67 protein-coding genes (2 of these 67 cut by a window edge) are annotated in these 56,185 nt (G+C 39.4%); 59 read left to right on the top strand and 8 right to left on the bottom strand.

Features of this window, described 5'->3' with window-relative positions; all coding sequences use genetic code 11:
* The 16 genes from B9Y87_RS13580 to B9Y87_RS13510 form a co-directional block, all read left to right on the top strand.
* On the top strand, positions 1–310 hold the 3' end of the coding sequence (locus B9Y87_RS13580) for an acyloxyacyl hydrolase (RefSeq protein ID WP_085499509.1). It extends 788 nt beyond the left edge of the window; only the last 310 of its 1,098 coding nucleotides appear in the window; the start codon falls outside the window, past its left edge; the stop codon is at positions 308–310.
* 44 nt (positions 311–354) lie between these two features.
* Positions 355–1,164 (top strand): head GIN domain-containing protein, encoded by an 810-nt coding sequence (locus B9Y87_RS13575; protein ID WP_085499508.1) that lies wholly within the window; start codon positions 355–357, stop codon positions 1,162–1,164.
* Positions 1,165–1,232: 68 nt separating this feature from the next.
* The gene (locus B9Y87_RS13570) at positions 1,233–2,309 is read left to right on the top strand and encodes a serine hydrolase domain-containing protein (protein WP_085499507.1); all 1,077 of its coding nucleotides are present in this window, start codon (positions 1,233–1,235) and stop codon (positions 2,307–2,309) included.
* A gap of 211 nt (positions 2,310–2,520) precedes the next feature.
* Positions 2,521–2,877: a hypothetical protein gene (locus tag B9Y87_RS13565; protein ID WP_085499506.1), complete on the top strand. Its 357-nt coding sequence runs from the start codon at positions 2,521–2,523 to the stop codon at positions 2,875–2,877.
* Between the two features lie 438 nt (positions 2,878–3,315).
* The gene (locus tag B9Y87_RS13560; RefSeq protein WP_085499505.1) at positions 3,316–3,780 is read left to right on the top strand and encodes a hypothetical protein; all 465 of its coding nucleotides are present in this window, start codon (positions 3,316–3,318) and stop codon (positions 3,778–3,780) included.
* Positions 3,781–3,817: 37 nt separating this feature from the next.
* Entirely contained in the window at positions 3,818–4,180 is a 363-nt protein-coding gene (locus B9Y87_RS13555) for a hypothetical protein (protein ID WP_085499504.1), read from the top strand.
* Between the two features lie 77 nt (positions 4,181–4,257).
* Positions 4,258–4,437 (top strand): VOC family protein, encoded by a 180-nt coding sequence (locus tag B9Y87_RS22200; protein ID WP_245808711.1) that lies wholly within the window; start codon positions 4,258–4,260, stop codon positions 4,435–4,437.
* Between the two features lie 51 nt (positions 4,438–4,488).
* Complete coding sequence (locus B9Y87_RS22195) at positions 4,489–4,641, top strand: VOC family protein (RefSeq protein WP_245808710.1); 153 nt, start codon at positions 4,489–4,491, stop codon at positions 4,639–4,641.
* Between the two features lie 195 nt (positions 4,642–4,836).
* Complete coding sequence (locus B9Y87_RS13545) at positions 4,837–5,631, top strand: 3-keto-disaccharide hydrolase (protein ID WP_085499503.1); 795 nt, start codon at positions 4,837–4,839, stop codon at positions 5,629–5,631.
* A 51-nt stretch (positions 5,632–5,682) separates the two neighbouring features.
* The gene (locus B9Y87_RS13540; RefSeq protein ID WP_085499502.1) at positions 5,683–7,020 is read left to right on the top strand and encodes a Gfo/Idh/MocA family protein; all 1,338 of its coding nucleotides are present in this window, start codon (positions 5,683–5,685) and stop codon (positions 7,018–7,020) included.
* A 151-nt stretch (positions 7,021–7,171) separates the two neighbouring features.
* Complete coding sequence (gene radC, locus B9Y87_RS13535; protein WP_085499501.1) at positions 7,172–7,870, top strand: RadC family protein; 699 nt, start codon at positions 7,172–7,174, stop codon at positions 7,868–7,870.
* Between the two features lie 88 nt (positions 7,871–7,958).
* Positions 7,959–9,254 (top strand): polysaccharide deacetylase family protein, encoded by a 1,296-nt coding sequence (locus tag B9Y87_RS13530; RefSeq protein ID WP_085499500.1) that lies wholly within the window; start codon positions 7,959–7,961, stop codon positions 9,252–9,254.
* Positions 9,247–9,936 (top strand): YjjG family noncanonical pyrimidine nucleotidase, encoded by a 690-nt coding sequence (locus tag B9Y87_RS13525; RefSeq protein WP_085499499.1) that lies wholly within the window; start codon positions 9,247–9,249, stop codon positions 9,934–9,936. The genes B9Y87_RS13530 and B9Y87_RS13525 overlap by 8 nt, the downstream gene beginning before the upstream one ends.
* A gap of 63 nt (positions 9,937–9,999) precedes the next feature.
* Entirely contained in the window at positions 10,000–10,536 is a 537-nt protein-coding gene (locus tag B9Y87_RS13520) for a hypothetical protein (RefSeq protein ID WP_085499498.1), read from the top strand.
* Positions 10,533–11,969, top strand: a complete 1,437-nt coding sequence (locus B9Y87_RS13515) for a DUF5723 family protein (RefSeq protein ID WP_085499497.1) — start codon at positions 10,533–10,535, stop codon at positions 11,967–11,969. The genes B9Y87_RS13520 and B9Y87_RS13515 overlap by 4 nt, the downstream gene beginning before the upstream one ends.
* A 221-nt stretch (positions 11,970–12,190) precedes the next feature.
* Positions 12,191–13,078, top strand: coding sequence for a hypothetical protein (locus tag B9Y87_RS13510; protein ID WP_085499496.1), 888 nt, complete (start codon positions 12,191–12,193; stop codon positions 13,076–13,078).
* Between the two features lie 25 nt (positions 13,079–13,103).
* Here B9Y87_RS13510 and B9Y87_RS13505 read toward each other — a convergent pair whose 3' ends face one another.
* Complete coding sequence (locus tag B9Y87_RS13505; protein WP_085499495.1) at positions 13,104–14,381, bottom strand: replication-associated recombination protein A; 1,278 nt, start codon at positions 14,379–14,381, stop codon at positions 13,104–13,106.
* An 89-nt stretch (positions 14,382–14,470) separates the two neighbouring features.
* Between B9Y87_RS13505 and B9Y87_RS13500 the strand changes: the two genes are divergently transcribed.
* Complete coding sequence (locus B9Y87_RS13500) at positions 14,471–15,211, top strand: rhomboid family intramembrane serine protease (protein WP_085499494.1); 741 nt, start codon at positions 14,471–14,473, stop codon at positions 15,209–15,211.
* Positions 15,212–15,317: 106 nt separating this feature from the next.
* Here the strand turns inward: B9Y87_RS13500 and rlmB are convergent, their stop codons facing one another.
* The 5 genes from rlmB to B9Y87_RS13475 all read right to left on the bottom strand — a co-directional run bounded on the left by rlmB (position 15,318) and on the right by B9Y87_RS13475 (position 22,141).
* A complete protein-coding gene (rlmB, locus tag B9Y87_RS13495; protein ID WP_085499493.1) occupies positions 15,318–16,058 on the bottom strand; it encodes a 23S rRNA (guanosine(2251)-2'-O)-methyltransferase RlmB in 741 nt (246 codons plus the stop codon).
* 67 nt (positions 16,059–16,125) lie between these two features.
* Entirely contained in the window at positions 16,126–16,626 is a 501-nt protein-coding gene (locus B9Y87_RS13490) for a lipid-binding protein (RefSeq protein WP_085499492.1), read from the bottom strand.
* 13 nt (positions 16,627–16,639) lie between these two features.
* Positions 16,640–17,398 (bottom strand): hypothetical protein, encoded by a 759-nt coding sequence (locus B9Y87_RS13485; protein WP_085499491.1) that lies wholly within the window; start codon positions 17,396–17,398, stop codon positions 16,640–16,642.
* A 12-nt stretch (positions 17,399–17,410) separates the two neighbouring features.
* Entirely contained in the window at positions 17,411–18,871 is a 1,461-nt protein-coding gene (locus tag B9Y87_RS13480; protein ID WP_085499490.1) for a SusD/RagB family nutrient-binding outer membrane lipoprotein, read from the bottom strand.
* A gap of 15 nt (positions 18,872–18,886) precedes the next feature.
* Positions 18,887–22,141 carry a SusC/RagA family TonB-linked outer membrane protein gene (locus B9Y87_RS13475; RefSeq protein WP_085499489.1) on the bottom strand — a complete coding sequence of 1,085 codons (3,255 nt, stop codon included), beginning with the start codon at positions 22,139–22,141 and terminating at the stop codon, positions 18,887–18,889.
* Positions 22,142–22,715: 574 nt separating this feature from the next.
* Here B9Y87_RS13475 and rpsL point away from each other — a divergent pair.
* From rpsL to ctlX, 38 genes are all read left to right on the top strand, one after another.
* Positions 22,716–23,090: a 30S ribosomal protein S12 gene (gene rpsL, locus B9Y87_RS13470; protein ID WP_085499615.1), complete on the top strand. Its 375-nt coding sequence runs from the start codon at positions 22,716–22,718 to the stop codon at positions 23,088–23,090.
* Between the two features lie 78 nt (positions 23,091–23,168).
* Positions 23,169–23,645 carry a 30S ribosomal protein S7 gene (gene rpsG, locus B9Y87_RS13465; protein WP_072865355.1) on the top strand — a complete coding sequence of 159 codons (477 nt, stop codon included), beginning with the start codon at positions 23,169–23,171 and terminating at the stop codon, positions 23,643–23,645.
* Between the two features lie 9 nt (positions 23,646–23,654).
* The gene (fusA, locus tag B9Y87_RS13460) at positions 23,655–25,787 is read left to right on the top strand and encodes an elongation factor G (protein ID WP_085499488.1); all 2,133 of its coding nucleotides are present in this window, start codon (positions 23,655–23,657) and stop codon (positions 25,785–25,787) included.
* A gap of 11 nt (positions 25,788–25,798) precedes the next feature.
* Complete coding sequence (rpsJ, locus tag B9Y87_RS13455) at positions 25,799–26,104, top strand: 30S ribosomal protein S10 (RefSeq protein WP_010230113.1); 306 nt, start codon at positions 25,799–25,801, stop codon at positions 26,102–26,104.
* A 238-nt stretch (positions 26,105–26,342) separates the two neighbouring features.
* A complete protein-coding gene (gene rplC / locus B9Y87_RS13450) occupies positions 26,343–26,963 on the top strand; it encodes a 50S ribosomal protein L3 (RefSeq protein WP_031445115.1) in 621 nt (206 codons plus the stop codon).
* Positions 26,963–27,592 (top strand): 50S ribosomal protein L4, encoded by a 630-nt coding sequence (rplD, locus tag B9Y87_RS13445; RefSeq protein WP_072865352.1) that lies wholly within the window; start codon positions 26,963–26,965, stop codon positions 27,590–27,592. The genes rplC and rplD overlap by 1 nt, the downstream gene beginning before the upstream one ends.
* Before the next feature lie 7 nt (positions 27,593–27,599).
* Positions 27,600–27,890 (top strand): 50S ribosomal protein L23, encoded by a 291-nt coding sequence (gene rplW, locus B9Y87_RS13440; protein WP_031445113.1) that lies wholly within the window; start codon positions 27,600–27,602, stop codon positions 27,888–27,890.
* A gap of 9 nt (positions 27,891–27,899) precedes the next feature.
* Positions 27,900–28,724 carry a 50S ribosomal protein L2 gene (rplB, locus tag B9Y87_RS13435; RefSeq protein ID WP_085499487.1) on the top strand — a complete coding sequence of 275 codons (825 nt, stop codon included), beginning with the start codon at positions 27,900–27,902 and terminating at the stop codon, positions 28,722–28,724.
* Positions 28,725–28,737: 13 nt separating this feature from the next.
* Positions 28,738–29,016 (top strand): 30S ribosomal protein S19, encoded by a 279-nt coding sequence (rpsS, locus tag B9Y87_RS13430; protein WP_026810026.1) that lies wholly within the window; start codon positions 28,738–28,740, stop codon positions 29,014–29,016.
* 3 nt (positions 29,017–29,019) lie between these two features.
* Positions 29,020–29,427 (top strand): 50S ribosomal protein L22, encoded by a 408-nt coding sequence (rplV, locus tag B9Y87_RS13425; protein ID WP_031445111.1) that lies wholly within the window; start codon positions 29,020–29,022, stop codon positions 29,425–29,427.
* 10 nt (positions 29,428–29,437) lie between these two features.
* Positions 29,438–30,160, top strand: coding sequence for a 30S ribosomal protein S3 (rpsC, locus tag B9Y87_RS13420; protein WP_072865350.1), 723 nt, complete (start codon positions 29,438–29,440; stop codon positions 30,158–30,160).
* Positions 30,161–30,180: 20 nt separating this feature from the next.
* Complete coding sequence (gene rplP / locus B9Y87_RS13415) at positions 30,181–30,600, top strand: 50S ribosomal protein L16 (RefSeq protein ID WP_072865349.1); 420 nt, start codon at positions 30,181–30,183, stop codon at positions 30,598–30,600.
* Between the two features lie 17 nt (positions 30,601–30,617).
* Positions 30,618–30,809 (top strand): 50S ribosomal protein L29, encoded by a 192-nt coding sequence (rpmC, locus tag B9Y87_RS13410; protein ID WP_031445108.1) that lies wholly within the window; start codon positions 30,618–30,620, stop codon positions 30,807–30,809.
* A gap of 13 nt (positions 30,810–30,822) precedes the next feature.
* Complete coding sequence (gene rpsQ / locus B9Y87_RS13405) at positions 30,823–31,080, top strand: 30S ribosomal protein S17 (protein WP_031445107.1); 258 nt, start codon at positions 30,823–30,825, stop codon at positions 31,078–31,080.
* 2 nt (positions 31,081–31,082) lie between these two features.
* A complete protein-coding gene (rplN, locus tag B9Y87_RS13400; protein WP_031445106.1) occupies positions 31,083–31,451 on the top strand; it encodes a 50S ribosomal protein L14 in 369 nt (122 codons plus the stop codon).
* 13 nt (positions 31,452–31,464) lie between these two features.
* Positions 31,465–31,779: a 50S ribosomal protein L24 gene (rplX, locus tag B9Y87_RS13395; protein ID WP_072865348.1), complete on the top strand. Its 315-nt coding sequence runs from the start codon at positions 31,465–31,467 to the stop codon at positions 31,777–31,779.
* 2 nt (positions 31,780–31,781) lie between these two features.
* Positions 31,782–32,333, top strand: coding sequence for a 50S ribosomal protein L5 (rplE, locus tag B9Y87_RS13390; RefSeq protein ID WP_031445104.1), 552 nt, complete (start codon positions 31,782–31,784; stop codon positions 32,331–32,333).
* Position 32,334: 1 nt separating this feature from the next.
* The gene (rpsN, locus tag B9Y87_RS13385) at positions 32,335–32,604 is read left to right on the top strand and encodes a 30S ribosomal protein S14 (RefSeq protein ID WP_031445103.1); all 270 of its coding nucleotides are present in this window, start codon (positions 32,335–32,337) and stop codon (positions 32,602–32,604) included.
* Between the two features lie 68 nt (positions 32,605–32,672).
* Positions 32,673–33,071 (top strand): 30S ribosomal protein S8, encoded by a 399-nt coding sequence (rpsH, locus tag B9Y87_RS13380; RefSeq protein ID WP_072865346.1) that lies wholly within the window; start codon positions 32,673–32,675, stop codon positions 33,069–33,071.
* 20 nt (positions 33,072–33,091) lie between these two features.
* Positions 33,092–33,634, top strand: coding sequence for a 50S ribosomal protein L6 (rplF, locus tag B9Y87_RS13375; RefSeq protein WP_072865345.1), 543 nt, complete (start codon positions 33,092–33,094; stop codon positions 33,632–33,634).
* A gap of 11 nt (positions 33,635–33,645) precedes the next feature.
* Positions 33,646–34,002, top strand: a complete 357-nt coding sequence (gene rplR / locus B9Y87_RS13370; protein WP_085499486.1) for a 50S ribosomal protein L18 — start codon at positions 33,646–33,648, stop codon at positions 34,000–34,002.
* A 7-nt stretch (positions 34,003–34,009) separates the two neighbouring features.
* Positions 34,010–34,534, top strand: coding sequence for a 30S ribosomal protein S5 (gene rpsE / locus B9Y87_RS13365; protein WP_031445099.1), 525 nt, complete (start codon positions 34,010–34,012; stop codon positions 34,532–34,534).
* 13 nt (positions 34,535–34,547) lie between these two features.
* Positions 34,548–34,727, top strand: a complete 180-nt coding sequence (gene rpmD / locus B9Y87_RS13360) for a 50S ribosomal protein L30 (protein ID WP_072865343.1) — start codon at positions 34,548–34,550, stop codon at positions 34,725–34,727.
* 15 nt (positions 34,728–34,742) lie between these two features.
* Positions 34,743–35,195 carry a 50S ribosomal protein L15 gene (gene rplO, locus B9Y87_RS13355; RefSeq protein WP_085499485.1) on the top strand — a complete coding sequence of 151 codons (453 nt, stop codon included), beginning with the start codon at positions 34,743–34,745 and terminating at the stop codon, positions 35,193–35,195.
* 12 nt (positions 35,196–35,207) lie between these two features.
* A complete protein-coding gene (secY, locus tag B9Y87_RS13350; protein ID WP_085499484.1) occupies positions 35,208–36,551 on the top strand; it encodes a preprotein translocase subunit SecY in 1,344 nt (447 codons plus the stop codon).
* A 3-nt stretch (positions 36,552–36,554) separates the two neighbouring features.
* Positions 36,555–36,770: a translation initiation factor IF-1 gene (gene infA / locus B9Y87_RS13345; RefSeq protein ID WP_013549436.1), complete on the top strand. Its 216-nt coding sequence runs from the start codon at positions 36,555–36,557 to the stop codon at positions 36,768–36,770.
* Positions 36,771–36,779: 9 nt separating this feature from the next.
* Positions 36,780–36,896 (top strand): type B 50S ribosomal protein L36, encoded by a 117-nt coding sequence (gene ykgO, locus B9Y87_RS13340; RefSeq protein ID WP_013621733.1) that lies wholly within the window; start codon positions 36,780–36,782, stop codon positions 36,894–36,896.
* Positions 36,897–36,898: 2 nt separating this feature from the next.
* Positions 36,899–37,273, top strand: a complete 375-nt coding sequence (rpsM, locus tag B9Y87_RS13335) for a 30S ribosomal protein S13 (protein ID WP_031445095.1) — start codon at positions 36,899–36,901, stop codon at positions 37,271–37,273.
* A gap of 13 nt (positions 37,274–37,286) precedes the next feature.
* A complete protein-coding gene (rpsK, locus tag B9Y87_RS13330; protein WP_031445094.1) occupies positions 37,287–37,679 on the top strand; it encodes a 30S ribosomal protein S11 in 393 nt (130 codons plus the stop codon).
* 103 nt (positions 37,680–37,782) lie between these two features.
* Positions 37,783–38,388 (top strand): 30S ribosomal protein S4, encoded by a 606-nt coding sequence (gene rpsD, locus B9Y87_RS13325; protein ID WP_085499483.1) that lies wholly within the window; start codon positions 37,783–37,785, stop codon positions 38,386–38,388.
* Positions 38,389–38,407: 19 nt separating this feature from the next.
* Complete coding sequence (locus B9Y87_RS13320) at positions 38,408–39,400, top strand: DNA-directed RNA polymerase subunit alpha (RefSeq protein ID WP_031445092.1); 993 nt, start codon at positions 38,408–38,410, stop codon at positions 39,398–39,400.
* Between the two features lie 57 nt (positions 39,401–39,457).
* The gene (gene rplQ / locus B9Y87_RS13315) at positions 39,458–40,030 is read left to right on the top strand and encodes a 50S ribosomal protein L17 (protein ID WP_085499482.1); all 573 of its coding nucleotides are present in this window, start codon (positions 39,458–39,460) and stop codon (positions 40,028–40,030) included.
* Positions 40,031–40,127: 97 nt separating this feature from the next.
* A complete protein-coding gene (carA, locus tag B9Y87_RS13310) occupies positions 40,128–41,240 on the top strand; it encodes a glutamine-hydrolyzing carbamoyl-phosphate synthase small subunit (RefSeq protein ID WP_085499481.1) in 1,113 nt (370 codons plus the stop codon).
* Positions 41,241–41,359: 119 nt separating this feature from the next.
* Positions 41,360–42,652: a phosphopyruvate hydratase gene (eno, locus tag B9Y87_RS13305; RefSeq protein WP_085499480.1), complete on the top strand. Its 1,293-nt coding sequence runs from the start codon at positions 41,360–41,362 to the stop codon at positions 42,650–42,652.
* Between the two features lie 149 nt (positions 42,653–42,801).
* A complete protein-coding gene (locus B9Y87_RS13300; protein WP_085499479.1) occupies positions 42,802–44,343 on the top strand; it encodes a glycogen synthase in 1,542 nt (513 codons plus the stop codon).
* A gap of 126 nt (positions 44,344–44,469) precedes the next feature.
* Positions 44,470–45,753: a citrate synthase gene (locus B9Y87_RS13295; protein WP_085499478.1), complete on the top strand. Its 1,284-nt coding sequence runs from the start codon at positions 44,470–44,472 to the stop codon at positions 45,751–45,753.
* Positions 45,754–45,854: 101 nt separating this feature from the next.
* Positions 45,855–46,769 (top strand): dimethylarginine dimethylaminohydrolase family protein, encoded by a 915-nt coding sequence (locus B9Y87_RS13290; protein WP_085499477.1) that lies wholly within the window; start codon positions 45,855–45,857, stop codon positions 46,767–46,769.
* 111 nt (positions 46,770–46,880) lie between these two features.
* Positions 46,881–47,810, top strand: coding sequence for a citrulline utilization hydrolase CtlX (ctlX, locus tag B9Y87_RS13285; RefSeq protein ID WP_085499476.1), 930 nt, complete (start codon positions 46,881–46,883; stop codon positions 47,808–47,810).
* 5 nt (positions 47,811–47,815) lie between these two features.
* Here ctlX and B9Y87_RS13280 read toward each other — a convergent pair whose 3' ends face one another.
* Both B9Y87_RS13280 and B9Y87_RS13275 read right to left on the bottom strand, forming a co-directional pair.
* The gene (locus tag B9Y87_RS13280; RefSeq protein WP_245808709.1) at positions 47,816–49,360 is read right to left on the bottom strand and encodes a BCCT family transporter; all 1,545 of its coding nucleotides are present in this window, start codon (positions 49,358–49,360) and stop codon (positions 47,816–47,818) included.
* A 50-nt stretch (positions 49,361–49,410) separates the two neighbouring features.
* The gene (locus B9Y87_RS13275) at positions 49,411–49,836 is read right to left on the bottom strand and encodes a hypothetical protein (RefSeq protein WP_085499475.1); all 426 of its coding nucleotides are present in this window, start codon (positions 49,834–49,836) and stop codon (positions 49,411–49,413) included.
* 161 nt (positions 49,837–49,997) lie between these two features.
* Here B9Y87_RS13275 and argS point away from each other — a divergent pair, with 161 nt between their 5' ends.
* The 4 genes from argS to B9Y87_RS13255 all read left to right on the top strand — a co-directional run.
* The gene (argS, locus tag B9Y87_RS13270; protein ID WP_085499474.1) at positions 49,998–51,782 is read left to right on the top strand and encodes an arginine--tRNA ligase; all 1,785 of its coding nucleotides are present in this window, start codon (positions 49,998–50,000) and stop codon (positions 51,780–51,782) included.
* Between the two features lie 208 nt (positions 51,783–51,990).
* Positions 51,991–54,258 carry a LamG domain-containing protein gene (locus B9Y87_RS13265; RefSeq protein ID WP_139827228.1) on the top strand — a complete coding sequence of 756 codons (2,268 nt, stop codon included), beginning with the start codon at positions 51,991–51,993 and terminating at the stop codon, positions 54,256–54,258.
* 148 nt (positions 54,259–54,406) lie between these two features.
* Positions 54,407–55,675: a Gfo/Idh/MocA family oxidoreductase gene (locus tag B9Y87_RS13260; protein ID WP_085499472.1), complete on the top strand. Its 1,269-nt coding sequence runs from the start codon at positions 54,407–54,409 to the stop codon at positions 55,673–55,675.
* A gap of 20 nt (positions 55,676–55,695) precedes the next feature.
* A protein-coding gene (locus B9Y87_RS13255; protein WP_085499471.1) for a DUF1080 domain-containing protein crosses the window boundary here: on the top strand, positions 55,696–56,185 show its 5' end (the start). The gene runs 2,912 nt beyond the window's last position; the window shows 490 of its 3,402 coding nt (coding positions 1–490); the start codon lies at positions 55,696–55,698; the stop codon falls past the right edge of the window.

Raw genomic sequence — 56,185 nt, 5'->3', positions numbered from 1 at the left:
GTATTTTTCCAACTTTTTAAAGGAACTTATACGCTACCAGTCGGTGGCATTCCCTGAATATGGTGTGCAACCAGATGACGATTACAAGCGGGTAGGAGTGTTTTTGGGCCATGAACTTTTTATAAATAAAATGTCGGTTATTGCCCAGTTGGGGTATTATGTGTACTATCCCTTCGATTTTGAAGGAAAGGTCTATAATAGGATTGGGCTGAAGCGATATTTTTCGGACAAGGTATACGGTGCTGTAACTTTAAAATCGCATGGTGCAAAGGCGGAAGCCGTGGAATTTGGGGTTGGAGTAAGGCTCTAGGGCCAACTAATTGGGCAGATAGCCTGCTCAAAAGATATAAGTAGATGAACTATTTTATTTTGAAGATAGGATTAGGGTGGGGAAACGTTGCGACGATTGTTGCCAGGTATGGCATGTTCTTGGCCATTATGATAACGCTGGTGAATTGCAATAGTGAAAATGCGCCCGATTGCTTTCAAAATGCCGGGGATATTATCAGGGAAACCGTGGAAGTACCCAATTTTACCGCTATTACGGTATATGAGAATGTAGAAATGACCCTAAGACAGGGAAGTCCTTTGAAGGTGGAAGTGGAAACAGGAGAAAATTTGCGTAATGAAGTTGAGGTGGAGGTGGTGGATGGCCGACTTTTATTACGCGATACCAATGATTGCAATTTTACACGAAAATATGGACTTACCAAGGTTTTTGTTACAGCCCCGGATATTACCGAGATCAGGAGCAGCACAGGACTGGATATTTTAAGTGATGGTGTTTTGGTCTATCCCAGTCTAACCTTAATTTCCGAGAGCTTCAACGACCCGGATGCTGGTTATACCAGTGGGGAGTTTAATTTGGAGTTGGACACCCAAAGTTTGGCCATTGTTTCCAATGGGATTTCGTTTTATAATTTAAGGGGTAAAACAACTAATTTTAGTGTAGTTTTTGCTTCCGGGGATTCCCGTTTGGAGGCCGAGGCCCTGATTGCGGAAAACATTAGCTTTAACCACAGGGGATCCAACGATATGCGCTTAAGTCCACAGGAATCACTTAAAGGGACTTTGCGTGGCACCGGGGATGTGGTTAGTTTTAATAGACCAGCCGTAGTGGAGGTAGAGCAATTGTATAAAGGAGAACTTATTTTTATTGAATAGCACCAAAGTCAACGGTCGCAGTCCAACCTCTATTTTTCATAACTTAAAAGTAGTTTACTATTAGACCGATGAATCCTATTAAAAAATATCTAAAGAATATATTTGCCTCCCAACGGGTTATTGGCGGGGACAAGGAATTATTGGGCAAGATTCAAGCAGATCAAATCCTGCAAAAGCTTATAGATGAACAGCGGGTTCCAGGTTTGGCCATTACCGTTCGCAAAAACAATGAAGTGTACTTTGAGAAAGGCTATGGATTTGCAGACGTGGAACAGCAAAGCAACGTGGACCCCCAGAATACCATATTTAGGATTGCAAGTGTGTCCAAGCCTATTGCGGCCGCTGCTTTGGCTAGTATGGTGGAGGAGGGGCTGTTGGATTTGGACGCTTCCATTTATAAATATGTTCCTTATTTTCCCCAAAAAGAGTTCGATTTTACAGTGAGGCAATTGGCGGGGCATACTGCAGGAATAAGAGGGTATCGCGGTGGGGAATATGGCTTGAACAAGCCCTTGGGAATAAAGGAGTCGCTTGCCCTATTCCAGGATGACGACCTTCTTTTTGAACCAGGGAAGGGATTTCAGTATACCAGTTTTGACTGGGTATTGATATCGTTGGCAATGCAGGAGGTAAGTGGTGTGCCTTTTGCGGACTGTGTCCGGGACAGGATATTAAATCCTTATGGTTTAAAAAATACCTTCCCAGAAAATCCAGGGGATCTTCCTCCCAACTGTAGCACCTTTTATTCTACGGGCAGATTGGGGTTTAGGAAGGCAATTCCTGTTAACAATGCATACAAATTGGCAGGAGGGGGCTATTTGTCCACTGCCTCTGATATTGCCCGTTTTGGGCAGGTATATTTGGATTCCAAGTTTCGGGAGAATAAAATTCAGTCCCAATTTCTCACTTCTGGGATCATTAATGGTACTCCTACCTACTACGGTCTAGGTTGGCAGGTAACCCAGGATAAGTTGGGGAGGACCTATTATGGCCATGTAGGCAATGGGGTAGGGGGATATGCCGTATTCTATGTGTATCCAAAGCAGGATATGGTCTTCTCTATCTTGATGAATTGTACCAACCCTGGGGTATTGGATACTTTGGAAGAGGTAATTGGGTTTTTTCTCGGAGAGGTTGTTGTATAACCGCTTTTGAGCGAAACCTTGGTAGATTACTCAATATAATTGGGATTGATTCGTTTGTACAGTAAAATTTAGGTAGATGGTGAATAACTGATTTTCTACTTAATTGTTAGACCCAAAATGCCGATATTTAACATTGGGGACAAATGCTGAAATGAAGATTAGTTATTTCATGGAATCTAAAAGGAGAAATTAAATTGAAAAAAAATCATCAATGAAAAAAGATATTATTCCATTGTTGTTGGCTATAATATTGGTTCTTATTTCCATAGGAATGAATTTATTTATCGATATTGAACTTGATGGGGCATTGTACATAGGGATTGGATGGTTAAGTGTGGCCTCATTTTTTTACTTTGTGGATAAGAAGATTTATTTATTTGCTTTTGGCGCAACCTTATTGGCTGGATTGTTTAGCTTGATCGATATATATTATGTTTCTCCAAAGTTTCAAATTGGCTACTTTTTGGTCAATCCAATTTTTATTCTTTTAATTTTTGGTTTTATTTTTCTTAATAGGGATGGTCTTAAACAACTTTTGGCCGAAGTACCCAAATTGAAGGGTAAGTAATTTTCCTTTGGACCTTTCCTCTTTGTTATTTCTGCTTGAGTTTCATAATGGGGACCGTATTTTATGGAAAATTAAAAGCATTAGAAATTTCTGTAAATAGAATTTTTTCCTAATTATTATATGTCTTTTAGTCAATTTAGATTGTCGTGAATATTTGTATAGAAACCACTTTATTTACGACGAAATCTAAGATTCGCGAAATCCTATAAAAAATAATAACAACCAATTGAGTAAAATGAAGGAGGATGGTATTCAAGAACCAATTATGTCGGTTTCATTAAACAATAAAGCATGATCCTGTTAATGGGCTTTTATAAACGTAATTAATTTACGCAACCAAATAACGATATAAACATCTTAATTTCAGTATTTTAGTGAGTTGTGAGTCTCCAAAGGGAATTTCTTGGGACAAGCTTAATTTTTAACACAAGTAAACAGATGAACAAAGGTGCATTTCTAGTATTGATGTTTGGGATATTGCTTTCCTGCGAAAAAAATGAAGTAAATCCTTCAGATATCAAACAGTTGGGTTATGGCACATCCTTTGGAATGTGCGTGGGCCATTGTAAGAACGAGATGTTGCTAAAGCTGGGAACGGTAATCTATTCCCGTTCTGGTTGGAATAATCAGGTAGAACCCATTTCATGTTCAGAAAACATGACCCAATTAAGTTGGGACTCTCTAAAAAAAACAGTAGATTTAAATGAATTTTATTCCCTGCCCGAAATCTTGGGATGTCCGGATTGTGCAGATGGAGGGGCAGAGTGGTTGGAGATTGAAAATTTTTCCGGTAAGAAATACAAGGTGACATTTGAGTACGGCAAGGAACCCGAGGAATTGAAAAGAATGATAACCGCCTTAAGGAAACAGTTGGAAAAGGGTATTCATTGCGAGGAGTTTTAAAAAATTTCGCTTGTGTTATGCCCATAAAAAGTATACAATGAAATATTTCCTCTTTTTATGTTTGGTATTATTTTTTATAGGTAGTAGTAGTCTCAATGCCCAACAACGAGCCACACCGTCCCTAGTTGAAAAAGCCGATAACGATCTATTGGAAAAGGATTGGAGCAAGCATGAGGCCAATGCATTTGGAAAAAAGGGAATAGGGACAAAGGATTCTATTGGTTTTGACTTCATTTTTAAGGATGCCCTTGGTGGTTTAATGGGCAATCAGAGGTCCAACATTATTTCAGAAAAAAAAATGGTAGAAATGCCCATTTTTAGGCCTTCAGGCAATTATCCCATGACCATTTATCCGATTGATACCACTAAAGCCTACGCCGCAAGAATTTATAAGTATTGATCATATCCACGGTCCTTGATGAAGGCAATTGCTGGGTACCTATTAAAATTGAATTTTATGTCTAATGTACTTCGCTAATGGACAATAAATATACTATTCCAGCACAGGCCCGCATAGGGCATGTACATTTAAAGGTATCAGACTTGGAACGGTCCTTGGATTTTTATTGTAACCTATTGGGTTTTGAAGTAACCACTATGTATGGTAGTCAGGCCGCCTTTATTTCCGCTGGTGGGTACCACCATCATATTGGTTAAAATACATGGCATAGCAAAGGCCTGTCTCCTGCATCTACCCATAGCGTGGGCTTGTTCCATACTGCAATAGTATATCCTACTAGAAAGGATCTTGCAAAAATATACCAGCGCTTACTTAATGAAGAATATCCATTGACCGGGGCAAGTGACCATGGCGTTTTGGAAGCTATTTATTTGGACGATCCCGATAAAAATGGGGTGTAACTTTATTGGGACCGTCCAAAAAGTCTTTGGACCTATGGGCCGGACGGATCCTTGACCATGTTTACCAAACCATTGGATATGGAGAATTTGTTACAGGAGTTGAAAACGGTTTAAATTACACTGCACTATACCTAGGTCTCTTGTAATTTTTTTTTATCTTCATGACCTTATAAATTCTCCTGATATAATAAATACATGAAACTACTAATTGCCTTTTTTTCCTTTGCATTGGTACTATCTTCCTGCAAAACCAAAACCGACACTAAACCCGAAGCTAAAGCTGAAACTGCCACAGAAAGTGAAAACTGGATCTACTTGTTCGATGGCGTAACTACCAACGGTTGGAGAGCGTATAATGGAGACTCCCTGCCTCCGGGCTGGGTCGTTAAGGACAGTGTATTGACATTCGATACCGAATTGGGGCTGGAGCAGGATTATACCGGAGGAAAGGATATAATTTATGGTTTGGAAGAGTTCGATAATTTTGAACTTTATGTGGAATGGAAATTGCCCGAAGGGGGCAATAGTGGTATTTTTTACCATCTAAAAGAAGGTATACCTAATGCAGGGCCGCCAAATATTTCCCCGGAATACCAGTTGATCGATGATGAAAATTATGCAAATATTCATGATCTTACGGCCTACAACCTTAGCCTTGGACATACCGAAAATCCTGCGGCACTTCAACCCTTGCAGCAAACCGCTTCTGATTATGCCATGCATGTAGCCGATCCCGAACAAAAAATATTGAACCCTGTTGGGGAGTGGAATTCTTCCAAAATAGTATTTACACCAGAGCAAGTAGAGCACTGGCTCAACGGGAAAAAAGTGCTGACTTTTGTGCCCTGGTCCAAGGATTGGTATGAAAGAAAGAATTCTGGAAAATGGAAGGATGAGGAATATTACGGCAAGTTCAAGTCTGGATATATCGGTTTTCAGGATCACTCAAGTCCCATTTGGTTTAGAAATATAAAAATTAGAAAATTATAGAATTTAATTCTATCGGTTTGGTTTGACCGTTAAAACAATAAATACTTACTTATGAAAAAAAGAGACTTTTTAAAAAGTACCGCAGCCTTGGGTTTAACGGCTCTTCTGCCATCCTCCGTTTGGGCCTTGTCCAAAAATGGACGTTTAAGAACTGCCCATATTGGCGTTAGTAATATGGGAGGAAACGACCTTGCTTCCATTTCTTCCCATGAATTGGTGGATGTGGTAGCACTTTGTGATGTAGACTCCAAGGCATTGGCAGAGGCCAAAAAATTGCATCCGAACGCTGCCATCTATAAGGATTATAGGGTGATGTTAAAAGAAATGAAGAGCGATATAGATGCGGTAATAGTCTCTACCCCGGATCATACCCATGCGCCAGCTTCCATGATGGCCATGGAGTTCGGTAAACCGGTATATTGTCAAAAACCACTTACCCATCACGTGGTAGAAGCCAGAGCGATGCGTAAAATGGCCAAAGAAAAAAACTTGGTGACGCAAATGGGAATCCAAGTACATTCATTTTACGATTACAAATTGGCCACCTTATTGATCCAATCTGGAATTATTGGGAAGGTAAGTACGGTTAGGGCATGGTCTCCCAAGAACTGGGGGTTCGATGGTCCTGAGCCGGAAGGATCTGATCCGGTACCCGAAAATTTGGATTGGAATCTTTGGTTGGGGACTTCTGCCGAAAGGCCGTACAAGGAGGGGTATTACCATCCGGCCAATTGGAGAAAATTATTGGACTACGGTTGTGGTACTTTGGGCGATATGGGTGTGCATATTTTCGATACCCCGTATAACGCACTTAAATTGGACGTTCCCATGACCATAAAGAACCAGTGTAGAAAACCTACAGGGTTTGGATTTCCTGAGAAAAACACCGTTACCTATACCTTTCCCGGAACCGAATATACGGCCGATACCTTAAAGTGGATCTGGTACGATGGGAAAGGGGCCCCTGAGAAGCATAAAGACTTAAGGTTGCCCAACAACGAGAAGCTTCCTGGACAGGGAGCAATGTTCGTAGGTGAAAAAGGAAGACTTTTATTGCCACATTTTATGGAATTGCCCAGACTTATTGTGGATGGTAAATATCAGGAACTGGATCTGTCCATTATTAAGGATCAAGAGGCTATTGGGGAACCGGTCAGGGACTACGATTCCGAGGGAAATAAGCACTATCATCAGTTTGTGGATGCCTGTTTGGGCAAAGCGGAATGTAGTGCCCCTTTTGAATATTCGGCTCGACTTACCGAAACTATATTGTTAGGGGTTATTGCCGGTCGTTTTCCAAATAAAACGTTGCATTGGGATAATGCTACCGCTAGGTTTTCGGAACCTGAGGCCAATAAGTTCCTTGATGCACCGTACAGGGATTTCTAAGATTTTTTTCAATACATAAATCCAAAAGCCCATGGGCCATTTTTCATCGGAATGGCCATGGGCTTTTTTTATGGATGAATTTATGTTTTTAGTACTCGTAAAATTTGGTTTTGTAATTATGATAAAACCATAAGATTCTTATCTTTAGGATATGCAACAAAAGCCATCTTCTTTCTCTATTAAAAATTGGTCCGATGATGACAAGCCTCGTGAGAGATTGGTGCAAAAAGGAAAATCTGTTCTTTCCGATGCAGAGCTGATAGCTATATTAATTGGCTCTGGAAGTCGTAATGAAAGTGCCGTGGAGCTTTCGAAACGCATATTGGCCTCTGCGAACAACAATCTGAACGAATTGGGAAAATTGTCCATTAAACAACTCATGCAATTTAAGGGCATAGGGGAGGCAAAAGCGGTTTCCATAGCTGCGGCTCTGGAAATAGGAAGGAGACGCAGGGGAGAAGAGGCTCAGAAAATAACGAAAATCAATAGTAGTAAAAATGTCTTTGAACTTTTACAGCCTAAAATGGGAGAACTTCCCCATGAGGAATTTTGGATAGTTTTTCTGAATAATTCCAATGCAGTGCTGCAGGCAGGGCAACTTAGCAAGGGAGGTATTACCGGAACATTGGTAGATGTTCGCTTGGTATTGAAACAAGCACTGGAATTAGGTGCGGTAGGATTGATTTTGGCCCATAACCACCCTTCAGGTACTTTAAAGCCAAGTGAGGCCGATAGGCAAATTACAAAAAAACTAAAAGTAGCATCGGAAGCCCTGGATATAAAAGTTTTGGACCATGTCATCATCACACAAAAAGAATACTTTAGTTTTGCAGATGAAAATATCCTTTAAAATGGGACTTGTTATCTATGGTCTTGTACAGAGAATTCCATGATCGAATAAAATATATGTCTTTTTTAAAAGTGCTAAGTAAATAGTTATGTTGCTCATCTATACCCATAAAATTACCCATCGCTTCAGTTATATTATGCGGCATATTTTTACTACTATTTTGGGGATAGAGGTTACCTATACCACTAAAGTTGAGGATTTTATTAAGCATACCGGGCCAAAGATAACCTACACCAAACAACCGTTGCAGAATGAATTTTTTGTACGGAGCAACGACCTGTTGTTTGAACAGGGAATTAACGACATACAGATCTATTTGGCCGATTGGCAGGGTACACCTTGTTTTTTTGCTGCTGGAGATAGAAGCAATCTCCCTTTCGATATTTTTTCCGCTAGTTTTTATATGTTGAGTAGGTATGAAGAGTATTTGCCCCACGTTAAGGACATGCATGGCAGATTTTCGCCCAAGGACAGTTTGGCTTTTCAAAATGATTTTCTGGAAAAGCCCTTAGTGGATATTTGGGCCCAAAAGTTATTGTCCGCGCTAAAGGATAAATTCAAGGACCTTAAACACAAGCCAAGACATTATAATTATACCTCTATCATAGATGTTTCCAGTTCCCATTGTTTTGCATATAGAGGCTTTGTCCGTGGTATGTCAGGATTTTTTTACGATCTGGCCTCTCTTAAGATTCGTAGGGTTTTTGATAGGGTTTCGGTATGGTTCAATTTAAAGAAAGATCCCTATGACAATTTTTTTGAGCTTATAGAATTACACAGGAATAATAAGGTAAAGGGGATGTTCTTTTTTCAGTTCGCGGAATATTCCACTTATGATAAAAATGTATCCCCTAACAATAACAAATTTAAGCACTTAATTAAATCTGTTGCGGACTATGACAAGGTTTCTTTGTCCTGTTCCTACAGCTCCTTTAATGATATAGGCTTGCTTAAGGAAGAGAAAAAAAATCTTTCCAATGTAATCAACAGACCTGTGAGTAGTTCCCGTATGCGGTATAACAGGGTGGACATTCCCGAAACATATAGGAATTTGATCGAAGCCGGTTTTACGGACGATTATACCATGGGGTATACCCATGAAATTGGATTTAGGGCGGGTACCTGTACCCCTTTTTATTTTTATGATATCCCCTTGGAAGTTCAGCAACCAATTAAGATACATCCTTTTGCGGTGCACGATTACGGTTTGTTGAAATACAGGAATAGGACGGAGGCATTTTCTGCTGTGGAAAGACTTTATTTGGAAACTAAAAAGGTAAATGGGAAATTTATAACCGTTTTTTCAAATGAATTAATTGGAGGCGAAAGTAAATTGAATTGGAAGAAATTATATAGTAGTATTTTAAAACGTGTAAATGTTTAAGAACCTTGTTACGGATGTTTTTTTTGATCTGGACCATACCCTATGGGATTTTGAAAAAAACTCTGCCCTTACATTTCAAAAAATTCTCGCGGAGAACTCCGTCAATGTCGAACTCAACGATTTTTTAAGGGTATATATTCCCATAAATTTTGAATTTTGGAAGCTTTATAGGGAAGGAAAAATATCCAAAAGTGATCTCAGGTTCCAAAGGTTGAAAATTACCTTTGATAAGCTTGGCTATTCCATATCCAATGAATTGATAGATGTTCTATCCGATCAATATATTGAGCATTTATCTTCCTACAACCACCTTTTTCCCAATGCAACGGAGGTTTTGGACTATTTGAAACCCCATTATAAATTACATATCATCACCAATGGTTTTCAGGAAATACAGCATAAGAAATTACGCAGTTCCAATATTCATAATTATTTTGAGCATATAATTAATTCCGAAATGGCCGGGGTAAAAAAGCCAAACCCAATCATCTTTAGGTTGGCACTTGAAAAGGCTAAAGTGCAGCCCCATAAATCCCTCATGATCGGTGATAGTTTGGAGGCAGATATTATGGGGGCAAGGTCGGTAGGGCTGCATACCCTGCATTTCAACGCCAATAATGAACCAAAGCACGAATATTGCGACATGATTCACGATTTGAGTGAAATAAAATCTTATTTATAGAGTTATAGTTTGTAGTAACACTATAACAACACGGTACCGGTAGTTGTTCTTGTAAGGATTGGTATGAGAAATAGTATATTGTTTTCCTTTATTATTTTGCTTGCACTATATTCTTGTATAGAAAGGCAAAACTTCGACCAATATGATGATTTGGAAATTATCCCTACAGTAGAGGCCAGTATATTGTATATTGAATCGCCCGAAAGATTGCTAAATGAAATTCCCGGACAGGATTTTTATTCCCAAAATTTTAATTTTGATGGTTTTAGTGTGGATGCTTTCTCGGATCGGGTTTTGGATGGCTTTGTATTTTATGAAATTGAGAATACTACCAGTAAGGAAATGGAGGCCACGGTTGAATTTTTGGATGAAGGAGGGAATACCCTGGACACCCAATATTTTCATATAGATCCGGCCCCGACGCCCCTAGTGCAGTTGCAGGTGGCTTATGGTACTGGTCGCAGCATAGAAATTATAAAAAACACCTCCAGTATAAATGTCAGTGTTCGAAATTTAGGTGATAATAGTAGTGTATCCAATCTCCCGGACCCTAAAATTATTTTTAGGTCCAGCGGACAATTCAGACTTCGTTTAAAATGAGACAAGTTAAACTCGTCTTATTATCCTGGTTGCTGGGCTGTTTCTTTATTACTGCCCAGAACAAACAAATACTGTACGATTTTACAGAGATTCCCCAAGCCTTAATGATTAATCCGGGAATGTCCACAGACTTTCAATGGTATACCGGAATCCCGGTATTGTCAGGAATTTCATTGCAGGCCGGGAGTAGTGGGCTTACTGTAAACGATCTGTTTGCGGACGATGGAGTGGATTTTAATGTCAAGGTAAGGGAACGGGCCATATATGGTATGAGTACCCGTGATGAGCTTAGCGGTACTTATCAGGTAGAATTGTTAAGTGGTGGTTTTCGTGGTCGTAATCGGGATAATTTCTATTCTTTCGGGATTTACAATGAAGGTGATGCCATTGGCTATTGGTTTAAGGATTATGCCATCTTGGCTTTTGAGGGCAATGCCAATCAATTGGGAAGAAAATTTGATCTCGGGCATTTAAAAACACGCGGGGAAATGCTCAATGTGTTTCATTTCGGATTGAATAAAAGAGTGGATGGAGCCCTGACGATTGGCGGAAGAGCAAAAATTTACTCCAGTGCCTTCAATTTTTCATCTACCAAAAACAAAGGATATTTTGTAACCAATGAGGGGCAAAACAACCTCCTGGCCAATACCTTGGATGCCGATCTGGAATTAAGGTCCTCCGGGCTTAATGAGATTGAGGACGCCTTGGATAATGATAGTTCCCTTTTACCTGGTATCTTGACCAGAAGACTTTTTTTTGGAGGAGATCTGGGATTTGGTATCGACCTAGGATTTACTTATAAACTTAACAAACAAACCGTAATTACCGGAAGTTTGTTGGATTTGGGCTTCGTATATAGTTCCACCGACGTTAAGAACTATACCATAAAGGGCAATGCCACCGTGGAAGGAATAGAAGTTATTCTGCCGGATGCATTTTCAAATTCCAATGCCGATTTTTGGCAAGATCTGGTGGATGAGGTAGATGCCTTGGTCCCGCACGGCACCAATGATAAGAATTATATTTATTTTAGGCCTACCAAACTGTATGGTTCCTTACGTTATAATTGGGGAGAACCCTCTAATCCGAGTATGGATTGCGACTGTAATTATATAGTGTCCAAACGGAAGGACTACACCAAATACGCCAATGGTGTGGGTGGTCAGTTGTATATGATTAATAGGCCCAGAGGGCCACAAGCTGCCCTTACAGCCTTTTATTTACGAAGATTTGGAAGGGCAATGGCGATAAAAACAACCTATACCGTAGATAAGTTTTCCTGGAGCAATATTGGACTAGGACTTAATCTACAGGCCGGCCCGGTAAATATCTATGTTATGGCGGACAATCTATTGGCCTATGGTAACCTGGCGGATAGTCATTACTCCTCTTTTCAGTTAGGATTAAATATTATATCTTGGGGGAAGAAATAATATTGGAACAATTACAGCTAACAATAAAGAATTTAACTGTTCCTTTGTAAGGACTTAAATTTGGGGCTTTTAATTTTTATAAGCCAAATTGGTTTGGTTTTTGCCTTCATTATTATTTATGTCAATAAAATGTGCCCGTGAATGGATCACAAAAGATTTATGGTACCTTTATTTGTGGAAAAAAAATCAAGGAACACAGGTAGACATTGTAAAGATTAACTATGAAATTTAAAATGATGAAAAACTTTTTTTTACCCCTTATTTTAATGTGTGGCCTATTGGGAATGTCACAAGCGGAATTAAACAAATACAAGTACATTATAGTCCCTACCAAATTTGAAACCTTTAAACATGAAAATCAGTATCAGACCAGTACAATGATCAAATATAATCTTGTTGAAAATGGCTTTACAGCCGTTTATGACAATGATATGCCCGCGGATCTGTTGGCCAACAGATGTCTTGGGCTGCTTTTGAATCTTAAGGATGACTCGTCCATGTTTACAACAAAGGTAACCCTGACCCTTAAGGATTGTCAGTCCAATGTGGTCTACACTACCGTAGAAGGCAGTAGCAAGGAGAAGGACTACAAATCCGCCTATTCCGAGGCAATAAAGGAATGTTTTAAATCTTTGTCAGGGCTCGGGTACAAATATGAACCTAGCGGGGATACCGATCAGGCGACGGTAAGCTTTAAAAATGATGTTAAAAGAATTGAAGAGAAATCCAGTGTAGCGCCAAATCAAAATATACCTAACCCTGTAGTTCAGCAAAAAGCTACCCTGCAGGAGCAGTCCTATAAAAATATGGAACCGGTTCAGTCCAATATTGCCAAGGCCGAAAATATGCCTACCTTGGCATTACCGGATGTGGATTATAAGACAGAGGATTCTGGGGTGTTATATGCACAGGCAATTGCAAACGGTTTTCAATTGGTAGACAGCACACCTAAAATAACATTGAGGATGTATGCTACCTCCCAGGCCAATTTCTATATTGCCGAAGGGGATGTGCATAGTGGTGTGGTTTTGAAAAAAGCCGACAAGTGGTATTTTGAGTATTATGAAGGCGATAAATTAATGGGGCAGGAATTGAATATTAAATTCTAAGTGAACTTCGATATTTGTTGCTTAATTAGAAGTCATATTTATCTTTCCATCGCTTTTTCAGGAAATCTTTGATGGCATTTTCCCGTTGATTATTGCCAGGACGGTAAAAACTGGTTTTGGCTACTTCCTTGGGCATAAATTCTTCGGCTACAAAATTATTTTCGTAGTCATGGGCATATTTATAATCTTCCCCGTAACCTAGGTCTTTCATTAGTTTGGTAGGAGCGTTGCGCAATGCCAAGGGTACGGATAGGTCCCCTGTTTGTTTTACGGTTTGCTGGGCCTTGTTGATGGCCATATAACTGGCATTGCTCTTTGCTGAGGTGGCCAAATAGATAACGCACTGACTCAATATAATCCTAGCTTCGGGATATCCTATGGTTGTAACGGCCTGAAAAGTAGTATTCGCCATGACCAGGGCCGTAGGGTTGGCATTGCCAATGTCTTCCGAGGCGAGAATAAGTAGGCGTCTAGCAATAAACTTCACATCCTCTCCGCCTTCGATCATCCTGGCCAACCAATATACGGCTGCATTGGGGTCGCTTCCCCTTATCGATTTTATAAAAGCAGAGATAATGTCGTAATGTTGCTCGCCGGTTTTATCATAAAGAACTGTGTTCTTCTGAATTTTACTCAATACCAGGTTATCCGTAATGGTGACGGTATCCGTTTCTTCCGAATTGATGATAAGCTCAAAGATGTTTAACAATTTTCTTCCATCACCCCCAGAGAGACGCAGTAGCGCTTCGGTTTCCTTGAGTTTTATTTTTTTGGTTTTTAAATACTTGTCCTCTTCCATAGCCCTTTGAAGCATGGCTTCAAGATCTTCTTTTCCAAAGGGATTTAGAATATATACCTGACAGCGGGAAAGAAGTGCCGGAATTACCTCGAAGCTGGGGTTTTCCGTGGTGGCACCTATTAGGGTGACCCATCCTTTTTCCACGGCCCCTAACAGGGAATCCTGCTGCGATTTGCTAAAGCGATGGATTTCATCAATAAAAAGTATAGGATTTTTGGTCGTGAACAAGCCGCCACTTTGCTTGGCCTTTTCTATAACTTCCCGAACATCCTTTACGCCACTGCTAATGGCACTCAAGGTATAGAAAGGACGGCCACTTTCTTGGGCAATAATATTGGCCAAGGTGGTTTTTCCTGTTCCTGGAGGCCCCCATAGTATCAATGATGGTAGGATTCCTTTTTTTATTTGATGGGTCAATGACCCATTTTCTCCCACCAAATGATTTTGGCTTATATAATCCTCCAAAGTTTTGGGGCGTACCCTTTCTGCTAGTGGCTCGTTCATAGGACAAAAATAAGACATTTAAAGGGATGACAATTTATCCGAAAAAGGAATCTTGGCCAGAATATTGAATTAAGTTTTATATTTCGGATATGACAGAAAGCAACTATTTTAAATTTTCCAATTCAGTAGTGGTATTACCTTTGTTGGCGGTACTCTCTATCTGGACCGTTTATTGGTTTGAAATTCGGTTTCAGGTCAATTTTAACGATTTTGGTATTTATCCTAGAACTTTGGAGGGATTAAGGGGAATTGTCTTTAGTCCGTTTATACATTCGTCCGTAGAACACCTATATAACAATACCATTCCAATTGCCATACTTTCCGCATCCCTTGCTTATTTCTATAGGAATATAGCCATTAAAGTATTGTTGTGGGGCATTCTTTTATCGGGTGCTATAACCTGGCTTATAGGAAGACCATCCTATCATATTGGAGTCAGTGGATTGATATATGTACTAGTGAGTTTTATTTTTTTTAAAGGTATTTTATCCAAGCATTACCGCTTGGTTGCCTTATCCCTGATGGTAGTTTTTATTTACGGTAGTTTACTGTGGTATATTTTCCCGGTTGAGGATGGTATTTCTTGGGAAGGTCATTTGGGTGGATTTCTCACGGGTATATTTTTGGCCTTTGTTATGAAGGCGCCACTACCCAAATTGAAAAAATATGATTGGGAGAAGGAGGATTATAATGAAGAAGAGGATGAATTCTTAAAACATTTTGATGAACACGGGAATTTTATTGATAGCAGACCTTCGGAAGAGAATGGGGATATCATAATAAAGTATCATTATAAAAAGGATTCAGGGGAAGGAAGGGAAGATCAATAGACTAGGCAGAGTAATTCCAGCCAAGAATGGAATTGAACGTTTTAGGGTTCAGTCCCTTTGGAATTTGGAATAACTCTTAAAGCTATGATGTCATGATGGGTTTTTTCTACAACTCTTGACGTTGCCTTACTGCTTCGTAAAGGAAAACTCCACAAGCTACCGAGACATTAAGGGATCCTATCTCTCCTAACAAGGGAAGCTTTGCCATATGGTCCGCGGCCTTTAGGATGGATGGGGAGATACCCACATCTTCCGATCCCATGATTATGGCACAGGGTTCCTTAAAGGAAACTTCATAAATGGTGTTTTCTGTTTTTTCGGTGGCGGCAATAACTTTAATGCCTGATGCCTGTAGGTAATAAACGGCATCTTTTATGTGGTCTATTTTGGCTATCGGTACTCTAAAAGCGGCTCCGGCAGATGTTTTAATGGTGTCTGCGGTAACCGGGGCAGCTCCTTTTTTCTGAATTATGATCCCGTCCACTCCAGTACATTCGGCCGTTCTTATGATTGCCCCAAAATTCCGAACATCCGAGAGCTGGTCCAACAACAGGAAAAGGGGAGTGGTCTTGGTCTCCAAGGTTTTTTCAACCAGTTCTTCCACGGTTAAAAAGGTAATCGGGGATATATTGGCTACAACGCCTTGATGGTTATTCTTGGTAAGTCGGTTTAATTTTTCAATAGGCACATAGGAGGCCGTTATGCCGTTTTTTCGGATCAGTGTTTCCATATCCCTGGACAAATCTCCCTTTAGGCCTTTTTGTATAAAGACCTTGTCTATAGGCTCATTGGATTTTATAGCTTCTATAACGGCTCTAATGCCATAAATTTGTTCGGTGTTCTTCATGGGGTAAAGGTAAATAAAAAACCACCCGATTAAGGGTGGTTTATGGTAATTATTTCGACCTAAAGTGTTAAGGTAGATCGTTAATTTTAGCCGTGCTTTTATATCCAGAATATTCCCAAATTTCACCTGGAATATCCGAAAATTCAGCCTTAAAAGAAATGCTGTCTACAACATCACCACTTGGTGTTGTAGCACCTCCTTTTACAATTTTACCATCGGTGATAGTTACGGTTACATCGTAATACAGTTCTTCCAAATCTGTACCGCCAAATGTCAAAGCATCAAGGTTCAATGGAACTTTTGCTTTTAGACCCCAGCTGTGCTCCTGATCATCCAACCACATAAACTGCGTATCATTGGCAGAGGTATTGTAAATACTGATAGTATTGGTGCCAGCTGGATCACCGTCATAAATCATATCAACAACCCATGTCCCAGTAACTTCGCTAATTAGGATATCACTCTCATCGGGCATTGATTCAACTTTATCACAAGATACAAATGAAGTTACCAAAGCAAAACTTAGAAACAAGTAGCTTAGTTTTTTTAATATTATATTATAGTTCATTTTCTTCAAGTTTTTAATTAAAATAAGTATCAGTTTGGGTAAAGACCGTTTCAAATGTGTAATCAAAATCCCAATAAACAGTAAGTGTAAGCGTCTTGGCCACAGGGTTTACGATTAAGCTCACAAAAGTATTTGATCCACCAAATGTATTGGTAGAAACGGGCCCTTCGCTAGTGAAATCATTTGTTGCAATATTATTGGCTTTAAGAACCAAACCTGGAGTTGCATAAGAAACACCTAGTCCTCTTCCGTATTCGTACCAACCACCTTGTGCATCAGATATAGCATATCGATCATCGCCCAAGTCCTTAATAATAAACGGACCATTATCTTGGTAACCGGCAGGAGAACTTCCATCTCTTGAAACGGAAGCTGTATACATTCCAGCAATACTGGTCACTAAATCACCATTACATTCAGGATACAAAACGGTCCTAAATTCAGTGGCAGGAATGTCATCGGTATTAAAGGCGCTATAGGACACCTGATAAACATCAGGACCATCAACTACTGAAGTAGCTCCAAAATATTTTCCGCTTACTTTTGTTTCTAATTCAATTTCTTCTCCTCCGGCAGAAGCTACGGCTCCTGGATCTGAGTAGGAACTTGCGTCACATTCCAATGTAACGTCACCACCTTCCAAGGTAATCGTAGGTAGGTAGGTAACTACTGAAACGTCTGATGAGCCTGGTGCTTCTACACTAGGGTCACAACTGGTTAACATCAATCCTAGGATTGAAAACGTACATACTATTAATTTATATTTTTTCATCTTTTTATTTTTTTAATTATCCCAAAATATGGCATCTGTAATCTGTCTTTGTGGCAAAGCATTTGGATTTAAACTTCTTTCAGATTCAGGGTATAACCATGCGGCAGGAAATGATCCACTTGGTAAAACAGATAATGGTGGAGTTTGAAAAATTCCATCCGTAAAAATCCTACTTGCAGGCCTGTCAAACCTTCTAGTTTCAATCCATCCCTCGTCTTCTTGCGTCCCATTTAAAGAAATCCATTTTTGTATACCTATTAGATCAAGTTTATCATCTAAAGTGGTAGCTCCGGCAAAATTTAATGAGCTTATATAAGAAGCGGCGTCATCAACTTCCATGTAGTCAAAGTTCAATTCAATGGCAGTAGTAAATGCTGTTTCGGCATCGTCACTGGTATTGTATCTTGCATCGGCCTCTGCTCTCAAGAACCAAACTTCCCAAGGGCTCATTAAAATGGCTGGATTTGTAGCAGAGTAAGCATATTCAGAAGCCATACTATAATCAGATGCTGGTGCCGTGAAAGGTTCGTCATCTATGGTTCCTTGATCTATACCGCGCAAGTTTCCGGCAAATGTCCCGGTTGTGGCCTTGGTATATAATACTTCAGCTCTAGGGTCATTTAGTGATTCAAGTAGATTTAATGACGCATTACTGGCAAAATAGAACATACCTACACCAAATTCTGCTCTTGCAAACATTGGATTTTGATCACCAGTACTTCCGGAAAAAGGAATGAAGGGCATATCATCAACGGTCTCAATAAAAGTACCATTGCTTATAAGGGCTTGAACGGCCGACCCTTGTGCATTTACTTCAGATGTTCTCATTAAAACTCTTAATTTTAACGAATTGGCGAATTTTATCCATTTTGAGGCATCACCCTGATAGATAAAATCATCTTCTCCAACTACATCATCTTCTGCTAGTGCTAAATCACTTAGGGCCTCATCCAACATCGCGACCAATCCAGGGTATATAACAGCCTCAGCCGAATCAGAATTTGGGGTTAGAATTGAGCCATCCTCAATAGCGCCTGAAATGGCTTCAGTAAATGGAATGTCTCCAAAATGGTCCACCAAACCTTGAAATAAATAGGCCTTTAATACATTGGCAATACCTCTATATGCTGCAGAACTACTATTTTTGGTAATATAATTTAAATCGGTTAGGCAGTTGGCATAGGCACGTTGCCAGTAGCCGTTAAAATCACCTCCAGCAGAAACATAACGTTCTTCATTTCCAATTGAAACTCCAATTCCCCAAGTATAGTATTGGCTCCAAAGCATGGATTCTTCGTAATTCAAATCCTGATCAACAATGTATCCCATATAAGCAATGGCTGCGCTCAAAACTTGTGGGTCTCCAGCGGATGGGAAAGTGTTCGGGTCTACATTAACCTCTTCCAAACTATCAGTACATGAAAAGCTTAGTGTTAATAATAGAATAAGACATATATTAATTATTTTCTTCATCGTATTATTTTTTTATTAAAATGACAATTGTAAGTTAAGCCCTACACTTCTTGAAGAAGGTGTTTGGGTTGTTTCAATACCTTGGGCATTGCCTGTTGTACTAACACTACCACTTGAACTAGTACTGATTCCATTAATTTCTGGATCAGCATATTTGTTGCTATCAGGTAACCAATACTTAAGGTTTTTACCAAATAAGGATAATCTAGCATTTGTAAAGAAAGTATCTTTTAGAAGGTCCTTAGAAAAGGTATAACTCAGTTCCACCTCTCTTAACTTTAAAAAGCTTGCATCAATTAATTGGGTAGAAACTGGAGCATCATAATTGGTAAAATAATCTTGCTCTGTAATTTGAACGGTATTTTCAGAAAAAGTACCATCTTCATTATCTACAACAGAATTTGGGAAAATAAACGGTTCCCTATTATATACGGTAGTGTTAACGTTGGTACCATTAAAATTGGTATTGTACTTCGTTTGGGAGGCAAATAGTCCGCCTTTTTTTCTGTCGAACAAAACTCTAAATCCAAATCCTTTGTAATTAAGATTGGCCCCAAAATTCAGTAAATAATCAGGCTGGTTGTTACCTAAAATAACATCGTTATCAGGGTATACAGGAAAACCAGTATTGGCGTCAACAATAACTTCTCCTTGATCATTGTATTTAAAGTCGTTTCCTTTAAAAGAACCAAATGGCAATCCTTCTTTTGCAACCATGGTAACTGTGGTTCCTGCGGCAAAACCAAAAGTGCCAATTGTTAACTCGTCTATATCATCTGTAATGTTAACAACTTTATTGTCGTTGGTAGAATAGGCTCCAAACAACTCAAAATTTAGACCATCAACCAAACCTAGAATTGGTTTTAAGGTTAGGGAAAGTTCATGCCCTTTGTTCTCCATTCTACCAATGTTGCTCACCGTTTGGGTATAACCTGTAGATCTTGGAAGGCTTATGGTAACAAGCTGATCATCATGATTGGAATGATAATAGGTATAGGCTCCGCTAAGTCTGTTTTTAAAGAATCCGAAATCAAGACCAACTTCGTAAGTAGTTGTTAATTCGGGTTTTAGGCCTGGATTTCCGATAGTGTTTCCAATGGTAAAACCAGGGATGCCGTTCTTTGGTAAAGTAAGTGCGTAATCACCTAAATCCACAATTTCTGGATTACCCACAAAATAAGAGTTTAGTAAATATAAATCGGCATCTTTTCCAGATGTACCGTAACTACCTCTTAGTTTGGCGTAATTTACAATGTCATTTTCTATATTAAATAAATCTGTTACAACAACGGAAGCACCAACAGCTCCGTAAAAAAAGGAGTTGTTTGTTGATGGAAGCGTAGAAGACCAGTCATTTCTAGCTGATAATTCTAGAAAGGCTGCATCTTTATAGCCAAGTGTTGCATTCCCTAAAACCCCAAAAATTCTATATTTAGTTCTGTTCAAACTTGAAGTAGGCTGCTGACTACTATTGGCTAAATTGTATGTACCTGGAACTACCAAGCCACCTACTGTACTTCCTACGAGACGGTCAGTGGTTCTTTGGAAGAAATTATATCCTCCTGCGGCGGTTAGTTTTAGGTTTTCACTTAATTCAGCGTCGTAATTAACCAATACCGTAGCATCAAGGTTTTCAACTTTAATGTTGGTGTTAATGTATTCTCCTAAAGAATTATGTCTTCCATTTCGGGTTGTAATTTCTAAGTTGTCGGTCCAAACCAATTGTTGACCTCTTGTATACGTTGGTGTCCATACATCGGTTTGGGTATTTACAATATTACCACCAAAGCGTCCGGTTATGGATAGGTTATCCAAAAAATTATAGGTTAAGGAGGCGTTGGCTAAAAAGTTGTCGATCTCTGCCTCGTTGCCATATTCATTTAAAATATAATACGGGTTTACAGATGAATAAGACCCCCAGTACCCGTTAAGATCATGAAATGGACTTGTGTAGTCTCTCAATTCGGTAAAAGGGATGTTTACTGGAGATTGAATCGCCATTGCATAGGCGTTATTCCCTTCAAAAGCACGTGATCCTTCCTGAGCAGTATTTTGATCAACTCTGGCGTAACTAACCTTGAAATCGGATTTTAATTTCTCGCTTAACTTTGCGGAAGCGTTAAAGGTGATGTTATTTCTGTCGTAAGAAGTGTTGTCCAGTATACCCGTTTGCTTTGTATTACCATAAGAGGCATAATAGGTAAAGCCATCATTGGATCCGGATAGGTTTATGTTTTGGGTTACCGTGTAGCCAGTGTTAAAAAAGTCCTTTAATTGATTGCGCACCGGGCTATATGGTCTAGTCAAGGCTTCTAATGACCCATCTCCATCGGAATCAATTGGTGAAGTCCATGGTCTTACAACACCATCCATTGCTGGTCCCCAAGACCAGTTTTCTCCAGAATCAAGGTGAAGGTTGTCATATCCTTGACCAAACTTATTTTGGCGTTGTAAAACAATAATTGCCGTTTCCATTGAGGTTGAACCATTGTAATTGACTTGCATCTTTTTACCTTGACCGGTTTTGGTGGTAATAAGAACAACTCCCGATGCACCACGAGATCCATAAAGCGAAGTTGCGGAAGGACCTTTTAAAATGGTTACAGATGCTATATCGTCAGGATTGACGTCATTGAACCTGTTACCGAAATCGGAATAACCAGTTGTGGATTCGCCAGCACCTCCTGAAGTAGAGGTGTTGTCAATTGCCACACCATCAATAACAATTAAAGCATTGTTGTTACCGGTAAGCGAACCTGAACCTCTTAATACAATTCTGGTAGATGAGCCCACAGAACCAGAAGCGGTAGATAAGTTTACACCAGCAGCTTTACCCCTTAATGCTTCTAAAGCATTTTTGTTAGGGACAGAAAGCAAGTCTTCCGATTTTACAGTCTGGTTGGCATAAACCGTTGCTTTGGCGTTTCTGTCACCAGTACCAAAAGCGGTAACTACCACTTCTTCCAGTGCCTGGGCATCTTCTTGCATTTGAACATTGATGGTGTTACTGGCACCAACGGTCATGTTGGCATTTTTTTGTCCTATATAGGAGAACACCAAAACTTGACCTGCCTCTGCCTTGATAGTGTATTGTCCATCAAAATCAGATTGGGTACCAGTCGTTGTCCCTTGAACAAGGATGTTAACTCCAGGGAGTGGTAGACCGTCTTGGTCTGTTACCGTACCTGAAATCGTTTTTTCTTGTGCAAAAGATAATTGCACAATCAACGCTAAAAACAGCGTTAGGATTCCATTTAACTTTGTTTTCATTTTATGATTATTTGAATTAGCAGCCGCAAAATTCCTAATTTAATGTTAATAAAACAACTTTTTGGGCATATTTCTTATGCGTGCATAGGAAAAAAATGTTAAAAAAGGCTAATTAAGAAGATATTATGGGATTTTTAACACAACCATCCCTGTTATTTTTACATTTAAAACAATTAGTTGATATGTCTGTAGGATTTTTTTTCAGAAAATAAGTTAATATATTGACAATTTCGCAATAATCACATTTTAAAGGTGTTTATGGTCTTGTTCGTTGAACTTTTCTAGGTGATTAATCGATTAAGCTGAGAATTTGTTATAAAAATGTCGATTTATGACGCACTTATTATTTGTGTATTGTTCTTTTTGTTTCCAATTCTTCAATTTCTCGAAGTTTAGTTTTTTGTTTGTTTTTGATGTAAGAAAAGGGTGTCTAAGGATCTAATTCTAGGTTACTGAATATGTTGCGAATAAAAATTATAAAAAATAAATAGCACATGATTTGAATTATTGTGAATAATTACTACATTTGCCAGCCCTTAAAAGAGGGGTTAAGTTTTTATTATACAAAAATAGTATGCCAACAATTTCACAATTAGTACGAAAAGGAAGAGTCACGATTACTAAGAAGAGTAAATCGGCTTCTTTGGATTCGTGTCCTCAAAGAAGAGGTGTATGTACACGTGTTTATACTACCACTCCTAAGAAACCAAACTCTGCAATGCGAAAAGTTGCGAGGGTTAGGTTGACCAACGGAAAGGAAGTAAATGCTTACATACCAGGTGAGGGTCACAATTTGCAAGAGCACTCGATAGTATTAGTAAGAGGCGGAAGGGTAAAGGATTTGCCAGGAGTTAGGTATCACATCGTTAGAGGTGCCTTGGATACAGCAGGTGTTGCTGGAAGGACACAACGTAGATCTAAATACGGAGCAAAACGCCCTAAGAAGTAAAAATTTGTTGAAAGTCATATAGTAAAGGCCAAATTGCTTTTAATGTAGGGCTATTGACCATTAACTCAAAAAGAAGAAATGAGAAAAAAGCAGGCAAAAAAGAGACCACTTTTACCAGATCCAAGGTTTAATGACCAATTGGTGACCCGTTTTGTTAACATGATGATGTGGGATGGGAAAAAGTCGGTTGCCTTTAAAGTTTTTTACGATGCTATTGATATCGTAGAAGAGAAAAAGACAGACGAAGAAAAAACCGCATTGGAACTATGGAAAGATGCATTGTCCAATGTTATGCCTCATGTTGAGGTAAGAAGTAGAAGGGTAGGAGGGGCTACTTTTCAGATTCCTATGCAGATCAGGCCGGATAGAAAGATTTCAACCGCAATGAAATGGCTTATTAGTTATTCTCGTAAGAGAAACGAAAAGGCGATGTCGCAAAAATTGGCAGGGGAAATTTTGGCTGCATCAAAAGAAGAAGGTGCTGCTGTTAAGAAAAGAGTGGATACTCATAAAATGGCTGAGGCCAATAAGGCATTCTCACACTTTAGATTTTAATAAGCAGAAATGGCAAGAGATTTAAAATATACAAGAAATATTGGAATTGCAGCACATATTGATGCTGGAAAAACTACTACGACCGAAAGGATTTTGTTCTATACGGGCGTTAGTCATAAAATAGGTGAGGTGCACGATGGTGCGGCTACAATGGACTGGATGGAGCAAGAGCAGGAAAGGGGTATTACCATTACTTCTGCCGCTACTACTTGTGAATGGAATTTCCCTATGAAAAATGGGGCAGTTACAGATGAAACCAAGCCATATCACTTTAATATTATAGATACTCCGGGACACGTTGATTTTACCGTTGAGGTAAACCGTTCCCTAAGGGTGTTGGACGGGTTGGTATTCCTGTTTAGTGCGGTTGATGGCGTAGAGCCCCAGTCTGAAACTAACTGGAGGTTGGCCGATAATTACAAGGTGCCAAGAATGGGCTTTGTAAATAAAATGGACCGTCAAGGTTCCAACTTCCTTAATGTGTGTAAGCAGGTTAGGGAAATGTTGAAATCCAATGCAGTTCCTATTGTATTGCCGATTGGTGACGAAGCTGATTTTAGGGGTGTAGTTGATTTGGTTAAGAACCGTGCAATTATATGGCACGAGGAAAACTTTGGTGGTACTTTTGATGTAGTGGATATTCCGGCCGACATGAAAGATGAGGTAAAGGAATATAGGGCTGCTTTGATAGAAGCTGTTGCCGAGTACGATGAAAACTTGATGGAAAAATTCTTCGAAGATGAAGATTCCATAACTGAAGATGAAGTGCACGCTGCTCTAAGGGCTGCTGTTATGGATATGAGTATCATACCTATGATCTGTGGTTCTTCATTTAAAAACAAAGGGGTTCAATTTTTGTTGGATGCCGTTTGTCGTTACTTGCCATCCCCATTGGATAAGGATGCTATTGTAGGTACCAATCCTGATACTGAGAAGCCTGAGTCTAGGAAACCTAGTGTTAAGGAGCCATTTGCAGCCTTGGCATTTAAGATTGCTACCGATCCATTTGTGGGTCGTTTGGCATTCTTTAGAGCTTATTCAGGTAGGTTGGATGCAGGTTCTTATGTGTTGAACAATCGTTCAGGAAACAAAGAGCGTATCTCTAGAATTTACCAGATGCATGCCAATAAGCAAAATGCAGTGGAATATATTGAAGCTGGAGATATAGGTGCGGCTGTAGGATTTAAGGATATTAAGACAGGGGATACTTTGTCTGATGAAAAACACCCAATTGTTTTGGAGAGTATGAACTTCCCCGATCCGGTTATCGGTATCGCGGTAGAGCCTAAAACAAAAGCTGATGTTGATAAGTTGGGAATGGCTTTGGCTAAATTGGCTGAAGAGGATCCAACTTTCCAGGTAAAAACAGACGAAGCATCAGGTCAAACTATTATTTCCGGTATGGGTGAGCTTCACTTGGACATTATTGTTGACCGTTTAAGACGTGAGTTTAAGGTTGAAGTAAGTCAAGGTGAGCCTCAGGTTGAGTATAAGGAAGCTTTGACCAAGACTGCTGCGCATAGAGAGGTTTATAAAAAACAATCTGGTGGTCGCGGTAAGTTTGGTGATATCGTCTTTGAGATGGGACCTGCTGATGAGGATTTTGTTGGAACTGGTTTACAGTTTGTTGATGAGATCAAAGGTGGTCGTATTCCAAAAGAATTTATCGGTCCTGTTGAAAAAGGATTTGCTGCCGCTATGAAGAACGGGCCATTGGCCGGATATGAAATGGATAGGATGAAAGTGGTTCTTAAGGATGGTTCTTTCCACCCTGTGGATTCTGATGCACTATCTTTTGAATTGGCTGCAAAAATGGGTTATAAAGCTGCTGGTAAAGCTGCTGGGGCTATAATTATGGAGCCTATCATGAAATTGGAGGTTTTGACTCCAGAGGAAAACATGGGTGATATAGTAGGTGACTTGAACCGTAGAAGGGGAACTGTTACCAATATGGATGACAGGGCAGGTTCCAAAGTTATCAAAGGAGAGGTGCCATTGTCCGAGATGTTCGGATATGTAACTTCTTTAAGAACCTTGTCTTCTGGTAGGGCAACTTCTACGATGGAATTTTCACATTACGCTGAGACCCCATCCAATATTTCAGAAGAGGTGATCAAGAAAGCAAAAGGATTAACAGCTTAAATCGTACTAAGATGAGTCAAAAAATTAGAATAAAATTAAAGTCGTACGACCATAACTTGGTGGATAAATCTGCTGAGAAGATCGTAAAAACGGTAAAGACTACAGGTGCGGTGGTAACTGGACCAATTCCTTTGCCTACACATAAGAAAATATTTACGGTGTTGCGTTCACCGCACGTAAATAAGAAAGCAAGAGAGCAGTTCCAATTAAGTTCTTACAAAAGGCTATTGGATATATACAGCTCTTCATCAAAAACCATCGATGCCCTTATGAAGTTGGAACTTCCCAGTGGTGTTGAGGTAGAGATCAAGGTGTAGTGAATCTTGGTTTTCTGGAGCAATAGCGAACTGAAAATCGTAGATGAATTGCATTCCGAACTTGTTTCGGAATCTGGTGAAAGAAGAGACAGACCCTGAAAGGAGTTCAGGGTAGACATGTCCCGAGCGTTTCGCGAAGGAAAAACGGAAAAAAATATATTCAGGGTTGAATTATATTTTGACCCTGTTTTTTTGTCAAAAAGTTTAAATAGTAATTAATTAATAATCAATTATAAATATGTCTGGGTTAATAGGTAGAAAAATAGGTATGACCAGCATTTTCGATGAAAATGGAAAGAATATTCCATGTACAGTAATCGAAGCTGGACCATGCGTAGTTACCCAAGTCAGAACCGAAGAGGTGGACGGGTACAATGCCCTTCAGCTTGGTTTCGATGACAAGGCAGAAAAACGTGCTAATAAAGCGGCTACAGGTCACTTTAAAAAAGCAGGAGCTTCTCCTAAGAAAAAGGTCATGGAATTCAGGTATTTTGAAGAAGGTGCGCACAAATTAGGGGATACTCTTGGAGTTGATCTTTTTGTGGAAGGAGAATTTGTTGATGTAATCGGTACCTCTAAAGGTAAAGGTTTTCAAGGTGTTGTTAAAAGACACGGCTTCGGCGGTGTTGGTCAATCAACCCATGGTCAGCACAATAGGTTAAGGGCTCCAGGTTCCATTGGTGCTGCTTCATATCCTGCAAGAGTGTTTAAGGGAATGAAAATGGCCGGTAGAATGGGTAGCGATAGGGTTACCGTTCAGAACCTAAGAGTATTAAAAATTGTTCCAGAAAAGAACCTTTTAGTGGTAAAAGGTTGTGTTCCTGGACATAAGAACGCTTACGTAACTATTGAGAAGTAATGAAGGTAGCAGTTTTAGATATAAAGGGAAAAGAAACAGGTAGAAAGGTTGAGCTTTCGGACGCTGTATTCGCAATAGAACCAAACAATCATGCTGTTTATTTGGATGTTAAGCAATATTTGGCACACCAAAGACAAGGTACGCACAAATCCAAAGAGCGTGCTGAAATAGCAGGTAGTACAAGAAAGATCAAAAAACAGAAGGGAACAGGTACTGCTCGTGCGGGTAGTATTAAGTCTCCTGTGTTTAGAGGTGGTGGACGTATTTTTGGACCAAGACCAAAGGATTATAAGCAAAAATTGAACAAAAATGTTAAGCGTTTGGCCAGAAGGTCTGCCTTGACTTTGAAGTCAAAAGACAATGCTATAATGGTGGTTGAGGACTTTAATTTTGAAACGCCAAAAACAAAGGATTTTAAGCAAATTTTGAAGTCTTTGGGCTTGGAGAATAAAAAATCCTTAATTGTGTTGGGTGATTCAAATAATAACGTATATTTGTCCTCACGCAATTTAGAGCGTTCTGAGGTTATAACTAACTCAGAATTAAGCACTTACAAAATATTAAACGCTAACAACCTGGTGTTGTTGGAAGGTTCTTTGGAAGGAATCGAATCGAACTTAATTAAATAAGCGAACCATGAGTGTGTTGATAAAGCCAATTATTACGGAAAAAATGACTGCTGATAGCGAGTTGCACAATCGTTATGGTTTTTTTGTTGACCCAAAAGCCAACAAGATCCAGATTAAGGAAGCAGTGGAAGCAACTTATGGTGTTTCTGTCGATAAAGTTCGAACAATGAATTATGGTCCTTCGCGCAAGTCGCGTTACACTAAAACAGGTGTGCAGCACGGAAAGACAAGTGGTTTCAAAAAAGCCATTGTTGATGTAGCAGAAGGAGATATTATTGATTTTTACAGTAATCTATAAAGACAAAAAATGTCAGTTAGAAAATTAAAACCAATCACTCCTGGGCAGCGTTTTAGAGTAGTAAACGGATTTGACGCCATTACTACTGATAAGCCGGAAAAAAGCTTGCTTGCTCCGTTAAAAAAGTCGGGAGGTAGAAACAGTCAAGGAAAAATGACCATGCGCCAGAAAGGTGGAGGTCATAAGAGAAGGTATCGTGTTATCGATTTCAAAAGGGATAAGCAAGGTGTTGCTGCGACCGTTGAATCAATTCAGTACGATCCAAACAGAACAGCTTTTATAGCATTATTGGAATATACCGATGGCGAAAAGAGATATGTAATTGCTCCAAACGGATTGCAAGTAGGGCAGGAAGTATCTTCAGGTAGCGGGGTTGCTCCAGAAATTGGGAATGCACTTCCTTTGAGTGAAATACCTTTGGGTACTATCATTTCAGGAATTGAGTTGCGTCCTGGACAAGGAGCGGTAATGGCCAGAAGTGCTGGTACATTTGCCCAGTTAATGGCAAAGGAAGGTAAGTTTGTTACCATTAAATTGCCATCAGGTGAAACCAGATTGGTTTTAGCGGATTGTTTGGCCACTATAGGTGCGGTATCCAACTCTGATCATCAGTTATTGGTGTCAGGTAAGGCCGGTAGAAGTAGATGGTTGGGAAGAAGGCCAAGAACAAGACCAGTAGCTATGAACCCTGTTGATCACCCCATGGGTGGTGGAGAAGGTAGGGCTTCTGGAGGTCATCCTAGATCTAGAAATGGAATTCCTGCAAAAGGATACAGGACCCGTTCCAAGACCAAGAGTACCAACAAGTATATTTTAGAACGTAGAAAGAAATAAAAAGTAGAAAGAAATGGCACGTTCATTAAAGAAAGGACCTTACGTTCACTATAGTTTGGATAAAAAAGTCCAACAAAATGTTGAATCTGGTAAAAAGGCAGTCATTAAGACATGGTCTAGAGCTTCTATGATTACTCCTGATTTTGTAGGTCAGACAATAGCGGTTCACAATGGAAAGCAATTTGTACCTGTTTTTGTAACAGAGAACATGGTGGGTCACAAATTAGGTGAATTTTCTCCAACACGATCTTTTAGGGGTCACGCTGGAGCAAAAAATAAAGGAAAAAAGTAAGCTATGGGAGTTCGTAAAAAACAAATGGCCGAAAGAATTAAGGCTGAAAAGCAGCAAATAGCGTTTGCAAAGTTAAATAATTGCCCTACGTCCCCTAGAAAAATGCGCTTGGTTGCGGATTTGGTTAGAGGTGTAAAAGTAGAGAAGGCGCTTGCTATTTTGAAATTCAACCAAAAGGAATCATCTCGTAGATTGGAGAAGTTATTGCTTTCTGCAATTGCTAACTGGCAATCCAAGAATGAGGACGCCAGTGTTGAGGATGCTGAACTTTTTGTTAAGGAAATTAGAGTGGATGGAGGAAGTATGTTGAAAAGACTACGTCCTGCCCCACAGGGAAGAGCACATAGAATTAGAAAACGTTCCAACCACGTTACCTTGGTTTTGGGATCTAACAATAACACACAAAGCTAGAGCATTTAGTATGGGACAGAAAACAAATCCAATCGGAAATCGTCTAGGAATTATCAGAGGATGGGAATCTAACTGGTACGGTGGAAACGATTATGGTGATAAACTTGCCGAAGACGATAAGATCAGAAAATATGTTCATGCACGTTTGGCAAAAGCAAGTGTGTCTAGAATTATTATTGAGCGTACTCTTAAGTTGATTACGGTAACCATTACCACTGCAAGGCCAGGTATTATCATTGGTAAAGGTGGTCAGGAAGTAGACAAATTAAAGGAAGAGCTTAAGAAGATTACGGACAAGGAAGTTCAGATCAATATTTTTGAGATAAAAAGACCTGAATTGGACGCTAACCTTGTTGCTGCCAGTGTAGCGCGACAAATAGAAAGTAGAATTTCTTTTAGAAGGGCTATAAAAATGGCAATTGCAGCGGCCATGAGAATGAACGCTGAAGGAATTAAAATTCAGATATCTGGACGTTTGAACGGAGCTGAAATGGCAAGATCCGAATCTTATAAAGATGGTAGGATTCCATTGTCTACTTTTAGGGCCGATATAGATTATGCTTTGCATGAAGCACATACAACCTATGGAAGATTGGGTATAAAAGTGTGGATCATGAAAGGTGAGGTTTACGGCAAAAGAGAACTTTCCCCATTGGTAGGTATGGCAAAAAGCCAGTCTCAGGGAAAAGGTGGAAAGCAGGAAGGACCGAAGAAACAACGTCGTAGAAAGTAATTTTTTAAAGAAGTAAAGAAATGTTACAGCCAAAAAGAACTAAGTTCCGCAAAATGCAGAAAGGTCGTATGAAAGGGATCTCTGGAAGGGGACATCAACTTTCAAACGGTATGTTTGGTATTAAATCAATGGATACCTCTTTTATAACATCGCGCCAAATAGAAGCAGCTCGTATTGCGGCAACTAGGTACATGAAAAGAGAAGGCCAATTATGGATAAAAATATTTCCGGACAAGCCTATCACCAAGAAACCTTTAGAGGTTCGTATGGGTAAAGGTAAAGGTGCTCCAGAATATTTTGTAGCTGTAGTATTGCCAGGAAGGGTTATGTTCGAGGTTGCCGGTGTGTCTCTTGATATTGCAAAAGAGGCTTTACGTCTTGCGGCACAGAAACTACCAGTAAGAACTAAATTTATTATTGCTAGGGACTATTCTGCTTAATATAATTGCAAGGAATCATGAAACAATCAGAAATAAAAGAATTATCAGTTGAGGGGTTAAAGGAAAAGAGTGCTGAATTTAAAAAGCAGTATTCCGATTTAAAATTGGCCCATTCTGTGACACCATTGGAAAACCCTTTACTTATCAGAAAGGTAAGAAGAACTGTGGCAAGATTGGCAACTGAATTAACTAAAAGGGAATTACAATAATTGGTTCTGCTTTATGGAAAAAAGGAATTTAAGAAAAGAGAGAATAGGCGTTGTAACTAGCAACAAAATGGAGAAATCAGTAGTGGTTTCAGAAGTTAAACGTGTTAAGCACCCTATGTACGGTAAGTTCGTGTTGAAAACTAAGAAATATGTTGCGCACGATGAAAAGAACGATTGCAATATTGGCGATACTGTTAAGATCATGGAGACACGTCCATTGAGTAAAACCAAATGTTGGAGGTTAGTGGAAATCATTGAAAGAGCTAAATAATTATGTTACAGCAAGAATCTAGACTAAAAGTAGCGGACAATACGGGTGCAAAAGAAGTTTTGACCATTCGTGTGTTGGGAGGTACAAAAAGAAGATATGCTTCTGTTGGGGATAAAATAGTAGTTGCCGTTAAGGAAGCTACGCCTAACGGAGCTGTTAAGAAAGGTGCAGTTTCCACAGCAGTTGTTGTAAGAACAAAGAAAGAAGTTAGAAGACCTGATGGTTCTTATATTCGTTTCGATGATAATGCATGTGTACTTTTGAACCCAACCGGGGAAATGAGGGGAACACGTGTTTTTGGACCAGTGGCCAGGGAACTTCGTGATAAGCAGTTCATGAAAATTGTATCATTGGCTCCAGAGGTGCTTTAATAAATATAGCAAAATGGGAAAATTAAAAATCAAAACAGGGGATACTGTTAGAATTATTGCCGGAGACCACAAAGGGGTAGAAGGTAAGGTTGTAAGTGTAGACCGTGAAAAAAACAAGGCGATCGTTGAAGGTGCCAATATGGTGTCCAAACACGAAAAGCCAAGTGCTAGCAATCCTCAAGGTGGGATTGTTAAGAAAGAGGCTCCCTTACAGATATCCAATCTGTCTTTGATCGATCCAAAATCTGGAGAGACCACTAGAGTTGGATTTGAGGTAAGAGACGGTAAGAAAGTAAGATTTGCGAAGAAATCTAAAGAAGTAATTTAGTTATGGCTTACGTTCCAAGATTAAAACAGGAATATAAAGAAAGAGTTATTAAGGCTCTTAGGGAGGAGTTTGGTTACAAGAATGTAATGCAGGTTCCTAAATTAGAAAAAATTGTTGTTAGTAGAGGTGTTGGTGCCGCTGTAGCGGATAAGAAGCTTATTGACCATGCTGTTGATGAGTTGACCAATATCACTGGCCAAAAAGCAATTTCAACGATGTCTAAAAAGGATGTTGCTGCATTTAAATTACGTAAAGGAATGCCAATTGGGGCAAAAGTAACCTTACGCGGAGAGAGAATGTACGAATTCTTGGATAGATTGGTTACAACTGCATTGCCAAGGGTAAGGGATTTCCAAGGAATTAAGGCTACTGGTTTTGATGGAAGGGGAAATTATAATCTTGGTATTACGGAACAAATTATATTTCCTGAAATAAACATTGATAAAATTAACAGAATCAATGGTATGGATATTACATTTGTAACCTCTGCCGAGACAGATAAAGAAGCTAAATCATTATTAACCGAATTAGGACTACCTTTTAAAAAGAATTAGTATGGCTAAAGAATCCATGAAGGCCCGTGAGGTCAAGAGAGAAAAGATGGTAGCTAAATATGCCGAGAAAAGAAAAGCCTTAAAAGAGGCTGGTGATTATGAGGCATTACAAAAATTGCCAAAAAATGCTTCCCCTGTGCGTTTGCACAACCGCTGTAAATTAACTGGAAGACCAAGGGGTTACATGAGAACTTTTGGTATATCTAGGGTTACTTTTAGGGAAATGGCCAATAATGGCCTTATACCAGGGGTTAGAAAAGCTAGCTGGTAATTTAAAGAGTATAAACTGGTTTCAGGTTTAACAATACTGTTAAAAACCGTTACCGTAAATCAATAATTATGTTTACAGATCCAATCGCGGATTATTTAACTAGAATTAGAAATGCAAGTAGCGCCGGCCACAGGGTGGTTGAGATTCCTGCATCTAATTTAAAGAAAGAAATTACTAAAATATTATTCGATCAAGGATATATTTTAAGCTACAAATTTGAAGATAATGCGGTTCAGGGGACTATTAAAATAGCCTTGAAGTATGACAAGTTCACAAAAGAGCCGGTTATAAAGAAGATTAAGCGAGTTAGTACACCAGGACTTAGAAAATATGCTAGCTCATCAGAGTTACCAAGAGTATTAAATGGTCTTGGTATTGCTATTATTTCTACTTCCCATGGTGTAATGACCAGCAAACAGGCAAAGCTTGAGAATGCAGGTGGGGAAGTATTATGTTATGTTTATTAATACTATAAAGATTAAGAAAGATGTCTAGAACAGGTAATAATCCAATAGCAATTCCAGAAGGAGTAACCGTAGAGGTTAAGGAAGATGTTATTACTGTAAAAGGTAAGCTGGGAGAACTTTCCCAAGAATTTTCTGGTGCTGCTGTTAAGGTTGAAGACGGTCAAGTATTTGTTACAAGGCCTTCAGATTCCAAGGAGCATAAAGCAAAACATGGTCTTTACAGATCTTTGATCTTTAATATGGTCCAAGGAGTTTCTAAAGGATGGGTTAAGGAATTGGAGTTGGTAGGTGTAGGATATCGTGCCAGCAATCAAGGACAAACATTGGATCTAGCTTTAGGATTTTCGCACAATATTGTTTTGGATTTGGCTTCAGAGGTAAAAGTGGAGACCGTATCCGAAAAAGGAAAGAATCCAATTATAAAGCTAAGTTCGCATGATAAGCAATTAGTGGGGCAGATCGCCGCTAAAATTAGATCTTTCCGTAAGCCAGAGCCTTACAAAGGAAAAGGAATTAAGTTCGTTGGTGAACAATTAAGAAGAAAAGCTGGTAAATCGGCTTAATAATTAGCATTATGGGATTAACGAAGACTGAAAGAAGACTACGTATCAGAAGGAGGATTAGAAAAATATCCTCAGGTACTGCAGAGAGGCCAAGGCTTGCTGTTTTTAGAAGCAATACAGGGATATACGCTCAAATTATTGATGATGTGGCTGGAACAACTTTGGTGGCTGCTTCCTCAAGGGATAAGGAGTTGGCCAAGGCTAAAGGGACTAAAACAGAAGTGGCTAACCTAGTTGGTAAGGCTATTGCCGAAAAGGCAAAGGAAGCTGGAATAGAGGCTGTTGCTTTTGATAGAGGTGGTAACTTATACCATGGAAGAGTAAAATCATTAGCCGATGGCGCTAGGGAAGCAGGATTAAAATTCTAATAATATTATGTATCAGAAATACAAAAACGTAGAGACTGTTAAGCCGGGAGGTTTAGAATTAAAAGATAGATTGGTTGGGGTACAACGTGTTACCAAAGTTACTAAAGGTGGTAGAGCGTTCGGTTTCTCCGCTATAGTTGTTGTAGGTGATGAAAATGGTGTTGTAGGTCACGGTCTAGGTAAGTCTAAGGAAGTTGCTACGGCAATTGCCAAGGCTATTGAGGATGCTAAAAAGAATCTTATTAGAATTCCATTGAACAAAGGTACTTTGCCACATGAACAAAAAGGGAAATTCGGTGGAGCTAGGGTTTATATCCAGCCTGCATCGCACGGTACCGGAGTAATTGCAGGTGGTGCCGTTAGGGCAGTATTGGAGGCAGTAGGTGTTCATGATGTATTGTCTAAATCACAGGGCTCTTCCAACCCTCATAACGTAGTAAAAGCTACTTTTGATGCGCTTTTACAACTTAGAGGGGCAAAGACAGTTGCAAACCAAAGAGGTATTTCTTTAGAAAAAGTTTTTAAAGGATAAAACCAAGAATATAATGGGAAAGATTAAAGTAAAACAGGTAAAGAGCAGTATTAAAAGAGCTCAAAATCAAAAGAGAACATTAGAGGCTCTTGGTTTACGTAGAATAGGACAGGTGGTAGAACATGATGCTACCTCAAATATTCTTGGAATGATAAATAAAGTTAAACACTTAGTTTCCACAGAGGAGGCTTAATATAATTTTAGTGTTATGAATTTAAGTAATTTAAAACCAGCGGATGGTGCCGTTCAAAAAGCCGGTAAAGTCGTAGGTAGAGGTCAGGGTTCCGGTAAGGGAGGTACTGCTACCAGAGGGCATAAAGGTGCTAAATCCAGGTCTGGTTATTCTAAGAAAATTGGTTTCGAAGGTGGACAAATGCCATTGCAGAGACGTGTGCCAAAATTTGGTTTTACAAATGTCAATAGAAAGGATTACGCTGGGATCAATCTAGAAAAATTACAGGAATTGGTAGATAAGGGAGCCATTAAGGATACGGTTACTTTGGATACGCTTGTAGAAAATGGATTGGTTGGCAAAAATGATTTGGTTAAGATTCTTGGCAATGGAGAGCTTAAGGCTTCCCTAAAAGTTTCTGTACATAAATTTACAGCTACCGCAAAGGCCGCAATCGAGGCTGCAGGTGGTGAGGCTATAAGTTTATAAGCAAAGAATACTATGAAGAAATTTTTCGAGACATTATCAAATATTTGGAAGATTGAAGAACTAAAGGGTAGGATTATCGTTACCCTTGGTTTGCTTTTGGTGTATCGTTTTGGTGCCCAGGTAGTTCTTCCAGGTATTGATTCTACCCAGTTAGCTGGTTTGGCGTCCAGTACCGATAGTGGTATTTTGGGTATTTTAAATGCCTTTACCGGTGGAGCATTATCCAATGCCTCGGTATTTGCATTGGGAATTATGCCTTATATCTCCGCTTCCATTGTGGTGCAGTTGATGGGAATAGCCATTCCTTATCTTCAAAAGTTGCAAAAGGAAGGTGAGAGCGGTAGAAAGACGATCAATCAAATTACTAGATGGCTTACCATTGGTATCTGTATTGTTCAGGCTCCGGCGTACTTGTACAGTCTAGGGGCTTTGGGTGTTCCGGATAGTGCCTTTGTATTTGGTAAGGGTCTTGATTTTGTGATCCCTTCTGTAATAATTTTGGTTGCAGGTACTATTTTTGCTATGTGGTTGGGTGAAAAAATTACCGATAAAGGTATTGGAAATGGAATTTCCCTTCTGATCATGATCGGTATTATAGCTACTATGCCACAGAATTTTGTACAGGAGTTTATCTCTAGGACTGCCAATAATAACGGTGGACTTATGTTCATGCTTATTGAAGTTATTATTTGGTTTATCGTGATTTTGCTTTGTGTACTGTTGGTAATGGCTACTCGTCAGATTCCAGTGCAGTATGCAAGAAGAACTGCTTCTGGTGGGTATGAAAAGAATATCATGGGATCTAGACAGTATATTCCTTTAAAATTGAATGCCTCTGGAGTAATGCCCATTATATTTGCCCAAGCTATTATGTTTGCTCCCGGGTTGTTGGGAAAGACCTTTAACAATACTGCTGTAGGACAATGGATGGAAGTTCAGTTCCAAGATATATTTGGATTGGCCTACAATCTTTTGTTCGGGTTCTTGATTATTGTATTCACCTATTTTTATACGGCGATTACGGTACCTACCAATAAAATGGCCGATGATTTAAAAAGAAGTGGTGGTTTTATCCCAGGAATTAGACCAGGAAAGGAAACTGGGGATTATTTGGATAAGATTATGTCATTGATTACATTACCCGGATCTGTTTTCCTTGCTTTGTTGGCAGTATTGCCGGCAGTAATCGTAAAGATTATGGATGTACAGGCAGGTTGGGCTTTGTTTTACGGTGGAACTTCATTGTTGATTATGGTAGGTGTGGCCATCGATACGGTACAACAAGTAAATTCTTATTTGTTGAACAGACATTACGACGGTTTGATGAAATCAGGTAAAAATAGAAAGGTAGCATAGATTATGGCTAAACAATCAGCAATAGAGCAAGATGGAAGCATAATTGAGGCATTGTCAAATGCCATGTTTCGCGTGGAGTTGGAAAACGGTCACGTGGTAACGGCGCATATCTCTGGAAAAATGCGTATGCATTACATTAAGTTGCTTCCAGGGGATAAGGTTAAGCTCGAAATGAGCCCTTACGATTTAAGTAAAGCAAGAATTACATATAGATATTAAGCAAATAGGATGAAAGTTAGAGCATCAATAAAGAAGAGAAGTGCCGAGTGCAAGATTGTGCGTAGAAAAGGCAGATTGTACGTAATTAATAAAAAGAATCCTAGATTTAAACAAAGACAAGGGTAATTATGGCAAGAATTGCAGGTGTAGACATACCAAAACAGAAAAGAGGGGTAATAGCCCTAACCTATATCTTTGGTATAGGAAAAAGTAGGGCAAAGGAGATTTTATCGACTGCCCAAGTAAGTGAGGATACCAAAGTATCTGACTGGAACGATGATGAGATTGGTCGTATTCGTGAGGCAGTTTCTTCTTTGACGATAGAAGGGGAATTGCGTTCTGAAAACCAATTGAACATTAAGCGTTTAATGGATATAGGTTGTTATAGGGGTATTCGCCATAGATCTGGTCTGCCTTTAAGGGGTCAGCGTACCAAAAACAACTCTAGGACTAGAAAAGGTAAGAGAAAAACAGTTGCTAACAAGAAGAAGGCAACTAAATAATAATTAGGATATTATGGCAAAGGCAAATGCAAAAGCGGCAAAGAAGCGTAAAGTTATAGTAGAGTCTGTGGGCGAAGCCCATGTTACTGCTTCTTTTAATAATATTATTATTTCTTTAACCAATAAGAAGGGTGATGTAATTTCTTGGTCTTCAGCAGGTAAAATGGGTTTCAGGGGTTCTAAAAAGAACACTCCTTATGCAGCTCAAATAGCTTCTGAGGATTGTGCTAAAGTTGCTCATGAAGCTGGTTTAAGAAAAGTAAAGGTGTATGTAAAAGGACCAGGAAATGGTAGGGAATCTGCTATTCGTTCCATACATAACTCAGGAATTGAGGTTACGGAGATTATCGATGTAACTCCAATGCCGCACAACGGTTGTAGACCACCAAAAAGAAGAAGAGTATAATTAATAGTAATCAATTGCCCCAATGGGGTGTTTCAAGGAGATGTAGTTACGATTATCGAAGGATAAGCCTTAATTCATGATCACGTTTCCAAACTAAAAGAAAATGGCAAGATATACAGGACCAAAAACAAAGATTGCCCGTAAATTCGGTGAAGCAATTTTCGGAGATGATAAATCTTTTGAGAAAAGAAATTATCCTCCAGGACAACACGGTAATAACAGACGTCGTGGTAAAAAGTCTGAATACGCTATCCAGTTGATGGAGAAGCAAAAAGCAAAATACACTTACGGTATTTTGGAAAAACAATTCCGAAACATATTTGCAAAAGCAAATAGAAGTAAAGGAGTAACCGGGGAGGTTTTACTTCAGTTGTGCGAATCCCGTTTAGACAACGTTGTTTACAGAATGGGTATTTCCCCTTCTAGAAGTGGAGCAAGACAATTGGTTTCACATAGACATATTACGGTAAACGGAGAGTTGGTGAACATACCATCCTATACCTTGAAGCCAGGTGATGTTGTTGGTGTTAGGGAAAAATCAAAGTCTTTAAAAGCGATCGACGACGCTCTTTCTGCAAACAGCAGTGTGTACGAGTGGATCACTTGGAATTCAGAAAAAATGGAAGGTAATTTTGTTGCCGTTCCGGAAAGAATGCAAATTCCAGAGAATATCAAAGAACAATTAATAGTCGAGTTATACTCTAAATAAAAACAACACTGATCCAATTATGGCATTATTAAATTTTCAGAAGCCCGATAAAGTTATAATGATTGATTCCTCCGATTTCGAAGGTAAATTCGAATTTCGTCCTTTGGAACCAGGTTATGGCTTAACTGTTGGGAACGCATTAAGAAGAGTTTTGCTTTCGTCCTTGGAAGGTTTTGCTATCACTTCTGTTAGAATTGATAAGGTGGAACATGAGTTCTCTGTAATTTCCGGTGTTGTGGAAGATGTTACCGAAATCATTCTAAATCTTAAACAAGTTCGTTTCAAAAGACAGATAGACGATGTGGATAGTGAAACAGTATCTATCTCTGTTAGCGGAAAGGAACAATTGACTGCAGGTGATTTTCAAAAATTTATTTCTGGTTACCAAGTATTGAACCCAGATTTGGTTATTTGTAACATGGATCCCAAGGTTAGTATTAACATGGAGATTACCATAGACAAAGGTAGGGGGTATGTGCCTGCTGAGGAGAATAAAAAATCCAATGCACCACTAGGTACCATAGCCGTAGATTCTATCTTTACTCCTATCAAAAATGTAAAGTACAGCATTGAAAACTTTCGTGTAGAGCAAAAGACCGATTATGAAAAATTGGTTTTTGAAATCGCAACCGATGGTTCAATTCATCCTAAAGAGGCATTGACCGAAGGTGCGAAGGTGCTTATACACCACTTTATGCTGTTCTCCGATGAGCGTATTACCTTGGAGGCGGACGAGATTGCACAAACAGAGACCTACGATGAGGAATCATTGCATATGCGTCAGCTATTGAAGACCAAATTGGTTGATATGGATCTTTCTGTAAGGGCATTGAACTGTTTGAAGGCTGCTGAAGTGGATACTCTTGGTGATCTGGTTTCTTTTAACAAGAACGATTTGATGAAGTTTAGAAACTTTGGAAAAAAATCCTTGACCGAATTGGAAGAATTGGTTATCAACAAAGGCTTGAGCTTTGGAATGGATTTGTCAAAATATAAATTGGATAAAGATTAATTGAACTTTCAAGGGAATTGGGAATACCAAAACCAGGAAAGACTATAGAAAAGAACAATGAGACACGGTAAGAAAGTTAATCATTTAGGAAGAAAGGCGGCCCATAGAAAATCTATGTTGGCAAACATGGCCTGTTCATTAATAGAGCATAAGAGAATTAATACAACTGTTGCCAAAGCAAAAGCTTTGAAGCAATTTGTGGAGCCATTGATTACCAAATCAAAAACTGAGAACAATCAAACAGTTGAGAAGGGTACTCACAATAGACGTATTGTTTTTAAAAGCCTTCGCGACAAGTATGCGGTTACCGAGCTTTTTGGCAGTGTTGCCGAAAAGGTGGCCGACAGACCAGGAGGATATACCAGAATTATCAAATTGGGTAATCGTCTTGGGGATAATGCGGATATGGCAATGATAGAGCTTGTAGATTTTAACGAAATCTACAACGCTGGCAAGCCTAAAAAGCAAAAAACCACAAGAAGGGGTAGAAGCAAAAAGTCAGATGATACCACAACAGTTGTTGAAGAAACAGTAAAGGCCGAAGTTCCAAAGACTGAAGCTCCAAAGGCTGAAGAACCAAAAGTAGAAGAGCCGAAGGCTGATAAAAAAGCTGATGATGCTAAAGAGTAAAATTGTTATTAAATATTAATAATTGTAAAAGGATAAGCCTAAAAGCTTATCCTTTTTTTATGTTATTTTGCAAAACGAAAAATTGTAACGCCAAAAAATGAAGTATCAAACAAGAAAAAAAGCAATATTGTTGCTTGCCGATGGAACCATTTTTCACGGTAAGGCTGTAGGGGACAAGGAAGGAACTGCCTTTGGAGAGGCTTGTTTTAACACGGGAATGACCGGTTATCAGGAAATTTTTACAGATCCGTCCTATTATGGACAAATTATGGTAACCACAAATGCCCATATAGGGAATTATGGTGCAAATAATGAGGAAGTGGAATCTGATTCTGTGAAAATTTCAGGCTTGGTTTGTAAAAATTTTAGTTATAACTATTCCAGACCTGATGCAGATTTAAGTTTACAGGAATTTTTGGATAAAAATAATCTTTTGGCTATTTCCGACGTGGATACCAGGGCCTTGGTGGGATACATTAGGGATAATGGTGCCATGAATGCCGTAATATCTACGGACGTGGATAATATTGAGGAGTTAAAAAAGAAATTGGCGGAAGTACCAAGCATGGAAGGTTTGGAGCTTTCTTCGAAAGTTTCTACCAAAGAAGCCTATTATTATGGAGATAAGGATGCAAAATATAAAGTGTCTGCCCTCGATATCGGAATTAAGAAAAATATACTTCGAAACTTGGCAAAACGGGATGCTTACATAAAGGTTTTTCCATACAACGCAACTTTCGAGGAGATGAGCTCTTGGAACCCCGATGGCTATTTTATTTCCAATGGCCCCGGAGATCCGGAACCTTTGCACGAAGCAATAGCATCGGCCAAAGAGATGATTAAATCGGACAAACCTTTGTTTGGGATATGTCTGGGGCATCAAGTTTTGGCATTGGCCAATGGGGTTTCTACTTACAAGATGCACAACGGACATAGGGGAATTAATCACCCGGTTATGAATTTGGTTACCGGAAAGGGGGAAATTACTTCCCAGAATCACGGTTTTGCCATTAACAGGGAAGAGGCTGAAGCTAATGCCGATTTGGAGATAACGCATCTACATTTAAATGACAATACGGTGGCCGGGATTAAAATGAAAGATAAGAATGTATTTTCTGTTCAATATCACCCTGAAGCAAGTCCAGGACCACATGATGCGGATTATCTGTTCGATCAATTTTTCGAAATGATCCAATCTACGGTAAACTAAAACGTTATAGTTTTATTTTATCGTTATCAAAGGGTCATTAAAGCCAATAATAGTGGGGTTAAAAGCACTTCCTTTGCTATATTTGCATAATAATTTAACTAAAAAATAAAGATAGACATATGAGTATCATCCTAAGTGTTCATGCACGACAAATTTTGGATTCAAGAGGTAATCCAACAGTAGAGGTAGATGTAATTACCGAAAATGGAGTAATGGGAAGAGCTGCGGTTCCTTCTGGAGCTTCTACAGGTGAGCATGAAGCGGTTGAGCTTCGTGATGGAGGAAAATCTTTCATGGGTAAGGGAGTAGGAAAGGCCGTTAATAATGTTAATACTGTAATTGCCGAGGAAATTCTGGGTATGTCTGTTTTTGAGCAGAATTTGGTTGATCAAACCATGATAGAATTGGATGGTACGCCCAATAAATCAAAATTGGGCGCCAATGCCATTTTGGGTGTTTCGTTGGCCGTTGCCAAGGCGGCTGCAAACGAATTGGGATTGTCCCTTTTTAGGTATGTTGGCGGTGTTAGTGCCAATACCTTGCCGGTGCCTATGATGAATATTATAAATGGAGGTAGCCATTCAGATGCTCCAATTGCGTTTCAAGAATTTATGGTGATGCCGGTAAAGGCTAATGATTTTTCGCACGCCATGCAAATGGGTACGGAAATATTCCATAACCTGAAGAAGGTATTGCATGATAGGGGACTAAGTACGGCCGTAGGAGATGAAGGTGGATTTGCTCCTAATCTTGCAGGTGGTACCGAAGATGCATTGGATACAATAGCCAAAGCCGTTGAAAAAGCCGGATATAAATTGGGAGACGATGTAATGATCGCCTTGGATTGTGCTGCAGCGGAATTTTATGTGAATGGAAAGTATGATTACACCAAATTTGAAGGCGATAAGGGTGTAGTTAGAACTTCTGAGGAACAGGCTCAATATTTGGCAGACTTAAGTGCCAAATATCCAATTATTTCCATTGAAGATGGAATGGATGAGAACGATTGGAAAGGTTGGAAAGCTTTGACCGATAAAATTGGGGATAAAGTACAGTTGGTGGGCGATGATTTGTTTGTGACCAATGTAGAGCGTTTGTCCAGAGGAATCAAGGAAGGTATTGCCAACTCCATCTTGATCAAGGTAAACCAGATTGGAACTTTAACGGAAACCATTGCAGCTGTTAATATGGCTAAAAATGCAGGATATACGTCAGTGATGTCCCACCGTTCTGGAGAAACTGAAGATAACACCATTGCCGATTTGGCAGTAGCCTTAAATACAGGTCAAATTAAAACCGGTTCCGCTTCCAGATCGGATAGGATGGCGAAGTATAACCAATTGTTAAGGATAGAGGAGGAATTGGGGAGTACTGCATATTACCCCGGAGTACAAGCTTTCAAAATAAAATAATACCATTATTTAAGTTGTAAAATAAGCCATTCTTTGCAGAATGGCTTATTTTTTTAATTATCATGGAGGTTTGTTTACTTATCAGAAATAAATAATTATATTATCCTACTTTTATCATAGTGATAATAAATAACCAAATTCTAGATTAAATGAATAACTTTCTATTTGTTGCTGCTGAGAATGACGGTATTCCCAAGTGCAAAGCTGGTGGTATGGGTGATGTGGTTAGGGATGTTCCTCGGAAGATTTCTGAGAGGGGAGATGTAGCGCATGTAGTAGTGCCTTCCTATTCAAGATTACATCAAAATGGAACCTTTGTTACCAAACTTAATCTAAACCTAAGGGGAATGCTATATGTTGCAGAACTGTACCAAGTACCCCCTAAAAAGGAGTTTGCAAATTTACATCATTACGTTATACATCATCCTGAAATTACCGCTGGGGAAATAGGGCATATCTACCATGACGATCCGGAAGAAGCTTTTTTTACGGACAATATTAAATTCACTATTTTTTGTACTGCCGTGGCAGAGGCCATCAAGGTCGGAGCTTTTGGGGAATTGGATATTGTTCATATGCACGATTGGCATTCCAGCCTGGTCTTGTTTTTAAAAGTCTATCATCCCGAGTATCAGGCCTTAAAGAAGATGCGCTATGTCTATACCATTCACAATTTAGCCATACAGGGTATACGCCCGTTTTATAACAATTACTCTTCATTGGGAAATTGGTTTCCCAATCTGCCTTTGGATGAAAGGAAATTAATGGATTATAGGTATCAGGATTGTATTAACCTAATGGCCGTTGGCATCCGCCTAGCCGATGCCGTACATACCGTATCCCCTTCCTATAAGGAAGATGTGCTAAGGCCCAGCAATCCACCCGAATTTATTGGCGGTGAAGGTTTGGAATTGGATTTACAGGAAGCAAATAATCAAGGCAGGTTGTTCGGGATTCTTAATGGTTCCAATTACAAAAATATTCGCACGGCCGAGAAGGGATTGTTATATAGGAATACCGTTAGGGCGTTATTTAGGTGGCTACAAGAGGAGTCCAAGAAATACAAGGCCGATTTTCTGGCACATACCGGTGAAAAAGTAATGGAATACGTAACGGATAGGCCTAAATTTATTGTTTCCAGTGTGGCCCGTTTAACCGAGCAAAAATTTTATTTTTTTAAACGATCACCCGAGGCCTTTGTAGAGATTTTGAACCGACTGAAAAAGGTAGATGGTATTTTTATGCTCTTGGGTACGGGTGCTCCCGACTATGAGGAGCTATTTCGTCAATTGAGCTATGAACATAAAAATTTTATTTTTACCAACGGTCAATCCGAGGATTTAATAGATTCCATATACTTGGAGACCGACCTCTATTTTATGCCCAGTTTGTTTGAACCCTGTGGTATTAGCCAAATGTTGGCCATGCGTAACGGCAATCCCTGCCTGGTGCACAATACAGGTGGCCTTAGGGATACTGTGGAACATATGAAAACCGGATTTAGCTTCGATGGTAAGACCTATGATGATAAAATTAAGAATATGATCTTATCACTTGATCAGGCTTTGGATGTTTTTGTAAACGACAAGCCGAAGTGGAAAGAGATTCAGGATAATGCCAAAAAAATGAGGTTCACTTGGGAAAAATCGGTAGATGATTACTACAAATATCTATATTCCATTAATCAATAGAACTACATTCATATCTGGTTTTGTGAATATTTCATAATTATTCCATAAATAACAAAATCTTCAATTGTTAACCTTAGGTGTTTTTAGTATTTTTACGAACAATAGAATAAAACAGGAATTTAAGAAATGGCGAATAACGCAATATTAGAATACAACGGAAAGAAATATGAATTTCCAGTTATAGAAGGTACCGAAAATGAGTTGGCTATAGATATCAAAACTATGAGGGCCGAAACTGGAATGATAACAATAGACCCAGGGTTTAAAAATACAGGCTCCTGTGAAAGTGCCATTACTTTCTTGGACGGTGAAAAAGGAGTTTTAAGGTATCGTGGATATTCTATTGAGGAATTGGCAGAAAAGGCCGATTTTCTGGAAGTGGCTTATTTGTTAATATTTGGAGCTTTGCCCAATAAGGAGCAATTGGATAAATTTCATCAGGATATAAAGGCCGAGTCGCATGTAGATGAGGAAATGAAGAAGATTTTGGATGGCTTTCCAAAATCAGCACATCCAATGGGCGTGCTTTCCAGTTTAACCAGCGCCCTTATAGCCTTTAATCCCACGTCTGTAAACGTGTCCTCCGAAAAGGAAATGTATTGGGCCATTGTAAGGATTTTGGCCAAATTCCCCGTTTTGGTGGCATGGACATTAAGAAAGAAAAAAGGATTGCCTCTTGATTATGGGGACGACTCTTTGGGTTATGTAGAGAATATTCATAAAATGATGTTCAAAAAGCCCAACCAGGAATACAAAAAGAATAAGATCGTCATAGAGGCTTTGGATAAATTATTGATCCTACATGCAGACCATGAGCAAAACTGTTCTACTTCTACTGTTCGTATTGTGGGATCTTCACATGCTGGACTGTTTGCCTCAATTTCTGCTGGTATCTGTGCCCTTTGGGGGCCTCTCCACGGAGGAGCCAATCAGGCTGTTTTGGAAATGCTTGAGGCTATCGAGGCCGATGGCGGGGATACCAAAAAATATATGGCCAAGGCCAAGGACAAAAACGATCCCTTTCGTTTAATGGGCTTTGGGCATAGGGTGTACAAGAATTTTGATCCCAGGGCAAAGATTATCAAGCAGGCTGCAGAGGAAGTTTTGGGAGATTTGGGTATAGATGATCCTATTCTGGATATAGCCAAGGGCTTGGCCAAGGAAGCCTTGGAGGATAAATATTTTGTGGATAGAAAATTATATCCCAACGTAGATTTTTACTCTGGAATAATTTATAGGGCTTTGGGTATACCTACGGAAATGTTTACCGTTATGTTTGCTTTGGGACGCCTGCCGGGGTGGATTGCCCAATGGAGGGAAATGAGATTGAAAAATGAGCCTATCGGTAGGCCAAGACAGGTATATATAGGTGAAAAGAGCAGATCTTTTGTTCTTTTGGACAAGAGGTAGAAATTAATCAGATTATATGTTACTGCCCTTTGTGTGAAATATACAAAGGGCAGTTTTTATTTATCAAAATAAGTATTTCTATCTTTACCTAAAAAGCAGTTATGCTACAGTTGAATATACAGGATGAAACTTCACGGTTAAGATCGGTGGTTCTTGGAACCGCTAAAAGCTGTGGACCCATTCCAAAACCTGAAGCGGCCTACGATCCCAAGTCATTGGAGCATATATTGGCCGGCACCTATCCTAAAGAAGAGGATATGGTAAGGGAAATGGATGGTTTTGCCCAAGTATTTGCCAAATATGATGTTCAAGTCTTCAGGCCTAGGGTCTTAAAGGATTGTAATCAAATATTTTCTAGGGATATTGCTTTTGTTATAGAGGATAAACTGGTAAAGGCTAATATTCTTCCCGATAGGGAAAGGGAATTTCAAGCTATTAAGTATGTACTCAGTAAAATTGACGAGGATCAGATAATCTACCCTCCTAAAGAAGTCCATGTAGAAGGAGGTGATGTTATGCCATGGGGAGAGTATATTTTTATGGGTACCTATACGGGGGAGGACTACGCCGATTATATCACGGCCCGTACCAATAAGGAGGCAGTGGATTTTATTGCCTGTCAGTTCCCAAATAAAAAGGTCAAGTCTTTTGAACTTAGAAAGTCGAATACCAATGCCCGGGAAAATGCCCTACATTTGGATTGTTGTTTTCAGCCTGTAGGGACAAATAAAGCCATATTGCATAAGAACGGTTTTTTGAGGGAAGAGGAGTATCAATGGCTGTTGGATTATTTTGGAAGCGAAAATGTGTTCGAGATCAGCAAGGAGGAGATGTACAATATGGTGAGCAATGTTTTTTCCATATCCCCCAATGTGGTGGTCTCTGAACGTAATTTCACCAGACTGAATAACTGGTTGAGGGAACAAGGTTTTACGGTCGAGGAAATAGCTTATTCCGAGATCGCCAAGCAAGAAGGTCTTTTAAGGTGTAGCACCCTGCCCTTGGTAAGGGACTAAGATATTGCCAAACTTTCCTTTAGGTTCGTACTGGTAAATAAATGAGCTAATTTTACACAAAATTAAAGCGAGAAGGCTTTGTAATACCCAATTTGAAAAGTGACTAATAAAATGCAAATTACAAATACCATTTTGATGGTGCGCCCAGTGAATTTTCGAATGAACGAGCAAACTGCAGTAAACAACTATTTTCAGGAGGACCTCGATTTAAAAAACCAGGAAATAAATGTGAAGGCACAGCAGGAGTTTGATGCTTTTGTATTGGTCTTAAGGGAAAAGGGAGTAAATGTTGTCGTTGTAGATGACAAGAAGGATTTGGATACCCCAGATTCCATATTTCCCAATAATTGGGTTTCCTTTCATGCCGATGGAACGGTAGGATTGTATCCTATGTTTGCCGAGAATAGGAGAAATGAACGTAGGGAAGATATACTTGCCCTATTGGAGCAGAGAGGGTTTGTTATAGAAAATGTAATGGATTATACCTCGGCGGAGGAGGAGGGCTATTTTTTGGAAGGCACCGGAAGTGTTGTGTTGGATAGGGTAAATGAGAAGGCCTATTGTGCGCTTTCCGATAGGGCGGATGAGGATTTGTTCATAGAATTTTGTGAGGATTTTGAATTTACTCCTATCGTATTCACAGCCAATCAATCCGTGGCGGGCACCCGAAAACCTATTTATCATACCAATGTAATGATGTGTTTGGCAGAAACGTTTGCTGTTATCTGTTTGGATTCTATCGACGATAAAAAGGAAAAAAAGAATGTAGTGAACCACCTAAAACAAGATGGTAAAGAAATTATAGCCATTTCTGAACAGCAAATGCACCATTTTGCAGGGAATATGCTTCAAGTCTTAGGAATGGGTGAAAAGCGATATTTGGCAATGAGCACTGCAGCATACCTTAGTTTAAAGCCACAACAGATTGAAAAGATAGAGAAGCATTGTGCCATTATCCATAGTCCTTTGGATACGATTGAAACCTGTGGCGGTGGAAGTGCGCGTTGCATGATGGCCGAGGTATTTTTGCCTAAAAAATAATGGTTTTATTTTTTACTGATCAAAGGGTAACTCTTATGGTGTCTCAGTAGCTCCTTGACAAATACCAAGGCCATAAAAACCATGAAAAAGGCAAAGGGAAGTGAAGTTATAATCAGAAGCTTTTGGGCAGCAATCAATATATTTATCTCTGGTTTGGCATTGCCCAATAGAATTAGGGCAATCGTTGCCAAAAAGATAAACAGGGACCAGATTAAACGATGTTTTTTGCTGGGGTCTTTTTTACCACTGTCCGAGAACATACTCAGTACAAAAACAGCAGAGTCCACGGAGGTTACCAAAAAACCGATCAGTAATACTATGGTGGTAATATTTAGGAATGTGGCAAAAGGGTAGTTCCCAAAGAATACAAAAATGGAGGAAAACACTCCGTCAAATTCGTTGTTATAGCTTTCCCATCCCTCAATAAGTTGGAAGGCCGAGGTACCAAATACTGAAAACCAAAAAAAGGTGCCCAAGCTGGGGATAATCAAAACACCCAATAACAGCTGTCTTAGGCTGCGCCCTTTGGAGATTCGGGCAATAAAAATTCCTGTAAAAGGTGCCCATGCCAACCAAAATGCCCAATAATAGAAAGTCCAGTCGGTAAGAAAGGTTAATCCAGGGTCATAACTGCCATAGGCCAGGCTCATGGGGATAAAATCCATTATATAATGAAAGCCGGCCTCTAAAAAATTACCAACTACCTTAAGTATATCACTTTGGGAAAAAGTAAAAAATAGTACTGCCAGGGTAATAAGAATATTGATTTTTGAGAGTACCTGAATACCTTTGTTGACTCCTTTCCATGCGGAATAAAAAGCCAATGACGAAATTAGGGTGGTCAGCAATAAGGTAGTGACCAAACCAAAATTAGTGGCAGTAAGGTGGTTTAAGCCACCATTAATTTGGGTGGTTCCCAAGCCAATAGCCGCAATTAGGCCAAACACCGTGGTCATAATGGTAAGCACATCAATACCTGTTCTAGCTGCTTTGTTGTGTAAATTGTCCTCAATAGTTGAGCTTATCAACACTTTTTTCTTTCTTACAAAAAGATAATAACCTATGGTCATGGCAAATAGTCCATAAAACGCCCATGCTGTAAACCCCCATTGATAAAAAGTAAATTCCAAGGCTAGGATATCTGATGGTAAATCTGAAAGGTAGGGGGGATTCTGTTGCATGAAAACGGGTTCCTGTACTGCCCTGAGCAAAATTCCAGCGCCCATTCCTGCACTATAAAGCATGGCTGTCCATGCCCAAATGGTAAACTCGGGTTTTTCATTTTTCTTGCCCAGTCTTATTTTTCCCAAAGGGGATAGTGCAATGGCCGCTAATAGAAGCACACATCCCAATCCAAGATATAAATAGAAGTAGCCAAAATAGTTTCTTACCCAAATGGAGGCCATTTCAATGATATTATAGGTTTCCTCGGTAGCGACAAAGACAATCAAAGTAGATATCCAAAGGATTCCGATGGAAATGGGAAGTAATGGGTTTTTACGATAAGAATTAAATATTTTGATAATACCGGTTTTAACACAAGGTAACAAAAAGCTTCATTGTTTTATGAGGGGGCTTTTGGTAATTGTACAATAAGTTGTTAGAGGTCCTCTATATTGGTAGGTGCATTGTCCGCTCTGTGCCCCAACAATTTTGTAAAAAATTTCTGTATGGCCTTGGTGTCAGATTTTATTTTGATGAAATACTGGTCCCTATAAATGGTGTATAGGCCAAGATCGGTCTTGTATAGGTTAAACTTGTAGTAGGGAATAATAAGCCCAAAGGTTTCCAGTAGGGAACGAAAGCGAATTATGATTCCTTTTGGCCGTAATTCAATATTACAGGTGTTGGTATTGTTGTCCAGGATCAACAGATTTTTAATTTCGATACTACAGTCAACAATGAATAATTTGGGAGAACCAATTCCGTTCAAGGCAAACCGCTCCTTTAAGGTAAAAGGTTTACCCACTTCCTCGTCTATTTTTTTTGTAATTTCTTTATTTTTATAGGAAACGTTCAGTAACATATTCTTTAGGGATATCCGGATTAATACATCATATTAGGGCAGTTGGTGCTGCACAGGTTTATAAAGTTAAAAAATCTTCCTTCTTTATGGGCTACTTATTCCCAACAATAAGGGGAAAGAATAAAAAATGCTTAATTTTGCAGCCGTAAACGCCGAAATTAATGAACATTCAAGAAGTCCTAAACAAAAAGGTAAAAGAAGCCGTTACCTCTATTTTTAAAGTTGAATTGCCGACGGTAGAATTTCAACCTACTCGAAAAGATTTTGCCGGCGATATTACTGCGGTTATTTTTCCCATGTTGCGATATGTTAAAGGAAATCCGGTACAAATAGGTGAGCAAATAGGACAGTTCCTAAAGGATGAAGTGGAAGAGGTGACCGATTTCAATGTGGTCAAAGGATTTTTGAATATAACCATTAGCAATGAATATTACCTCCATTTTTTTGAAGGAATAAGGAATCTAAAGGATTTTGGTTTTGTTTCCCAAAGTTCGGAGGAGGCCATAATGGTGGAATATTCCTCGCCCAACACCAATAAACCTCTCCATTTGGGCCATGTCCGAAATAATTTATTGGGATATTCCGTGGCAGAAATCCTAAAGGCTTCAGGAAAGAAGGTTTATAAGACCCAGATCATTAACGACAGGGGGATACATATTTGCAAAAGTATGCTTGCCTGGCAACGCTTTGGCAATGGAGAAACTCCTGAGAGTACAGGGCTTAAGGGTGATAAATTAGTGGGGAATTATTACGTAGCTTTTGATAAGGCCTATAAAGCCGAAATTGCTGCTATGGTTTCCAAGGGGATAGATGAAAAAGTAGCGGAAAAAGAGGCGCCCATCCTATTGGAAGCTCAGGAAATGCTAAGAAAGTGGGAGGCTGGCGATGAGGAGGTAGTAGGTCTATGGAAGACAATGAACCAATGGGTATATGATGGTTTTGAGATAACCTACAAAAATATGGGGGTTGACTTTGATCAATTGTATTACGAGAGCAACACCTATTTGTTGGGAAAGGATTTTGTAGAGGACGGTTTGAAAAGAGGGGTCTTTTATAAAAAGGAAGATGGTAGTGTGTGGATAGACCTAACGGAAGAGGGTCTGGATGAAAAGATTGTACTACGTTCGGATGGAACGGCAGTGTATATGACCCAGGATATTGGAACGGCCATACAAAGGGTGAAGGATAACCCCGATGTCAAGGGCATGGTGTATACCGTGGGCAATGAGCAGGACTACCACTTTAAGGTATTGTTCCTTATTTTACAGAAGTTGGGCTTTTCGTGGGCAGAAAAACTGTATCACCTTAGTTATGGAATGGTAGACTTGCCCAGTGGTAAAATGAAGAGTAGGGAAGGTACTGTAGTGGATGCCGATGAATTAATGGAGGATATGACCCAAACTGCAGCTACTATTTCCGAGGAATTGGGGAAGCTGGAAGATTACTCCGAAGAAGAGAAACAAGAGCTATATAAGGTTATAGGATTAGGGGCCTTAAAGTATTACATCCTTAAGGTGGATCCAAAAAAGAGAATCTTGTTCAATCCGGAGGAGTCCGTGGATTTTCAAGGAAATACCGGGCCTTTTATTCAATATACTTATGCCAGGATCCAATCTATTCTAAGAAAGGCGGAAGAATTGGAGCAAAACTTGGACAGTTCCCAGAAGTTGACGGATCTGCATGAAAAGGAGAAAGAGTTGTTAAAACAATTGCAACTGTTTCCAGAAACTATCCAATTGGCGGCCGATAATTACAGTCCGGCACTTATTGCCAATTATACCTATGATTTGGTGAAGGAATTCAATTCCTTTTATCAAAATGTTTCCATCTTGGGAGAGCAAGATCAGAACAAGAAAATATTTAGGGTTCAATTGGCCAAAAAGGTTAGCGAGGTTATTAAATTGGCCTTTGGACTTTTGGGGATACGGGTGCCGGACAGGATGTAACCAAGTCTTAGTTTGCATCTGGGGTCATTTGTTACCCATAACATTCAATTGTTCAGTTCATATATATTTCGGATAATTTCCGCGGCCTAAATTTTATTTATTCTTAGTAAATTGCGTAGTTCATAGAAATGCCCTATACGGGATTATTTGTTAGATATTGCTAAGAAGAATTCCATTTTCTAAGTTTTGTTTGTTGTTTTTGCTTCTTTTGTTGAAAGTAGGAACTGCACAGGAATTTCAACAACTTTCTGAGGAGGAGAAATGGAATATACGTCTACATTCCCATATTTTGATCGATATTGATCAAATAACAAGTAACAATTTGCCGGTTCTTCTCAACGGAAAAACTTCCATAGCCCTATATATTTCAGACTATCAAGAAAATTATGATTCCCTTTTGGAGCAATTATTGGAAAAAAATGATTCGCTCATTCTGGTGACCGATAACATTATTAACAAAGATTTCTTGTCCAAATACTGGGTGCCACAGCTACCTATGCAAGAGGTGGAAACTATTCCATTGGATGGCCCCATTGGCGATGAAGATGCTTTCAAATTCGATACCACTAAGGAACTGGGGGTGGTTAGGGTGTTGGATAAGGAATTTTTAAAGGATACTGTTCTTGAAAATATTTGGAAGCGTTCCGGAAAAATGCCCAATTTTCTTCACATTGATCCCAAGTTCTTCCCTAAAGCAGATAGCTTGGTCTTTGGCCTAAATAAGAAGAGCAGGGTATTTGGAACGGTAAGGTCCAAATCTGGATTGTTGAATGGGGTTAGCTTTAAAAACCATAGAAACCTTATGGTGAACGGGCATTTTAGTCTTCCAATAGATCTAAATGAAAACTTACCGGTATTTATTCCGCACAAGGCCGGCTATTATTTCTCTCCCGATATTATATATACTACCCCGGAAAACAGCGGCAATCTTAAAGAGTTTATTGGTTTTCCCTTGGATTTTGAATACGGTCTAACCGATCATTTCACTTTTGGCCCCATCATTAAAAATGCCACTAGAAAAAACGATAAGGAACTTATAGTAAACAACGTAAAGATTCAAGAGGATAAGGTACATGGAAAGGTGGGCTATTTTGATGAAGGGGCATATGTGGATGCGGGGTTGGACAGCAGAACGGCCTTGGAGGGAAGTTTTACCATCTTGGCATGGATTAAGCCTACCATACTTACAAATAACAATAGTATACTGGGGAAAGGGGATAACTTTGTTCTAAAGTTGCATGAAGGTTTATTGACCTTTACCATGGCCGATATTAAGGATTATATTTCCCAAACTTCCCCAATTCCCTTAAATGAATGGACCCATGTGGCTTTGGTGCATTCCAAGGTTAATAACGAACTTTTGTTTTTTGTGAATGGGAAGCAGACGGATAAGATCAAGTTAATCGAGGACTACGATACTTCCGATTATAATATTGTAATAGGAAGCAATTTGTGGCAGGAATTTTTTATAGGTTACTTAACGAATATTAAAATATGGAAGCGGGAACTTAATGCACATGAAATTGCCCAAGCATACCAAAAAATAGAAGTAAACGATGCTTTAATATCCTCTCTTTATGTAAAAATTGGAATAGCCATAACTGCAATTTTACTTATTTTCCTTGTGCTTAAGTATTGGAAGAAAGGAAAAATAAGGGCTAAGCTTATGCCAGTACCTGAAGCAACGGTAAAAACCCATCCCAACAGGGACTATAAGAATCTGGTAAATGCAGCAGAGAAAATACTCTGTTTTGGGTCCCTGCGCATTATAAATTCTCAAGGTGTTGATATTGCCAAAAAATTGTCCCCCAAACTAAAGCAACTATTTGTGATTGTTTTATTAAATAGCATTGGCGACAAGGAGGGAATTAGCACCAAAAAACTTACTGAGGCACTTTGGCCCGGAATGAGTCCAAAGAGTGCGAAAAATACCAGGGGGACCAATATACAGAACCTTAGGGCCATATTGTCCGAGGCCAAGGAAATGAATTTGACATTTAGGGACAAAAGTTGGTATCTGGAAATCGGAAAAAATTGCTTTTGTGATTATCAGGAGGTTTTAATGCTTTTGAACGATTTGGGTAGAGGGGGTGTAACGGTTGCCTACTTGGAAGAGCAATTGCCCAAATTGTTCTGTATACTAAAGGCCGATAGATTTTTTGTGAATATGAGCGATTCATGGTTAGATCCCATTGTTGAAAATATGAGTAATAGAATCATAGAATTCTGTTATGGTATTTCAAAAATACTGGACATCGATAGGCATAGCGCTTTAATGTACGACTTGGCCTCCGTGATGTACATTTACGATGATTTAAATGAACATGCCCTGCAGATCAAATTACAAATTCTGATTAGGCAGGGAAAATTAAGTTTGGCACATACTGCCTATGACAATTTTGCCAAGCTTTATGAAAAAATTTACGGTGAGGTGTATACTGTTAAATTTGAGGATATGGTGGTTAGCAATTCCTGATGGCACACATCGATATTCAAAAATATTTACATAATTCCTTCTTTTTTCAATTTTATTACCCCAAATATTACCCCTTTTTTTACGCATTGTTGTTTTTATTTGTGGTTTTAAATATGGAAACTTCAATTAATTAATAGAATATATATAGATGGAGAAAAAATCAACGAGCCGTAGGGATTTTGTTAGGAAGTCGCTGGTGGCAGCTGCAGGAATCAGTATAATTCCGAGACATGTCATGGGGGGTACTAATTTTATTCCGCCTAGTGATCAATTGACCAAGGCCGTTATAGGTGTTGGGGGCATGGGCCAAGGGCATTTGGACTATGAAGGAACAAGACTTTTGGCCATTTGTGATGCTGATGCCAATCATCTTTCCAGTACCCTTCAAAAAGTGGGAAGCGGTGTAAAGGGATATCGCGACTTTAGGGAAGTTTTACAGCGCCCGGATGTTGATATTGTGCATATAGCCACTCCTCCCCACTGGCATGGTCTTATGTCTATTATGGCGGCTGAAGCCGGAAAGGATGTTTGGTGTGAAAAACCGATGACAAGAACTATAGGTGAAGGTAAAAAGGTAGTGGAGGCCATGCAACAGCATGGAAAGATGTTCCGCTTAAATACATGGTTCCGTTTTAAGGATAATTTTTACGGAATGGGTACTCCGGTAAAAAAGTTGAAGAAGGTAGTGGATAGTGGTGCCCTTGGGTGGCCGCTAAAAGTGACCATTAGCGGGATTACCGGATTTAATTGGAAATTCTATTGGGTTGGTAAGGAAAACTTAACCCCTCAACCTGTGCCAACGGAGTTGGATTACAATATGTGGCTTGGGCCGGCACCGGAGAAGCCTTATCATCCGCATAGGGTGCACGGTACCTTTAGGGGATATTGGGACTATGATGGTGGTGGATTGGGTGATATGGGCCAACACTATATTGATCCGGTACAGTACTTTTTAGGAAAAGATAACACCAGTCCCGTTAAGGTGGAGGTGGATGCGCCAGAACAACACTATGATGCCATAGGTACCTGGAGAAGAATTACCTATACCTACGCCGATGGTTGTCAAATTATTCTCGATGGTGAAAACAGGGATAAGGATGCTGCTTATATTGAAGGGCCCAATGGGAAAATATATAACGGATTTAAATCTACCATCCCCAATATTGAGGGCTTGATCAATAGCATACCAGATCCGGAGGAGCAGATTACCGTATTCTCGGAATCCGTAAAAACCAGGCAAAAATTTGCTCTTAACGAAGAGAACGGCCACCGTTCCGCCACTGTGGTGAACATGGGAATTATTGCCTTGAGATTGGGGCGTACCTTAGAGTTTGATCCGGAAAAACAAGAGTTTATCAATGATGAGGAAGCCAATAGATTAATAGATCAACCAATGAGGTCCTCTTGGGCTTATTAACCAAATACTAGAATTGTAAAATGAATACAATATATAAAATTACAAGTGTGCTAATGCTATTTATGGGCACACTTGCCATTAGTGCACAGGACAATAGAACCTTGGACACCAAAGTGGCCGATATTTTGATGCAATTGCCAACGGAAGACCTGGATCATTCGGATCGTTTAATGCAGGAAATAATCGACTTGGGTGAGGATGGGATCCTAAAAATTACGGATAAACTTGTTCCGTTAGGGAGCGGGGATGATACCAAAGCCAGGTATGCCATCCAGAGCGTAGCTATTTATAGTGGTGGGAAAGAGCCCTTAATTCAGAACGGTGTAGTTGAAAATACATTATTAAGGGCACTGGGGTCCGCTTCCAACAATGAGGTTAAGACTTTTTTAATGGACCGATTAATTTATGTGGGAACAGATGTAAGCGTAGCGGTCTTGAGCAAGTATCTGCCCAATAACGATCTGTTTAAACCTGCATTGGCCGCTTTAACTGCCATTGGTACCACCGATG

The sequence above is a fragment of the Arenibacter troitsensis genome, assembly GCF_900177645.1.
GTDB lineage: Bacteria > Bacteroidota > Bacteroidia > Flavobacteriales > Flavobacteriaceae > Arenibacter > Arenibacter troitsensis.
Note: the sequence above shows the minus strand (reverse complement) of the source record. Positions and strands in the feature narration are given on the sequence as shown.

Excerpts from the sequence above, each read along its gene's own strand:
- B9Y87_RS13575 (WP_085499508.1), top strand. The coding sequence starts at position 355 with ATGAACTATTTTATTTTGAAGATAGGATTAGGGTGGGGAAACGTTGCG.
- B9Y87_RS13570 (WP_085499507.1), top strand. The coding sequence starts at position 1,233 with ATGAATCCTATTAAAAAATATCTAAAGAATATATTTGCCTCCCAACGG.
- B9Y87_RS13565 (WP_085499506.1), top strand. The coding sequence starts at position 2,521 with ATGAAAAAAGATATTATTCCATTGTTGTTGGCTATAATATTGGTTCTT.
- B9Y87_RS13560 (WP_085499505.1), top strand. The coding sequence starts at position 3,316 with ATGAACAAAGGTGCATTTCTAGTATTGATGTTTGGGATATTGCTTTCC.
- B9Y87_RS13555 (WP_085499504.1), top strand. The coding sequence starts at position 3,818 with ATGAAATATTTCCTCTTTTTATGTTTGGTATTATTTTTTATAGGTAGT.
- B9Y87_RS22200 (WP_245808711.1), top strand. The coding sequence starts at position 4,258 with ATGGACAATAAATATACTATTCCAGCACAGGCCCGCATAGGGCATGTA.
- B9Y87_RS13545 (WP_085499503.1), top strand. The coding sequence starts at position 4,837 with ATGAAACTACTAATTGCCTTTTTTTCCTTTGCATTGGTACTATCTTCC.
- B9Y87_RS13540 (WP_085499502.1), top strand. The coding sequence starts at position 5,683 with ATGAAAAAAAGAGACTTTTTAAAAAGTACCGCAGCCTTGGGTTTAACG.
- radC (WP_085499501.1), top strand. The coding sequence starts at position 7,172 with ATGCAACAAAAGCCATCTTCTTTCTCTATTAAAAATTGGTCCGATGAT.
- B9Y87_RS13530 (WP_085499500.1), top strand. The coding sequence starts at position 7,959 with ATGTTGCTCATCTATACCCATAAAATTACCCATCGCTTCAGTTATATT.
- B9Y87_RS13525 (WP_085499499.1), top strand. The coding sequence starts at position 9,247 with ATGTTTAAGAACCTTGTTACGGATGTTTTTTTTGATCTGGACCATACC.
- B9Y87_RS13520 (WP_085499498.1), top strand. The coding sequence starts at position 10,000 with ATGAGAAATAGTATATTGTTTTCCTTTATTATTTTGCTTGCACTATAT.
- B9Y87_RS13515 (WP_085499497.1), top strand. The coding sequence starts at position 10,533 with ATGAGACAAGTTAAACTCGTCTTATTATCCTGGTTGCTGGGCTGTTTC.
- B9Y87_RS13510 (WP_085499496.1), top strand. The coding sequence starts at position 12,191 with ATGAAATTTAAAATGATGAAAAACTTTTTTTTACCCCTTATTTTAATG.
- B9Y87_RS13505 (WP_085499495.1), bottom strand. The coding sequence starts at position 14,381 with ATGAACGAGCCACTAGCAGAAAGGGTACGCCCCAAAACTTTGGAGGAT.
- B9Y87_RS13500 (WP_085499494.1), top strand. The coding sequence starts at position 14,471 with ATGACAGAAAGCAACTATTTTAAATTTTCCAATTCAGTAGTGGTATTA.
- rlmB (WP_085499493.1), bottom strand. The coding sequence starts at position 16,058 with ATGAAGAACACCGAACAAATTTATGGCATTAGAGCCGTTATAGAAGCT.
- B9Y87_RS13490 (WP_085499492.1), bottom strand. The coding sequence starts at position 16,626 with ATGAACTATAATATAATATTAAAAAAACTAAGCTACTTGTTTCTAAGT.
- B9Y87_RS13485 (WP_085499491.1), bottom strand. The coding sequence starts at position 17,398 with ATGAAAAAATATAAATTAATAGTATGTACGTTTTCAATCCTAGGATTG.
- B9Y87_RS13480 (WP_085499490.1), bottom strand. The coding sequence starts at position 18,871 with ATGAAGAAAATAATTAATATATGTCTTATTCTATTATTAACACTAAGC.
- B9Y87_RS13475 (WP_085499489.1), bottom strand. The coding sequence starts at position 22,141 with ATGAAAACAAAGTTAAATGGAATCCTAACGCTGTTTTTAGCGTTGATT.
- rpsL (WP_085499615.1), top strand. The coding sequence starts at position 22,716 with ATGCCAACAATTTCACAATTAGTACGAAAAGGAAGAGTCACGATTACT.
- rpsG (WP_072865355.1), top strand. The coding sequence starts at position 23,169 with ATGAGAAAAAAGCAGGCAAAAAAGAGACCACTTTTACCAGATCCAAGG.
- fusA (WP_085499488.1), top strand. The coding sequence starts at position 23,655 with ATGGCAAGAGATTTAAAATATACAAGAAATATTGGAATTGCAGCACAT.
- rpsJ (WP_010230113.1), top strand. The coding sequence starts at position 25,799 with ATGAGTCAAAAAATTAGAATAAAATTAAAGTCGTACGACCATAACTTG.
- rplC (WP_031445115.1), top strand. The coding sequence starts at position 26,343 with ATGTCTGGGTTAATAGGTAGAAAAATAGGTATGACCAGCATTTTCGAT.
- rplD (WP_072865352.1), top strand. The coding sequence starts at position 26,963 with ATGAAGGTAGCAGTTTTAGATATAAAGGGAAAAGAAACAGGTAGAAAG.
- rplW (WP_031445113.1), top strand. The coding sequence starts at position 27,600 with ATGAGTGTGTTGATAAAGCCAATTATTACGGAAAAAATGACTGCTGAT.
- rplB (WP_085499487.1), top strand. The coding sequence starts at position 27,900 with ATGTCAGTTAGAAAATTAAAACCAATCACTCCTGGGCAGCGTTTTAGA.
- rpsS (WP_026810026.1), top strand. The coding sequence starts at position 28,738 with ATGGCACGTTCATTAAAGAAAGGACCTTACGTTCACTATAGTTTGGAT.
- rplV (WP_031445111.1), top strand. The coding sequence starts at position 29,020 with ATGGGAGTTCGTAAAAAACAAATGGCCGAAAGAATTAAGGCTGAAAAG.
- rpsC (WP_072865350.1), top strand. The coding sequence starts at position 29,438 with ATGGGACAGAAAACAAATCCAATCGGAAATCGTCTAGGAATTATCAGA.
- rplP (WP_072865349.1), top strand. The coding sequence starts at position 30,181 with ATGTTACAGCCAAAAAGAACTAAGTTCCGCAAAATGCAGAAAGGTCGT.
- rpmC (WP_031445108.1), top strand. The coding sequence starts at position 30,618 with ATGAAACAATCAGAAATAAAAGAATTATCAGTTGAGGGGTTAAAGGAA.
- rpsQ (WP_031445107.1), top strand. The coding sequence starts at position 30,823 with ATGGAAAAAAGGAATTTAAGAAAAGAGAGAATAGGCGTTGTAACTAGC.
- rplN (WP_031445106.1), top strand. The coding sequence starts at position 31,083 with ATGTTACAGCAAGAATCTAGACTAAAAGTAGCGGACAATACGGGTGCA.
- rplX (WP_072865348.1), top strand. The coding sequence starts at position 31,465 with ATGGGAAAATTAAAAATCAAAACAGGGGATACTGTTAGAATTATTGCC.
- rplE (WP_031445104.1), top strand. The coding sequence starts at position 31,782 with ATGGCTTACGTTCCAAGATTAAAACAGGAATATAAAGAAAGAGTTATT.
- rpsN (WP_031445103.1), top strand. The coding sequence starts at position 32,335 with ATGGCTAAAGAATCCATGAAGGCCCGTGAGGTCAAGAGAGAAAAGATG.
- rpsH (WP_072865346.1), top strand. The coding sequence starts at position 32,673 with ATGTTTACAGATCCAATCGCGGATTATTTAACTAGAATTAGAAATGCA.
- rplF (WP_072865345.1), top strand. The coding sequence starts at position 33,092 with ATGTCTAGAACAGGTAATAATCCAATAGCAATTCCAGAAGGAGTAACC.
- rplR (WP_085499486.1), top strand. The coding sequence starts at position 33,646 with ATGGGATTAACGAAGACTGAAAGAAGACTACGTATCAGAAGGAGGATT.
- rpsE (WP_031445099.1), top strand. The coding sequence starts at position 34,010 with ATGTATCAGAAATACAAAAACGTAGAGACTGTTAAGCCGGGAGGTTTA.
- rpmD (WP_072865343.1), top strand. The coding sequence starts at position 34,548 with ATGGGAAAGATTAAAGTAAAACAGGTAAAGAGCAGTATTAAAAGAGCT.
- rplO (WP_085499485.1), top strand. The coding sequence starts at position 34,743 with ATGAATTTAAGTAATTTAAAACCAGCGGATGGTGCCGTTCAAAAAGCC.
- secY (WP_085499484.1), top strand. The coding sequence starts at position 35,208 with ATGAAGAAATTTTTCGAGACATTATCAAATATTTGGAAGATTGAAGAA.
- infA (WP_013549436.1), top strand. The coding sequence starts at position 36,555 with ATGGCTAAACAATCAGCAATAGAGCAAGATGGAAGCATAATTGAGGCA.
- ykgO (WP_013621733.1), top strand. The coding sequence starts at position 36,780 with ATGAAAGTTAGAGCATCAATAAAGAAGAGAAGTGCCGAGTGCAAGATT.
- rpsM (WP_031445095.1), top strand. The coding sequence starts at position 36,899 with ATGGCAAGAATTGCAGGTGTAGACATACCAAAACAGAAAAGAGGGGTA.
- rpsK (WP_031445094.1), top strand. The coding sequence starts at position 37,287 with ATGGCAAAGGCAAATGCAAAAGCGGCAAAGAAGCGTAAAGTTATAGTA.
- rpsD (WP_085499483.1), top strand. The coding sequence starts at position 37,783 with ATGGCAAGATATACAGGACCAAAAACAAAGATTGCCCGTAAATTCGGT.
- B9Y87_RS13320 (WP_031445092.1), top strand. The coding sequence starts at position 38,408 with ATGGCATTATTAAATTTTCAGAAGCCCGATAAAGTTATAATGATTGAT.
- rplQ (WP_085499482.1), top strand. The coding sequence starts at position 39,458 with ATGAGACACGGTAAGAAAGTTAATCATTTAGGAAGAAAGGCGGCCCAT.
- carA (WP_085499481.1), top strand. The coding sequence starts at position 40,128 with ATGAAGTATCAAACAAGAAAAAAAGCAATATTGTTGCTTGCCGATGGA.
- eno (WP_085499480.1), top strand. The coding sequence starts at position 41,360 with ATGAGTATCATCCTAAGTGTTCATGCACGACAAATTTTGGATTCAAGA.
- B9Y87_RS13300 (WP_085499479.1), top strand. The coding sequence starts at position 42,802 with ATGAATAACTTTCTATTTGTTGCTGCTGAGAATGACGGTATTCCCAAG.
- B9Y87_RS13295 (WP_085499478.1), top strand. The coding sequence starts at position 44,470 with ATGGCGAATAACGCAATATTAGAATACAACGGAAAGAAATATGAATTT.
- B9Y87_RS13290 (WP_085499477.1), top strand. The coding sequence starts at position 45,855 with ATGCTACAGTTGAATATACAGGATGAAACTTCACGGTTAAGATCGGTG.
- ctlX (WP_085499476.1), top strand. The coding sequence starts at position 46,881 with ATGCAAATTACAAATACCATTTTGATGGTGCGCCCAGTGAATTTTCGA.
- B9Y87_RS13275 (WP_085499475.1), bottom strand. The coding sequence starts at position 49,836 with ATGTTACTGAACGTTTCCTATAAAAATAAAGAAATTACAAAAAAAATA.
- argS (WP_085499474.1), top strand. The coding sequence starts at position 49,998 with ATGAACATTCAAGAAGTCCTAAACAAAAAGGTAAAAGAAGCCGTTACC.
- B9Y87_RS13260 (WP_085499472.1), top strand. The coding sequence starts at position 54,407 with ATGGAGAAAAAATCAACGAGCCGTAGGGATTTTGTTAGGAAGTCGCTG.